We start from the raw sequence: 54,369 nt of genomic DNA, 5'->3' as shown, positions 1-54,369 counted from the left end.
GAAAAAGAGCCTTGAACGCGGCGAACCGGTGACGCTGAACAAGGTCGATAATTTTGTTGATGGCGCTGCCGTCGCCCGCATCGGCGATTTGAATTTCAATGCGTTGAAGGATTTTCCGGCCGAGCAGGTCATGCTCGTCCCGGAAAATGCCATCTGCGTGACGATCATTGAAATGCTGAACCTTGAGGGCGTGGTGCTGGAGCCCGCCGGCGCGCTGGCGATTTCCGCGCTCGAAAAGCTTGGCCGCGAGAGGCTGGAAGGCAAGACGGTTATCGCCGTCGTTTCCGGTGGCAATTTCGATTTCGAGCGCCTGCCGGATGTGAAGGAACGCGCCATGCGTTACACCGGCGTGAAGAAATATTTCATCCTGCGCCTGCCGCAGCGCCCCGGCGCGCTGCGTGATTTCCTCAACCTGCTCGGCCCGGACGACGATATCGCCCGTTTCGAATATCTGAAAAAATCGGCCCGCAATTTCGGCTCGATCCTGATCGGTATCGAAACCAACGCGCAGGAAAACTTCGCAGGGCTTCTGGAGCGCTTTGAGGCCGCAGGCCTTGGTTATGAGGATATTACTGAAAACGACATCCTGTCGAACCTGATCATCTGATCGGGCAAGAACGGCAGGGAAGGGCGGGGCATATCCGCCCTTCAAACACGATATAGATCAGGGAGTGAAAACCATGGCATCGTTTTTTTCCAAAATCCTTTCGGCCTTCGGTTCTGGCCAGCCGTCCGACGCACCGCAGAAGACGGTGCAGGCGGAGCCGCATGCGCATGGCGACTATCTGATCTATGCGACGCCGTTGAAGGAAGGCGGCCAGTTCCGCTTGGCCGGCCGCATCGAGAAAAAGGCTGGCGAGGAAGTGCTGGTGCATGAATTCGTGCGCGCCGATGTCTTCAGCAGCATGGATGATGCGGTGGAGTTCACGATCCGCAAGGCGAAGCTGATCATCGACCAGAACGGTTCATCGCTTTTCCCAGGAAAATGATGACGTTTTCTTACTCTCTAAATTAAGATTCCGTTGGTTGCTTAGGCCTATCGTCCTTGAAGGGCATGGAGTTGCGCCGATAGACCGGCGTGATGTGGATCGATAGGGCGTGTGCCGATGCAATGGGCAAATCTGGCCCTCTTCCTTACGGAGGCCATCGTCTATTTTTCGGTAATGACGGCATTCCTTCATTACCGGCATATTCTCGGCATCGGTGTTTTTCTCACCGCGCTGGGTGTCATGCATTTCATGGAAACCTATCTGGCCGCCGTCTTTTATGTCGGCCTGCCTTTCGGCGTGGCCTCGCCGGGTTCTTCCATCCTCTTTGCCGGCAAATTGATGATGATCCTCATGCTTTATATGCGCGAGGATGCGGCGGTCGTGCGCCAGCCGATCTACGGTCTGCTTCTCGGCAATATATTGACCGTCATCATGGCGCAGATCATCCGGTTTCATCAGACGGTGGCGATCGTCCCCGGACAGTCGGTCAATACCGGTTTTCTTGATGAGGTGGGCGTGCTGATGGTCTGGGGCACCAGCATTCTCTATGTCGATGCCATCGCCATCATCCTGCTTTACGAAAAGCTGGGGCGGTATTTGCAGCGCCACATCGTGCTGCGCTTTGCGATCTGTGGCGTCGTCATTTTAAGCTTTGATCAGGCTGCTTTTTACGGGGCATTGCGATATCTGTTCGATGCGCCGGTCAATGTCTTCTACGATGGCTGGAAGGCGAAGATGGTCGCGGTTGGCATCTATTCGGCCTTGTTCGCCCTCTATCTCGGTCTGACATCGACCAAGGGGCGTTTCCTGACACGCCGCAGCGTTGCTGATGTTTTCAACGATCTCACTTTCAGAGAGCGTTATGAAGAGCTTCTGTCCCGCTCGGGCCGCGACATGCTGACAGGTGTGTCCGACCGCGCCCGCATGGAACTCGATGCGCCCTCGGTCGTCGTGGAATGTCTGGAGAAACAGCGGCCGGTCAGCGTGCTGATCGTCGATATCGACCATTTCAAGACCGTCAACGATACCTTCGGCCACCTGCAGGGTGATGAGATATTGCGGGAATTTGCCGCCGTGCTGAAACGCAGCGTACAGCCGCATGGACATCTATACCGCTTCGGTGGCGAGGAATTCGTGGCTCTCCTGCCGGCAATGGCGCATGAGGCGGCGCTTGCGTTTTCCGCGGGGCTGCGGGTGGCGATCCTGGCGGATCTGCGCCGCCCAGACGGTTCGCCTTTGACGGTCAGCATTGGCGTCGCCACGGCCTTTGAGGACGGCCAGCTTTTTCGCGCGCTTTTATCGGAGGCCGATGCGCGGCTGTATGCAGCAAAAAATAACGGCCGGGATCAGGTCCACGGCCGTTTCGGAATGTGGGTCGGCTGAGACCGGCAATCCAGCCGGCATCAGCCTGCCATTCTCTATGCTTCAGGCGGCCTGTGCCAGCTCGGCAACCTTGGCGCCGGCGGCGGCAATGGCCTTCTCGACGGCTTCCGGGCCGAATGCCAGGCCTTCGACATAGATCACTTCCACATCGGTCATGCCCATGAAACCGAGAACGGTCTTCAGGTAAGGAACGGCATGGTTCATCGATACGGCCGGGCCTTCGGAATAAACGCCGGCAGCGGCGAGTACGATATAGACCTTCTTGCCCTTGGCGAGGCCTTCCGGGCCGGTTTCGGTGTAGCGGAAGGTCTGGCCGGCGCGGGCGACATTGTCGATCCACGACTTCAGGCCGGAATAGATGTTGAAGTTGATGAGGCCGGTGCCGATGACGACGGTGTCGGCAGCCATAAGTTCGGCAACCAGCTTGTCGGAATATTCAGCGGCAACCGCTTCTTCAGCCGTACGCTGGTCGGCCGGCTTGCGGATTGCAGCCGTCTTGACGGTGTCGAGGTGCGGAATGGGATCAGCGGCGAGATCGCGGTGGACAAGGGTATTCGCCGCCGACTTGGCCTTCAGCTTGCTCGCGAGTTCACCGGAAAACTTGTTCGAAACCGATTCGTCGCCGCGTGGGCTGGAGGTGATGAGCAGAATGTTGGACATGGTCTTTCCTTGCATATGCGATGAATTGACGGGCGCCTTGGGAGGGCGGGAGAGCACGATGCCCTTCCTTTGCCCCTATATGGAAAATTGCTGCCATCAAGAAAACTGTGATAATGTGGAAGCAATCTATCGATGAAATGGATGGGACATGGACGCGAACCCCACACTCGACCAGTTGCAGGTATTTTTGACCGTTGCCGAGACCGGCAGTTTCTCCGCTGCGTCGCGGGCGCTCAACCGCGCGCAGTCGGTGGTCAGCTATACCATCGCCAATCTCGAGGCGCAGCTTGAAGTCACCCTGTTCGAGCGCGGCGGCGTGCGCCAGCCGAAGCTGACGGATGAAGGCCGCGCCATGCTGGAGGATGCAAGGCGCATCGTCGCCGGCCTGCAGGAAATGCGCGCCCGCGCCAAGGGGCTGAAGCAGGGCCTTGAAGCGGAGCTTTCCGTCGCCATCAGCACCATGGTTCCGGCAGAAGCCGTTGTTGCCGTGCTGCGGGATTTTCGCGAGCAATTCCCCACCGTCACCCTCAGCCTCAATGTCGGCGAGCTGGGTATGGTGATGGAGATGGTGCTCTCCCGCAAGGCGGGCATCGGCATCGGCGGTGCGCTGATGCGCCAGGATGATGAGCTGGTCGTGGAAAAAGTCGGCCATTCCTTCATGCTGCCGGTCGTCGCTGCCGATCATCCGCTGGCGCAGATCGAGCGGCCGCTGACCCTGGCGGATGTGCGTGAAGAGGTCCAGCTCGTCGTCACCGATGCCTCGGGCCTCACCAAAGGACGCGATTTTAATGTGCTCTCCTACAAGACATGGCGGGTGAGCGATATCGCCACGAAATACCAGCTGATCAAGGGTGGTCTGGGCTGGGGCGGCCTGCCCGCATCGATCGTCCGTAATGACCTGACCAATGGCAGCCTGAAGGCACTTGAACTCGAGGCCTATGAACAGGGTGAATATCCGCTCTTTGCATTGCGGCGGGTGGATTCACCCGCAGGTCCTGCAGGTCAATGGCTTGCCGAGGCATTTCAGGAACGCCTCGCGGCCTGTCCGAAGCATAAGGATTTCAATGGGATGCTTGCCGCGAACAAGCAAAGGGATATTGCTGTCGCCGCTGAGTGACATTGGCTATTGCATGTGGAGCGAGCGGGTGCCGCGAGCTTCTTCTCCCCGCCGGGGAGAAGGTCGCGGCAGCGGGATGAGGGGGAAAGGGTGCGGTCTATCGCTGGCGTTGCCCCCTCATCCGACCCTTCGGGCCACCTTCTCCCCCCCATGGGGAGAAGAAACGGGCGGTAACCTCGCGTTACACCACCACAGGGCCAATTGACGGCAACGAACGGTCTGCCTATACCTAACCACGGTCAGCAGTTCACCGAGGCATCGCCGTCCCGCAAGGGAAGCTAAACCTGCATCTCGAATAATTGACAGCACTTATCCCGTGCCTTGTCGGAAGCCGGCGATCAGCGACACCTCTTCGGAACGGCACGCGAGGATAAGTCATGCCACGTTCGATCCTTTCCATTGATATCGCCGATCTCTCGACCTTTGCCAAATCCGTTCGCGAACAGATCGGCAGGCTGGAGCGCCAGCCAAGCCATGTGGAGATGCTCAATCTTCTCAGCCGGGCCGCCGGGTTCCGCAATTTCCAGCATCTGCGCGCCGCGCGCACATCATCCGCCGAAAGCAGCCATCCGTCGCCGCAGACAATGCCAGCTGCCAATGAGGGCAGGGTGCTGAAGACCGCGCGGATTTTCGATGCCGCCGGCAGGCTGATGCAATGGCCTGCGCGTCGCTCCCAGCAGGAACTGTGCCTCTGGTACCTATGGGCGAAAATTCCCGCCGGGCGCAGTTTTTCCGAACGGGAATTCAGCAGCTTCCTGAATGATCTACATCTGTTTGGCGATGCCGCGATGTTGCGTCGCGACATGGTCGGCCTGAAGCTCATCCGCCGCAACCGCGATGGTAGCGATTACCAACGCATCGAGCAGAAGCCGCCGATGGAGCTGCCGCTGCTGTTGCGTATCGTGAAAGGCCGCGACTGAAGAAACACCCTCCCGGCGATGTTTCGCCGGGAGGGCTGCGGTCTTTAAAGAACCAGACGGAACTTTGCGAAACCTTCCGCACCGTCGCCGGCATCTTCGATCTTTGCGCCCTTGATGTCAGCCGCATAATGGCGGCCTTTCGGACCCGTCTCGAAGATTGCCGAGGTATTGGCCACCGGCGCAAACGACCAGTTGGCATCCGCGGACGGATTGATGGTGCCCTGATCGATGATATAGCGCACGATCACATCGCGGTTGGTGTCGGGCGCCACGAAGATCACCTTGTCGGCGGCGATATCCGGGAACTTGCCGCCGCCGCCGGCGCGGTAATTATTGGTGGCCACCACGAATTTCTGTTCGGGATCGATCGGCTTGCCGTTGAATTCAAGGTTCACGATGCGGTTGCTGTCGGGATTGACCGCCTTGCCATCCTTGTCGAACTTCGCCGGCTTGGAAATGTCGATCTGATAGGTGACACCGTCGATGACGTCGAAATTATAGGACGGGAAATCGGCGTTCAGCAGCGGTGCATCCTTCGCGCCGGCCTCGACCGTGTTGAACATGCCAGCCGACATCTCCAGCCAGTTCTTGACCTGCGCACCGTTGATCAGCACCGCCTGCACCGTGTTGGGGTAAAGATAGAGGTCGGCGACGTTCTTGATGGCAATGTCACCGGCGGGGACATCGGTATAATAATCCGCGCCGCCACGACCACCGGACTTGAAGGGGGCTGCTGCCGAAAGCACAGGCAGGTCCTTATATTGACCTTCCTTCAGCATGTCCTTGATGTACCAGGTCTGGGCGTTGGAGACGATCTGCACGGAAGGATCATCGGCCACCAGCGCGAAATAAGAATAGAGCGGGGCAGATGTCTTGCCGACCGGGCGGCGCACATAGGCGAGGGCTGCCTCGTGATCGGCCTTGGCCGCGGCGATGACTTCCGGCTTGTCCGTGAAGTCGGCAACGATCTTGCGGTTGTCATCGCGGTGATAGATTGGCCGTGCTTCAGAGGTGAAATCGACGATCTTCCAGCTCTTGCCGTCCTTTTCGAGCAGCAGGTCGATGAGGCCCATATGCGAACCCCAGAAACCGGCCATCACCGCCGGTTTGCCCAGGAGCGTGCCCTTGACCGCATCAACATCCTCTATGCCGTCCCAGGTCTTCGGACCGGGGAAGACGAGATGCTGGTGGCCGGTAAAGATCGCGTCGATGCCTTCGACGCCCGCCAGATAAAGTGAGGCGTTCTCCATGCGATCGCTCTGGCCCTTGCCGTCGATACCGGAATGGGAAAGGGCGATGACGATATCGGCGCCTTCTTCCTTCATGGCGGGAACCCAGGCCTTGGCCGCCTCGACGATGTCGCGTGTCTGGGCCTTGCCCTCGAGGTTCTTGGAATCCCACATCATGATCTGCGGCGGCACGAAGCCGATGATGCCGACTTTGACCGGGCTGGTGACGCCCCCGCCGTCGCGGATCTGCTTTTCAAGAATGATATAAGGCTTGAAGAACAGCTCGTCCTGCTTGGGGTCCGACGCCAGCTGACCCTTGGTTAGGTTGGCGCAGACGAAGGGGAAACCGGCGCCGGCCAGCGTGTTCGACATATAGTCGAGGCCGTAATTGAATTCGTGGTTGCCGAGCGTGCCGCAATCATAACCCAGCACGTTCATGGCATTGATCACGGGGTGCTTGTCGCCGGCCTTCATGCCGCGCTCATAGGCGATGTAATCGCCGAGCGGATTGCCCTGCAGGAAGTCACCATTATCCACCAGCATCGAGTTTCCGGCCTCGGCGCGGATGGCACCGATGATCGAGGCAGTGCGCGCCAGACCCATCGTGTCGTTCGGCTTGTCGGCGTAATAATCATAGGGAAAGACGTGGACGTGGATATCAGTCGTTTCCATGATGCGCAGATGCGCCTGATTGGCAGAGGCGCGGGCGGCGAAGGGGTGCAGCAGCACCAGCGCCGAAGAGGCCGCAATGCCGCCGAGCAGCGAACGGCGGGTGATGGGGTGGAGAGCGAGAAGCGGCGACATGGGAACTCCTTCGGATGAAGCTTGCTCTGTCTTGAGAAGCGGACAGGGTAGAAGCAATCGCCGAGGAGTCCATCACCAAAATGACAAGCCGGTGACAGATAGGTCCGTTTTCAACCGTTTGATAAATTTTTTGTCATTGGAGTGCGATGCACACGCTTCCACATCGGGGAATGCGCTCCTTCCGGGCAGCGCATTCCGGCTTTCAGGCAGAGAAGATCAGCGGGCAAGGGTCGGTTTCACTTCTTCATGGAAGAAGCGGAAATAGGAGGAGAGCTGCGCCAGCGTGTTGGTGGAAAGCTTCAGCTGCAGGCCGAGGCGGTTCTGGTGCTGCCATTGCACGACGCCTTCGATGAAGCCCAGATCCTCGCTCTGCACCTTGACCCGGCTGCCCTTGGCGGCAGCGAAAGGCCCATCAAGCTCGAGCGCCATGCCGGTCGCCGAGAGATCAAGGACGCGGGCTCTGGTCGACTGGCTGAAATAATGCACGGTCGCAAAAATCCTGGTCTTGCTGCGCGGCGCGGTGCGGGTCGCCATATTGAGGTTGTTTGCCATTTTGCTGCTCAAATCAATTGTTTCCGATACGGGCACAATAAGCTGTAAAAGTTTGAGACCCGTTTAGTTGTTCGGTTAAAATTCTAGACAATGCTGTGATTATGCTTTGGCGATACGGCACTGATAGCAATTGTTGCGGGCGGAACGGACATGCACATAAGCAACGTCAGCGCGCTCCAGAAGATGTCGTGCGCGAGACACGATCTCGCCCGTCGCCGTCACTGCGCCGGTGCCATAGACGATGCGGTTGTCGGCGCCATATCCGCGCACGATATAATCCGGGCTGTTCAGCATCGGCGGAAGGGTCTCCGTTTGCGGGTAGCGCTCGCAGGCTTCGGCATGCAAAAACACAGGTCCCGTTTCCGCATAGGGCTGCAGCGACGGAAACGGCCGGTAGGCGAGGATCAGCATTCCTTCGCCTTCACCAATCTGGGAAAGACAATGGCGGCAGGGCATGCCTCCAGGAGAAACGCTCCGTTCCGGCGGGTTGCCATAGGCGTCCGCAGCTTCTGCCCGGAAGGCTTCGGCTTCATTAGCCGGCATTGCAATAAAGACGAGATCGGTCATGGCGGGCTCTTTCTGGTTTGGATCGGCGTTGCTTCTTTGCAGCTATGATCTCCAAACCGAGTGCTATCCACCCGATTCTTGACAGGTGATGCAACCAGCCCATTGCATGACTCGTTTGCATCGGGAATCAGTGACGCTCCTCGTTCCCGGAAGGTCTGATTTTATGTTGCGTCGTTTTCTGGCCGCCGTTCCGCTGGCTTTTGTTTCGTTGACGGCCCCGGCTCAGGCACAGACTGCCGCCGGTCTTGATGGCCTGTCCGACGACCAGTTGCAGCAGGCGGTCAATTTCGTCATCGGCAACGCGATCTTCTCGCTTTATCACGAGGGCGCGCGCATGCTGATTTCGGATTTCGGAACCGTGGAGACCGGCAGCGTGCAGGCCCCGGCCGACCAGCTGGCGGGCACGCTCATTCTTCAGGCCAACGAGGAATGGCTCGATACCGCGCTCGTCAACGCCACCGATAGCTGGTATCTGGGACGCGAGGCGGAAACCTTGCCCGAGCACGAAGCACCGGTCTTTTCCGCGCTCGTTCCCGAGAAAAGCCGTGACCGCAACATGGCCTGCCTGATGGTCGGCCGCGACAAGGATGGTTATGGCGATCTCGCCGCCATGATGGGTCTGGACAACGCGGAGTTCGACAAATGCGCCGCCGCCTATCCGCGCGTCGCTTCGACCTGGGAGAATTTTCTGAGCCCGCATCGCAGCCAGACGCCGTCCAAATTCATTGTCAGTTATATGCCGCCGCGCGATCCCGAGCTTGAAGCCTACGCCATCATGATCAGGGAATCGAAGGTTCTCGATCTCATCAGCCGCAGTTTCGGCGCTTACGGTCTGAAGGGTGACGTTAAGCTCACGGCCAGGACCTGCGGGCGTCCTGATGTCTACTGGTCCGCTGAAAAGCGTGAGATCACCTATTGTTATGAGCTTGGTAAATTCCAGGCGGAGCTGATTGCCGATCATCTGCTGAGCACCGTCACGGAAGACAAGGGCGCTGCCGGTGGGCAAATTCCGACGGCGGTCAATCTGGAACGGGAAATCTGAGGTCGATTGCCGGACGCTGGCGATCTGGCCCTGCCGAATGGGAGGAGCGTGCCATGCCGAAGGTTGTCGTTCGCAATTTCGCCATTTCGATTGACGGATATGGCGCGGGACCGCACCAGAGTCTCCAGAACCCGCTGGGGGTGAACGGCGAAACGCTGCATCAATGGGCGGTCAAAACCCGGACCTTTCACCGCATGTTCGGAAAGGAGGGCGGCTCGACCGGTACGGATGAGGATTTTACCGAAAAGAGCTTCGCAAATATCGGCGCATGGATATTGGGACGCAACATGTTCGGGCCGGTGCGCGGCGCATGGCCGGATGAAAGCTGGAAGGGCTGGTGGGGCGACGAGCCGCCCTATCATGTTCCGGTTTTCGTTTTGACGCACCATGCGCGTCCGTCCTTCACGATGAAGGGCGGCACGGTGTTTCATTTCGTGACCGACGGCATCGAGGCGGCGCTCGACATGGCGCTGACAGCGGCGGATGGTAAGGACGTGCGCATCGGCGGCGGTGTTTCCACCATCCGGCAATATATGGCTGCGGGCATGATCGATGAATTACATCTGGCGATCGCCCCGGTTTTTCTCGGCAAGGGTGAACATTTGTTCGAGGGAATGGACCTGCCCGCGCTCGGCTACCGCTCTACCGGAACCGTGGCGGGCGAGGGCGCTACGCATCTGATTATCGACAAGGCATGAATGCTGCGCCGTTTAAGTATTTTCAGAGACATCGCGGAGCAGTTTGCCGCGCCCACGGATGCCTCCACCCTCATTCCTGTGCTTGTCACAGGAATCCAGCCGACGCGCGTCTGCGCGGCGAGAGAGTCCTTTCAGCCCAAGGACTTGGGCTGACTGGATTCCTGTGACGAGCACAGGAATGAGGGAGTGGGGACCAGACACTCCTTATCGGAGAATGGCACGCGTCGCTCTCAATGCGGTACTCAATTACGCAGCGAGATTTCCAGAAGCTCGGTGTCGGACAGCGGCTCAACCCAGGCCTCATAGGTGCCGACGGGCGAAAAGCCCATCATCTGGTAAAGTTGCAGCGCGCGCGGATGATCGAGCGTATTGGTCGTCACCGTCACCCGTTTCGGATTATCCTGCCAGGCGGCGTAAAGCGCCTGCAACAGAAACCATTTGCCGACGCCAGCACCAATCGCCTCTTCGAGCAGGCCGAAATAGGAAAGCTCGGTCACCTCGTCGCTCGCCTTGTTCAGTTCGAAGAAACCGGCGGGCGCACCGTTCATGTAAAGAACCGTAACGCTATTCTTGGGGTCCTTGAGGACGGCTGACAGTTCCGCATCGCTCATGCGCATGCGTTTCTGCCAGTGCCAGCGTTTCCCCACCCGCCAGTAAAGATAGCGATAGAAGTGCAGGGGAATATCGGTGACGCGCATCAGTGCCGTCTGGATGTTGACGGGGATCGGCAGGCTGACCTTCGGCGGCGACGTCATTTCCAGCTGCGTCACATGCGCCTTCAAAGGCCCATGCGATACAACGGGAACAGGTTCGGCGGGGCCGGTGGCGACAGGCGTGTCTTCCAGACCGCCCCATTCCGACCAGGAACCGTCATAAAGCGAATTATCCTGATGGCCGAGGGATTCCAGCGCCAGCGTGATGACGGCAGCGGTAACGCCCGAGCCACAGCTCGTCACGACCGGCTTGCCGAGATCGATGCCGGCGTCAGTCACCATCTTGCGGATCGCGGTCAGGTCCTTGAAGTGGCCATTCTCCGAAAAGGCCGTGGCAGGCAGGCTGCGCGCGCCGGGCATATGGCCAGAGCGCATGCCGGCACGCGGTTCGGCCTCATCACCGGTGAAACGCCCCGCGCCACGGGCATCGGCAATCTGCTTATTGCCGCTATCGACGATGCCGCGCATGGTCGATAGGGATGTCACGCGTTTCTCGCTGAAGTCAGGTGTAAAGGTCGCGGGTTCGATCTCCGGCGTTCCGGTTTCAAGCGGCCGGCTTTCGCGCTTCCAGCCATCAAGGCCGCCATCCAGCACATAGGCCTTGCGCACGCCCATCACCCGCAGCATCCACCAGACGCGCGGGGCGGAAAAGAAACCGGGGCCGTCATAGACCACGATCGTATCATTCTCGCTCAGACCAAGCTCGCCGGCCTCCTGCGCAAAGAACTCCGGTGAGGGCAGGGAGTGCGGCAGTCCGGTGGTATGATCAGCGATCTTGTCCTGATCGAAGAAGACAGCGCCGGGCAGATGGCCGGCCGCGAATTCCTCCGCGCCATTGCGCTTGTGCGCCGGCAGATACCACGAGGCATCAACGAGACGAAACCGGGCTGTGCCAAGCTGTTTTTCCACCCAGTCCGCCGAAACGACGAAACGGCTCTTATCCGTGCTCACGATGTTTCTCCCGATCTCAGGCAACAGCTTCAGGCGCGCCGAAACGAATGCGGAACCGCCTGTTCTCCTTGCCCTTCTTTTCTATCTTGGCAATGTGAATATCGCCCACTTCCTGCGTTTCGGAAACATGGGTGCCGCCGCATGGCTGGCTGTCGATGCTGGAATTTTCGCCGATGCAGACGAGGCTGACCCGGCCAAGGCCCATCGGCGGGCGCACATTCTTGGATTTGACGACGCCCGGATTGGCCTGAAGTTCCTCATCGGTGATCCATTGCAGGAAGACCGGATGGTTGGCTTTCACCAGCGCCATCAGCTTTGCCGTCACCTCATCCTTGTCGATGGTTTCCGACATGTCGAAATCGACACGCGATTCGTCTTCACCGACCGCCGCGCCGGTGATCGGCCACTGGCAGACAACGGAGAGCAGGTGGCAGGCCGTGTGCATGCGCATCAGCTTGTAGCGGCGCGGCCAGTCCACATGCAGGGTCAGCTTCTCGCCGACTTCAGGAGAAGGCTGGCCTTCAAGCGGCACATGGATGATGACGCTCTTGTCGGCGCCGTTTTTGGTGACGCCTAGTTCGATACGCGACCCATCAGGCCGCTCGAGAAAGCCGCTATCGCCCGGCTGGCCGCCGGACGTCGCATAAAAGCAGGTCTGGTCGAATTCTATGCCGCCATCCTCATGCACCGCCGTGACGATCGCTTCTACGGTGGAAAGATAAAAATCGTCACGGAACAGGGCATTCACAGGCATTTCGGCATGTCCTCAAACGGTTTCGTACGGAACCGCAATCTCGCTTTTCGTCGCCAGCCACTGCGGAATCGGCAACCCCTTGGAGCGCAGGAAATCCGGATTGAACAGCTTCGACTGATAACGATTACCGTAGTCGCATAGTATCGTCACGATTGTATGCCCCGGACCAAGCTCGCGGGCAAGGCGGATTGCGCCGGCAATGTTGATGCCGGAGGAGCCGCCAAGGCAAAGTCCCTCTTTCGTCACCAGATCGAACAGCACCGGAAGCGCTTCCGCATCCGAAATACGATAGGAAAAGTCGGGCGTAAAACCTTCCAGATTGGCGGTGATACGGCCCTGCCCAATGCCTTCGGTGATGGAGGAACCTTCGGATTTCAGGACACCGTGCTTGTAAAACTCGTAAAGCGCGGCACCTTCAGGGTCGGCAAGGCCGATCTTGATGTCAGGATTGAAATCGCGCAGACCGTCGGCCACGCCCGCCAGCGTTCCGCCTGATCCGACCGAGCAAATGAAACCATCCACCTTGCCATCCGTCTGGTCCCAGATTTCGGGTGCAGTCGTCTCGATATGGGCCTGGCGGTTGGCGATATTGTCGAACTGGTTGGCCCAGATCGCGCCGTTCTCATCCGTCGCGGCAAGCTGTTTCGCCAGCCGGCCGGAGACCTTCACGTAATTGTTCGGGTTGGAATAGGGCGCTGCCGGAACTTCGACCAGCTTGGCGCCGAGAAGCTTCAGCGCGTCCTTCTTTTCCTGGCTCTGCGTCTCGGGAATGACGATCACCGTCTTGTAACCGAGTGCATTGGCGACCAGCGACAGGCCGATGCCGGTATTGCCGGCCGTGCCTTCCACGATGGTGCCGCCGGGGCGCAGCTGCCCGCGCCGTTCGGCGTCGCGGATGATGTAAAGGGCGGCGCGATCCTTCACCGACTGGCCGGGATTGAGGAATTCCGCCTTGCCGAGGATTTCACACCCCGTCGCTTCAGAGGCGGCTTTCAGACGGATGAGCGGCGTATTGCCGATAGCACTGAGCGCAGAGGGATGAATGGTCATGATTGAGCCTTCTTGTCTGAGCGGAAATTAGGTGCCGTTATGTCCCGTTACAACCGCCTCAAGGCAAGAAATTATCTTCCCGGCTTTGGCTTAGCCACGCAAAATTTTGCCGATACCCAATTTTATGCGCTGTTCTTCACCGCAGCATAGGCGGCAAGCGCTCTTTCGCGTGCCTTTGCATGATCGACGATCGGCAGCGGATAGGTTTCGCCAAGCTCGATGCCCGCCTTTTTCAACACCTCCTTCGGCGCTTCGAATGGCTTGTGGATGTATTTCCGCTCGAGCTTTTCAAGCTCCGGCACAAAACGGCGCACATAATCGCCATCACCGTCAAATTTCTCACCCTGTAGTATGGGATTGAAGATGCGGAAAAACGGCGAGGCATCCGCCCCCGAACCCGCCACCCATTGCCAGTTGGCGGCGTTGGAGGCCGGATCGGCATCGACAAGCGTATCGCGAAACCATTTCTCACCCTTCCGCCAGTCGATCAGCAGGTGTTTGATGAGGAAGGACGCTACGATCATACGCACCCGGTTGTGCATGGTGCCGTGTTGCCACAATTGTCGCATCCCGGCATCGACAATCGGATATCCCGTCATGCCGCGCGTCCAGGCCTTGAAGGACCTCTCGTCGTCCCGCCAGGGGAAGGCGTCGAAACTGTCGTTCCAGTTCTTCTCGTCCAGTTCGGGGAAATGAAATAGCAGGTGATAGCAGAACTCCCGCCAGACGATTTCCTTGCGAAAACGGCTGATATCGTTTGAGGCGATGTGGCGGGAAAGCCCCTTCGTCGCGTGCCAGACGGTGGCGGGCGATATTTCACCCAAGGCCAGATGCGGTGCAAGCATCGAGGTCGCGTCCCTTGCCGGAAAATCGCGGCCTTCTTCATAGCCTTTCAGGGCGCCATCGATGAAGTCGCCAAGTTTCTCCTGCGCGCCGTCTTCGCCGGGCGCCCAGATATCGCTGAAGTGCTTCGCCCAGTCCGGCTTGAGCGGCAACAGCTTCCAGTCATCGAGTTTTTCAGATGTCGGCCATGTCTTCGGCGCCTTCAGGCTCTTTGGCGCCTCCGCCGGGGCATGCGGCTCCTCGCCACTCTCCAGCGCCCGCCAGAAGGGCGTATAGACCCGGTAGGGGCCGCCGGATTTCGTTTGCACCCGCGATGGCTCATGCAGCAGGTGGCCGGAAAAGCTGCGGACTGTCAGGCCATCGTTGCGCAGCGTCTGTTTCAACACCTTGTCCGTGGCCATGCCGGCCGGATCATACCGACGGTTCCAGAATACCGCGTCTGCGCCGGTTTCCGATATCAGCTGCCGCAGCATCTTTTCGGCATCACCACTTAAAAGCAGAAGGCGGTTGCCGGTTTTTTCCAGCGCGGCGGAAAGCGAGGCCAGCGAATGGTGAAGCCACCACTCCTGCGCACCGCCCAGCGGCCCTGAGGATTTTTCCCTGACATAGAGGGCGATGACGGGACCGCCGTGATCCACAGCTGCGAGAAGGGCAAGATTGTCCGAAAGGCGCAAATCCTTGCGGAACCAGACGATGACGGGGGAGGCTGTTATCGGCATGAAAGAACCCGGTTCACTTCCGCTTGAACGAGTGTTGAAACGCTTTGTTCCGCAAATCGGCTAGAATGGAAAGATGGGGCACATGGTTTATCGAGGGTTATTTTTTCGCCCTTGAAACGGCAGGTGAAGGGAACCAAGTGGAGGAGCCGGCGTTTGTCGCGGGTTAATAGAGCATGGAAGTGCAATCAATGTTGCTGAAAGACGTTAAGTGGGAAAAGCCCGTTACCATCTCCCTTGAAAACGGTGCTCCCCGGATTTTCAACGGCGTTTACGAAGCCTTCGATTTTCTCCAGCACGAATGGCCCGAACGGGGCGACAAGGTGCACGAGCAGGCGCTGCGCCTGTGCCGCGCCTCGCTGATGGGGGACGTGGCGGGAGAAATCGCCCGCACGGCCTTCGTTGCGGCCAGCCGGCAGGCGCAATGCCTGATGGAGGACAGGGCGGAGACGCAGAATAAAATCGCATCCTGAGCTGTTTTTCAGGACTGGAATGGAAAAGGCCACCCGCCGAACCGGGTGGCCTTATTTTTTTCACGATCAGGAAACGGGTTGTTTCGGACGCAGGATATGGCATCGTGTGCGCCCGAAGCGGATGAATGAATGCGATGACCAACCACTACGGCTATATTGTTTTTCCAACCGCGCTCGGCCATTGCGGCCTTGCATGGGCAGGGCGCGGCATTGCCCGTCTGCAATTACCCGGTGCTGACGCAGGGGAAACCGAAAAGCTTCTCCTTAAACGTTTTCCGTCGTCAACGATTGCGGTTCCCGACACACGCACGCGTGAGGTCATCGCGATGATCACCCGTTATTTCAGTGGCGAGGCGATCGATTTTACCCCTGTCGAACTGGATCTCGCCGGGCAGGAACGGTTTTTTCTCGATGTTTACGAGGTTGCGCGGCAGATCGGCTGGGGCGACACGACGACCTATGGCGGCATCGTAAAGACCCTCGGTCTCGGCATGGAAAAGGCCCGGGATGTCGGGCAGGCGATGGCGAAAAACCCGGTGCCGCTGATCATTCCCTGCCACCGCGTTCTGGCGGCCGGCGGTCGGCTGGGCGGCTTCTCCGCGCCGGGCGGAACCACCACCAAATTGCGCATGCTGGACCTCGAAAATGCCGGTCGCAACCGTGCCGATGAGGCGCAGGGCAGCCTGTTTTGAAGCAATGACAGATCAGGCCGCATGAATAGGCGTCTGATTTCTGCCCATTTCTCGTCAAATTGTCGCTAAATTGTCACAATACACGGACGCCCTCCAACATAAGGGCGAGACGTTTGAGAGTATCCGCGTTAATTCTATCCGCTGCCTTGGCTTTTACAGTCGTGGCGCCGGCTTCTGCCGGCATGCTGAACCAGGCAGAAAAATACACCGGGCTGCATGAGTCCAAAAACAACAAGAGCCTGAAGAATATTCTTGGGGCAAACCCCCGCAGCACCCCCTGGTGTGGCCTTTTCCTGCATGCCGTCGCCAGCAAGGCCGGCCGACAATCTCCGAAATCCTACGGATTTGCGAAATCCTGGACGTCTTTCGGTTACGCCGTTCCCGTCGGCCAAGCCAAGCCCGGCGATATCGTCGTCATCCGCAACGGCCGCGGTTATCATGCCGGGATTTTGAAGAGCATGAGCGGCAAGACCGCCCAGATCCTCGGCGGCAACCAGTCTGGCCGGGTGCAGGTATCCAATTTCAACCGCAAGGCCATCGTCTCCGTTCGCCGTTGAAGACCAGACATCATTTATTCTTATAAAGGCGGGCCATGACCCGCCTTATCCGTTTTTAAGGGGCCTATGGCTGCTCCCTGGTGCCGGGAGCGGCGTCGCGCTGGTCATCGTCCTCCAGGTCGGTGGCAACGATGAAGGCATCCTCATGCTGGCGCGCAGCCTGCCGTCGGGCGCGCAGGTTCATCGTCTCATCCGGATAAATCTCACTGTCCTTGGATTTGAGTTCGCTGTCGGTTTCGAAACGCGCCACATCCTCGTCGCGAATATCGAGCGGTTCGTTCTGCGGTTTTTTCGGGGTGCTCATGAATAATTCTCCTGCGGGGTTTCCGCGGAGCAAACGATCCCGCATCCATGACGGTTCCCTTTTTCGAAGAAATGCTCGATCGCGATCGGTCTGTGAGGAACAAAGTCTGGCTTTTTCTGTTTTTTCAGTGGCACAATCAAAACCGGTGCAACGCAAAGAGGGAGGCCCGTTATGAGCCATGATCGCGAAGCCGCAATCCGTGAAAAAGCGCGCGCAATATGGGAGAAGGAAGGCAAGCCTGACGGGCATCATGAGCGCCACTGGATCGAGGCTGAACGGGAAGTTTCCGCCGGTGCCGCAAAGACCGCGGGTAAGACCGGCGTGAAAAAATCCGCTGCCGCCAAGTCATCTACGAACAAGACATCGACGAACAAGACATCGACCGACAAGGCGCCTGCGAAGAAAACGCCCGCGAAGAAGGCTCCGGCAGCAAAGGCCAAATCCCCGGCGGTAAAATCGCTTAAGAAGGAGCAGAAGTCGACGGACAAGGACAAAGTCGACGATCTCACGGAAAGCCTTGAAGAAAGTTTCCCGGCCAGCGATCCGCCGGCGCTCACCAACGCTGCAAAGGCAACGAAGCGCGCAGTCAAGAAGACCTGATTGCCGGAAGGCCCACTCGTCAGGTGGGCGAAAAATGCCACGAACCGGATCGGGCGAATGCAGCTGCACTTCGCTCTTCAAAACATGTTTTTGAGAGAAATGGCTCCCCGGGCCGGATTCGAACCGGCGACCTGTCGATTAACAGTCGAATGCTCTACCGCTGAGCTACCAGGGAACGTGCGCTGCTTGGCGCGGTGTGAGCGGGGTAATACAAATGCTTTTCCGATTTGCCAAGCGGTTTTTTCAAAAAAAACGCATTCCTCTTGTTTTATCCCTCTGAAGTCCCGATTTTCCGGGCTTATTGACGGTCAAAAAATTATCCACAGGCCAGACGCTGAAGGGCAGGATGGAATGAAATTCGGAATGAACCACAAAACGGGTCGCCTCCATGTCGGAAAATGGAGCCTTGCCATGCCGCGTTCGCGGGTTGGCAGGATCGCCACCGGCTCCGCTCTGGTGGTTGGCGGAACGTTGGGGTTTTTGCCTGTTCTCGGTTTCTGGATGATTCCGCTCGGTCTTGTCGTACTCTCGCACGATCTGCCGGCGGTGCGCCGCAGGCGGCGAAGGCTCGCGGTCTGGTGGGCGTCGCGACAGAACCGCCGCGAAGCCCGTGACAGGGATCGGTAGGCGCTTATCCGCCGATCGAGCTGCTGATGCCCTGTCCGGCCCAGAAGGCGGCATAGGCAAGCGCTGCGAAATAAATCGCCGTCAGGCCGAGAAACAGATAGCCACCCAGCACGGTCACGCCGTCTCTCTGAATCATGCCTGCGGATAAAAGCAGGATGGCGACGCCGGGCAGGGTGTTGGAAAAGGGAATGAAGCCAAGCGGCATCATCAGCAATACGCCCGCAGTCATCAGCGCCAGACCGTTTATTCTGTTGGCGACGATGCCGGTGGTGAGCGCCGGTACACGCGGACGAATAAAACCATCAAGCTTGGAAACGATGGCGACACCTTTTTGAAGCGCCGGCACCAGTTTTGCCGTCTCCATCTGCCGGTCGAGAATCTTGGCCGGCAGCCATGGCAGGCGGTTCAGCGTGATTGCGAGGCTGACGAGGATGATTGCCGCGCCGAATACCGTGCTGACGCCGGGAATGGAGACAGGAATGAGAAAGGGCAGGGACGCAATTGCGCAGATGAGCAACAGGCCCTGTTCGCCGATCGCTTCCATCAGCTCGCGCAACGTGATCGTCTGGCCCTGCAATTTGCCTATAAGCTTCTCCAGCGTGGTGCTGAGCTTTTCAGACGTATCAGTGAATGCGAATTCGTTCGTCATGCCGCTTCCCGGAAGTTGTTTTAACTCCGGGTTTGATAACATTCATCAGGCCACATGCCTATCGCCGATAGAAACCGGCATGGTCATGGTTCGTCGTATCTTTCGCTTTATTAGTGCGAAACCCAGTGGCTATAGGCACCGGCGAGAAGAACCACCAGCAGGATGGCGAGTATCACCGGGTTGATCGACGTAATGAAGTTTACATAGTCCATGATAACTTCCTCCACTTCTTACATCTTGTATTCTACAGCAAAAAGGCGAGTTTATCTACCGCAGGGTAAAATTTCGCATCGCAGCAACCGACTATCGGTGTGGGCTGGAATCGCTGGTATTTCCCATTTTTTGCGATGCAAAAATAATTCTTCCAACATTTGCCATTCTCTTGCGTTGTGTCTAATCCTGCTGCGGCGCTGGCTCTTCTCGGTCCGCTGCGCGCCGTCGTAAATCGCGTAAATCACTGCTGAGATGCCTCGGCGCTCCCGCCTTGACTTTTCTCCACACTCTTCCCCGGGGACATGACATGCTGAAAAACATCTATGCCTGGACAATGGCGCTTGCGGCGCGCAAAACCGCCGTATGGTGGCTGGCGATCGTCGCTTTTGTGGAAAGCTCCGTCTTCGTCGTGCCCGCAGATGTGCTTTTCCTGCCCATGGTGCTGGCCAAGCCGAAAAAGGCGATGTTTTATGCGTTTGTGGCGACTGTCGCCTCGGTCCTCGGCGGCATCGCCGGCTGGTTTCTCGGCCATTATGCTTTCGAGAGCATCGCGCGGCCCATTCTTGAATTTTACGGCAAGCTCGACAGTTTCGAGCACCTGAAGAACTCGGTGGACTACGAAACCATCGTGCTCCTGCTGGTGACATCGGGGCTTGCGCACCTGCCGCCGATCAAGGTGGTGACGATCCTATCAGGCGCGGCCAATATCAGCCTCGGCCTGTTCATTCTTTCAGCCGTCGTCACACGTGGCGCCCGCTTTTTCATCCTTGCCGGATTGCTGCAGAGATACGGTGATTCAGTGCGTCATTTCATCGAAAAACGCCTCGGCGTGATCACGGCGGCGGCAGCCGCGGCGCTCATCGCGGTCTATGCGGTTTACGTTTTCGTGCGTTGATCGAACGCAATTTTTCTACTCTTACAATACTGTCGCATAACTTTCAGCTTGCTGTCAGAATCCGTCTGTATCGGTTCTCTTGTCGAGTAAGGGAACCGTTTTATTATGCGAAGATTTTGGAAGTGCTCCTTTGGGGGCATGGGCTTTGTTGTGCTTGCGGCAGGCGGATATCTCTACGCCATCCAGCTTCTCGGCAATTTTCACGAGGTCGTGGCCGGTCAGCTTTATCGCTCCAACCAGCCGAGCAATGAAGAGCTTGTGCGCTACACCAAGGATCACGGCATCAAGACGGTTATCAACCTGCGCGGACCGAATGAATCCCAGGCCTGGTACCGGGGTGAGGTCGAAACAGCACGCGAGCTTGGGCTGAAGCACATCGATTTCGGCATGTCGGCCAGCCAGGAACTCAACATGGACCAGGTCAACCAGCTCGTTGCGATCATGCGCGATGCGCCGAAACCTATCCTCATCCATTGCAAGGCCGGCGCTGACCGTACGGGCCTCGCCACCGCTCTTTATCTCAGCCGCGTTGCGCGTCTCGGCGAAAAGGAGGCGGAAAGCCAGCTTTCGGTGCGTTACGGCCACATCGGCATCCCCTATCTCTCGGCAACCTATGCCATGGACAGAACCTGGGAGAATGTGGAGCACATGCCAGTCACCGACGACTTCGCCATCGCGTCGAACGAGTTCTGAGGGCGCTTCAGGCCAATCCTGCGTAAATCATGGATCGTTCCCGGCAAGGGGATTTGCGTTCCGTCTTGATTGCCGATGCGGTCAGGCTGGGCGCGATTCTCGGTGCAGGGCGCGCTGAAGTGGCGAGGCCATAACAGCGGCGGAGTGGTGGGAAAGCGGACCAGGATCCGGTCTGTAGTCGACTTGACCGGCAACGCACGATCTGTCGGAGATATCTTGCTGGAGAGCGATGCTGGCAGGTACGCGCTGCACTCAGATCAACGGCATGGGTCCGTCAAAGGTAAGGTCTCCTCGCCCGGTAGGCCGCATCCAACGGCAAACAGCCGACTCAATCGCCTGCCATATCCGGCGTCCAGCCACGCGTATATCCTTTGCCCATGATGGCAACCGCAAGGGAAAGCTGTTCCTGTAAATGTTCGATTTCACCAAGCAGCGTTTCAACCGCCGCTCTCGCATCGCCATCGTGACACTGGATGACGTATCCGGCTATGTCGTCGGGCCGTACAGGGGTGGATTTTGCAGCATCGGACATATTAGCGACCTCTCTTTTGTTCACTAAATGTTCTAATTTTAGCGGAGAGTCAACAAAGCAATACGGCCGTCGTTCTCTTTAGTGAAAGGCGAGTGGCATGACAGAGAGCAAATCGCGAACCTGATCATTACAACCGCATTCCTCGATACCGGAACGAACCCAGGCGGCTGATGATCGCCAAACGGCGGGGGACCGCTGAAACATGATGCAAGGACCCCGGATGAGAGGAGGGGCTGCGTCAAAAAGACCGTGCTCGAATGCATGAATGAAGTTGCTGAGGCAGCAGTTTTGACGTAGCTCTACCTGCGGGAGATTATGTCAAGTAATAGACTGGAAATATTCAAAATGACGGATTGGAATTGGGTGGATTTATTCCCTATAGTCTTCTTCCCGTTCAAGATTATCGTATTGGGTACAGGCATGTACTTCGCCATCAAGTGGCATCACGATCAGGCGAAGAAGGAAAAAGAAACCAGCGGATCGTAAACGCCCGCCGGACACACTCCTGACGCCTCAGTTTAGCCGGGCCGATATCCAGTGATGCGGCCACAATTCGCGCCACAGGGCAAGGCCACGAGCCCCTTTATCTAAAATCACCTGCTTGATGGTCCGAATCTCATGCTTTCCGAAGGAAACTCGGATGCGCTTTCGGAAGTGTGTTGAGCGATCCGCATCCAGGCAGGTTGCGGCAGTATCGTCAAAAATTACGCCAAGGCGCTTGCCGAAAATGGAATTTTCCAGCAACTGCCGCTCGAGAATTATTCTGATCGGTTCAGCCGCGTTGCGGTCATCGCTGTGCGTTGGCTTATAACGCCAGTGCCACGAATGGATCCCCGTAGCCACAACGATGGGCAATCTTTGCTTTTGATAGGCTTGAGGGCAAGTCACCATTCCATGACGAAGCAACAATTGCCACCGACGCTAACGCCGAAAGCTTTTTGTTCTCCTCAGTGTGGTGAATACGGTTGGTGACCCCTCGAATATCCTGCGACGCGGCTCGCGGGGGCAAGCTCTAATGGACTGCGGGATCCTCGTCTTCAAGAAAGCTGCGAATGCCGTCCTTTTCGCAGGTGGCAAGAAATTCTTCCCATGCGTCTTTGTCGGTGGCGAAAGGCTCTTCCCAGGTGGTGACAAGGTCATTTTCGCTTATGACCTCAAGCTTCCAATCCTGCTGTGTGCCGGCGGATCGGTAAATATCGACGAGGACCGTGACGCCGTCATCTTCGAATTCGCCTGAGAATTCGGAGTGTTCGATTTTTGATTTCTTCGCCATGTCAATGTCCTTCAGGCTCAGGCTTCGTCAGGGTGCTGGGGGTGTCCTTGAACGCGGTAACCGTTAGAAAGACGGCGATGGCGGTAAGAACAAATTTGGTCAGCGTTCAATCCATCAGCCTTCTGCAAGTCAAGTGCGCGCCGTCAGGGCGGGGGAGAACCAAACACCGCGCAAAGCTAACGCGCAGTTGCTCGGGGGACCCGCTGGCTACAATGTGGCTAAAACAAATATAGCCAGCTCTGGGGGAACTGGCTATCTATCTGATTTTTATGGTCGGAGCGGCGGGATTCGAACCCACGACCCCTTGACCCCCAGTCAAGTGCGCTACCGGGCTGCGCTACGCTCCGAACCTGAAAGCCGTTTATATATAAGCCTGTTAGGGCGCAAGCGGAAAATCGCCTTTTCTCAAAAAAAGGAACAATGGGTGTGGATGGCGGGCAGGGGGACGGACTGTCGTTCCACGTTCTACGGGTTGCTTCCGTCAAACGCATGACACATCCTCTTTCCATCATGGCTGGAACCTGCCGTGAACTTCAGCGTTCAATTGCAGCGGAACTGAAACTCAGGGAGATAAATATATGTCTGAACTCGTCGTTGTTGGTTTTGATGGAACGGAAGAGGCTGACCGGGTTCTTCTGAAGCTTGCGGGGCTGAAAAAGGAATATCTGGTCGATCTGGAAGACGCCGTGGTCGTCGTTCGTGATGAAAACGGCAAGGTGCATCTGAAGCAGAGCGTCAATCTGACGGCGCTTGGCGCAAGCTCCGGTTTTCTGTCCGGTGGCCTCTGGGGCGGCCTTGTTGGCCTGCTGTTCCTCAATCCGTTGGCGGGCTTTGCAATTGGCGGCGCAATTGGTGCCGGCACGGGCGCGCTGGCGGGTTCGCTCACCGATTTCGGCATCGATGACGATTTCATCAAATCCCTTGGCGAAACCATCCCCAATGGCTCTTCGGCGCTGTTCGTGCTGATCCGCAAGGTACAGCCGGAAAAGGTCATGGCGGAACTGGAAGGGCTGCGCGGCCGGGTCATCAAGACCTCGCTGTCTCCCGATCAGGAAGCGCAATTGCAAAAAGCTCTGTCGGGTGAAACCGCGCAGGCTGCTGCACCCGCCGCTTAGATGAAAACAGGAAGAACGCTGCGGCATGATCCATGCTGCAGCGTTTTGTCCATATGGTTCCGGAAGCGGCCGCTTAGACGGTCAGCGTGCCCGGTTTCGCCTGCGGCCAGCTGAGATAATAATAGCGGCTCCCGACGCTGCCGAAAAACGCGTTGTTCCCGGAGATGCTGTCGACATAAGCGCCGCTGGCGCTCTTGACATAGGCTGAGCCGTCTCGTTTGAGATGATCCTTCAGAAAATCGCTCCAGCCCGTCGTGGCGATCTCGGTTGCCGGTTTCGAGGTGGTTTTCGAATCGGCCTTCACGTCCCACGCCTTGATCTGAGTGCCTTCGGACGGATCGGATACGGTGAGCGTGCCGGCGGCCAGTGCTTCCAGCATCGCCTTTGCCTGCGAGGCCTTGTCCGGGTCCTTGGACAAATCCTCCAGCATCGCCTTTAGATCCTTCATGAAAGCGGCCTGCGTGATGTCGCCGGAAGACGCCTGCGGTGTAGTCTCGGTTTGCGTCTCTTCGCCGGTGGTCTGCGCATATTGCGCTAGAAGCTGTGTCAGCCTCGTATTGGTGGAAGAAGAAGACGTATCGATGCCATAGGCGCCAAGAAGCGCTGCCCGTGACGAGGACGATGAGGCCGCGGTGGAATTGTCATCCTGCTCCTTGATTGCCTTGAGGGCTAATCTGGTGGCGGTGAGGCGGGTGGACAGGTCGACGGAGGAGACCATTTCGGTAACTTTTCCATGATCAGCCCGATACGCATCATTCGTACCGAACCGGCTTGGCGCGGATTCTTGATCCCGCCTTTCGTCTCCTCTCATAAGAAGACCGGGTGCGTCCCGCGCCGCTTGGGCTTGGGGTGCACCCGGTCTACTGAAAGAAGTTTGCGCGACGCTTGCGTCTTAATTTTCCTGAACGGAAACCCCGTTCGGGCCGATATTCATCTCGATGCCCTTCGGCTTGCTTTCCTCGTGCCAGACATAGGCCCCAAGGCCGACAAGGACCACCAGGAGTGCGCCGATGATGAGATAGAGATTATTGGTCTGCGTCATAAGATGTCTCCCCGTTTGACGATCATAATCGCGGGCTAAACGCATGAAATCGCGCAGGGTTCCGTAAGGGGAAGTATTTTAGGCATTGCTTGTGCGGCGGCGCAGGCTTTCGCGTTTTTCCAGTGCCATGCAGCCCCACAATATGCCGAGCAGCAGGAAGAAATGCCGCCAGTGATCGGTATCGATGACGGCGCCGATCATGACGTGGCCGACAAAGGTCACCCAGGAAATGATCAGGAACGGCTGCCATGGCCGCGGCCGCAGCAGATGCCTGAAACCGGCAGCGATCGTCCAGCAGATCAATGTAAGATAGATCACGAAGCCGAACCAGCCATGCGTTGTCAGGCTTTTCAACCAGATATTATGTTCGGCAGCGGGAAAGATATTGTCGAACACCATCGGCCCGATGCCGAGCGGATGCTCCATCGCCAGCAGGAAACCAAGATAGTGACGGGCAAAGCGCCCCAGATGCCCGCCATCATAGGATTGCACCGCAGAGGCGCGGCTGAGGAACAGGTCGGAGACCTGTTTGAATTGCAGCGCGATGATGACGGCTGCGACCATGAGCGCGACCGCAACGAGAAACAGCACGAGAATTTTCAGGCGAAATGCGGCTGTGCGCTCCTTCAGCAGCATGACGAAGACGAGCAGGAGGGCGGCGAATAAAAACAGGCCCCATGCCGCACGCGAAAATGACAGGAACACGCCAAGCGACAGGATTAGCAGGCCGAGGATACGCCAGGGCGCGTGCATCGCCTTGCCGGTGAGCAGGCCATAGATCAGGTAAAGCGACGGTGTCACCAGGAAGGGACCGAAGACGTTCGGGTCCTGAAACGCACCCTTGGCGCGATCGTAAAGCGTGAAGACTTCGAAGCCGGGAAGGGCGTGAAAATATCCGATGATGCCGAGTAGCGAGGTGATCAGCGCCGCGGCGAGCCAGGCCCGAAAAATCAGCAGCAGCCGCTGGTATTTGTCCTCGATGATCGCCGCGTAAAAAACCGAGGTCAGCGCCAGAAAGGTCGAGACGGCGAGGTAGAGCGGTCCCTCGTCCAGATCGGCCATGGTGGTGAGCGAAAGATAGCCGCCGACATTAAAGGCGAGCAGCAGGCACAGGAGCAGCACGACGGTGCGGGAAAGGCGAAGGCCCAGTAGGAACCAGATGGCCACTTGCCCGACCATCATCAGCTCGTAGGGCGCCGGTTCGGAGATGACGAAGCCGGAGAGGAACACGCCGAAGGCGATGAAGAACGAACCGACGAGCCGCATGGCAGCCAGAGGCGCGTCAAAACCCGGTGCGTGCTGGTAACCGACGTTGGTCAATAGGCGTTTTCCGATTTGAGCAGCCGTATCGGCGTCAGGAACAGGATCTTGAGATCGAGGAAAAGCGACCAGTTCTCGATGTAATAAAGATCATATTCGGTGCGGAACTTGATCTTGTCGCCATGGTCGATTTCGCCGCGCCAGCCATTGATCTGCGCCCAGCCGGTCACGCCGGGCTTGACCTTGTGGCGCGCGAAATAATGCTCCACCACTTCGGTATATTTCAGATCGCCGGTCTGGGCATGGACTGCGTGCGGGCGCGGGCCGACCAGCGAGAGATCGCCATAGAGAACGTTGAAGAGCTGCGGCAGCTCGTCCATCGACGATTTGCGCAGGAAGCGGCCGACGGGTGTGACGCGCGGATCGTTCTTGGTGACGGCCTTCTTGGCGGTCGGATCGCTGAGTTCCGTATACATGGAGCGGAACTTCCAGACATTGATCGTCTCATTGTTGAAGCCGTGACGCTTCTGTTTGAAGAGGACCGGGCCTTTGGAGGTGGCCTTGACGGCAATGCCGGCACCCAGCATCACCGGCCAGAAAAGGGCGATGCCGAGGAGGCTGAAGGTGATGTCGAATATCCGTTTCGCCACCGAATCCCAGTCGCGGATCGGCTTGTCGAACACATCGAGCATCGGCACATTGCCCACATGCGAATAGGCGCGCGGACGGAACCGCAATTTATTGGCATGTGCGGCGATGCGAATATCGACGGGCAGCACCCAGAGTTTGCGCAAGAGCTGGAGAATGCGGGCCTCTGCGCTGAGCGGCAGGGCGATGATCAGCATGTCGAGCTTTGTCAGGCGGGCAAATTCCACCAGTTCGGCAAAGGTGCCGAGCTTGGGATAACCGGCGACGACATCGGGAGAGCGCTCGCTTTTCCGGTCGTCGAAAATCCCGCAGATGCGGATATCGTTGTCCGACTGCTGCTCTAGCGAACGGATGAGGTCTCTGGCAGCATCACCGCCGCCGACGATAACGGCGCGGCGTTCCATGACGCCATTGCGGCCCCAGTGGCGAATGGCAAAGCCAAGGATCAGCCGTCCGGTGAAAATGGCTATCGCGCCAATCGCATACCATATGCCGAAAGCCGGCCAGGAATGCAGCGCATCGGGAAAAAACACGAGAAGGAAACAGGCGGCACCCACGAAAGACAGGCAGACGGCGCCTTGAATGCGGGCAAACATCTTCAGCGGCGTGCGCAGCGTTGGCAACTGATAACAATCGCCCGCCTGCAGCAGGAACACACAGAGTGCCGCACCCAGTACGCCGGCGCTGAAAACCGCCAGAAAGGTCTCGAGACCCCGATCGGCGGCGATGCCGTTGACGATGGCGGCAATGACCACAAGCATCGTGAATTCCAGCAGCCGTAACTGGCCGATCACCATATTCGGTGAATGGTTGCCGGCACGCAGCTGGTTGGCGATCTGCCGCGCAAGCGGATTGAGAACAACGGTCTCGGACGCCGAAGGCTCACCGGCTTCGCGCTCGGAGATTTGCTTGCGCAACGACGCCAGATCGAATTGCAGTCTGTCCTTGTCAGCCTTGGTCATTACTTGGTCCGCACCCTCTAGCGGATCGGCCCGAAAATCGAGACCGATTTCCGATGGGAACGATGCGCAACTTCAAAGTGGTAAAGCGTCCTTGCGTAGCGTCCGAACGGACACACGCGCTCTACGAGCAGGAAACTAGCCGAAACATGCTAAGAAACGTTTATGATGCTTTTCTACAGGATAGCGGAATATACAATTAAAAATCGTGTTTTTAAAATGTCTTTAGACATGAGGCGCGCTTTAGCTGGAAAGCAGGTCGCGATAGAGCTTCATCATGTCATCGGCCATGACAGGCGTTGAAAATTTCGCCTTAAAGCTGTTGGGTGGGGGCATCACCCGCTTTGCCCAATCGTCGTTTTCTGCGTCCCTGACCATGATCTTCGCCAGCGCCTCGGCGTCTCCTGCCGGAACCAGCGCCTCGCTGTCTTCTCCCAGAACCTCGGGAATGCCACCGACATGTGAGGCGATAACCGTCTTGCCCGCTGCCAGCGCCTCAAGCACGATATAGGGCATGGCTTCGGCGCGTGAGGGAACCACCACTGTCTCCGCCAGCTCGAAGGCCTGTCTGGCGGGCATGGCGGCATGCATGGCAATCCGCCGGGAAAGCCCGGCTTTGTCGATCATCGCCGCATATTTGTCCCTGTCCGGCCCGTCACCGACGATAACGCCGGACATGGGGTGGCCGATGCTGCGTTCCATCCTGGCGAAGGCCTTGATGAAGACATCCGGGCCCTTGAGATCGCGCAACATGCCGATATAGAGGAAACGGGCGGCATCCTCGCGGGCAGGCACGGTTTCGAACTCGCTTTCCTGCACGCCGTTATAGATCATCGCCGTCCGGGTGCGCGGCTTGCCGACCTTGGCTTCATAGGTTCGCTGCTCGAAATTACAGACAAAACAGAGCGCGTCGGTGAAGTGTTCCTGAAACCGCTCAAGCCGCAGGAACAGCTGCCCCTTCAGGCTCTTGCGGTCATAATGCAGGCTGCCGCCATGCGGCGAATAGAGGCGGGCTACGCGATACCTGTTCGCCCGCAACAATGAGCCGATCAGCCGGGCAAGAGCGCCACCCTTGGCGCTATGCCCGTGCAAGATGTCCGGCCGCAAACTTTTTATCTGGTTATAGGACCTCCAGAGCGCCAACAGGTCGCCGGGGCCGATGGAGCGCCTGATGGGCAGGCGGGTAAGCCCGAGCTCCAGCATCGGGGTGATCTGGGCGAAAAGCCGCTCCTCATGCACGCCGCCGGTCGAACTGTCGCAGACGATGCCGACCTTGTGGCCCTGTTTCACATGTTCTTCGATCAGGTCACGCACATGGCGGAAGACACCGCCGACGGGGGAGCGGAAACAGTGAATGATGCGCAGGGGAGGGCCGTCATCCGACATGTGTGCCACTCCGTTTTCAGAAGAAGCGTTCACGCACATAGACCGTATCGCCCGCCAGAATGGGAGCGGTGATGCCGATCCGGCCGGTCATTACCTCGGCATTGATCTTGCGGGTAAGATCGACATCGGCCTGATTGGCGCGCGGGGTGAACCCGCCGGCAATGGCAATGGCGTTCTGCACCGTCATGCCCGGCACATAGGAATATTGGCCGGGACGACCAACTTCACCCATGATGAAGACGGGGCGATAACGGTCGATCTCGATCGTCACGTCGGGATCGCGCAGATAACCCTGACGCAATTTCGAGGCAATGGCAGCTTCTAACTGCGGCAGCGTCTTGCCGCGCGCAGGAACCTGGCCGACAAGCGGGAAGGCGACATAACCAGCTTGATCGACCGTATAGGTATTCGTCAGCCCCACCTGTTCAAAGACGTTGATGCGCAGCCTGTCGCCGCTATCGACATGATAGGGTTGCAGGGCCGCCTCATTGAATGAGCGCGGCGCGGGTTGATATGCCGCGCAACCGGAAAGGGCCGTCAGAACGGCAAGCGTCAGTGCGGTGACATGTCGTGATCCGGCGAGCGGCATCTCATCTGGCTCCGAGTCGATCTATGAGCATTCTTATCGTTCTGTTAGGGTTAATGCGCGGTAAACAGTCAGCCCGGAGTATTGCAATATCCGATTTATTTTGTCGGATTCGTCGAGATTAACTGTTGTGTTACCGCCAAGACTTACAATCCGCGAAAATTGGCCATCTATATTTGAGCGCCCGAGGTTTGTCTCGGTTACGGAGCCCACATGAACGGCGATCGCATTGACGACAGGGATGTGGATATCGATCTGGCACAGCTTGTTGCAGCCATATGGCGGCGCAAGGGCCGGATCGCGGCCGTCACGCTTCTGGCCGGCGGCGCCGCCTTCGTGATCGCCAGCATGATGTCGCCTGCCTATAAGGGCGAGGCGCGTGTCCTCATCGAATCCCGCGCGGCCTCCTTCGGCGCTTCGCAGCAGTCGAATGCGCCAGCCGAGCCGGTGCTCGATGAATTGACCGTTTCCAGCCAGGTGCAAATCCTGCAATCGGTCGACCTCATCAAGCAGGTCGCGAAAAACATGAAGCTCTATGAGCTGGAGGAGTTCGACCCGGAGGCGCGTCCGTCGCTGGTGTCGGGCCTGCTGGTTGCCATCGGCCTCAAGAAAGATCCGCTGCAGGTGCAACCCGAAGAGCGGGTGCTGAAGGCTTTCCGCGAGAAATTGCAGGTCTATCAGGTCGAAAGCTCACGCGTTATCACCGTTGAGTTTTCTTCGGAAGACCCGAAGCTCGCCGCCGCCATCCCCAATGAGATGATGAAGGCTTATATTGCCCTGCAAAGTGGCGCGAAACTCGATACGAGCACGGAGGCAGCGCGCTGGCTGGAGCCGGAAATCGCCAGTCTGCGCGAAAAGGTGCGTGAGGCGGACAGGAAGGTCGCGGATTATCGCGCGTCATCCGACCTCCTGTCGGCCGGGCAGGGCGAAACGCTCGCCACCCGCCAGCTCAGTGATATCTCGACCGAACTCGGCCGTATCCGTGGGGAGCGCGCGAATGCGGAAGCACGGGCGGAAGGCGTGCGCAATGCGCTTTCCAGCGGCCGGCCGCTCGATACGTTTCCGGACGTCGTCGGTTCCCCAACGATCCAGCGGTTGAAGGAAAACGAAACGGGTATCCGCAGCCAGATTTCCGATCTGACCTCCTCGCTGCTGGAAGGCCATCCACGCATCAGGGCGCTACGCAACCAGCTGGAGGGCATACAACGGCAGATTCAGGAAGAAACCCGCAAGGTGCTGGCAAGCCTCGAAAACGAGGCCAATGTTTCCCGCCTGCGCGAACGGCAACTGGTGCAGCAATTGAACGTGCTGAAATCGGAAAGCGTGCGCGCCGGGGAGCAGCAGGTCGGCTTGAACGATCTGGAACGCGAGGCTTCGGCCCAACGCCAGCTTCTGGAAACCTATCTTGCCCGTTACCGTGAGGCGACCTCGCGCGCCGGTTCGGTAGATTCCACGCCCGCCGACGCGCGCGTGATCTCAGGCGCGGTGGAGCCGCGTGAGCCCTATTTCCCGAAAACCGGGGCCATCACCATCGTCGTCACGCTGGCGGCTTTCCTGCTTTCCTGCATTGTGGTCATGCTGGTGGAACTCTTCACCGGGCGCGCCTTGAAGCCGGTGGGCAGAAATCAGGTTCCGCCGCTCTCCGATCCGCCTGCGCCGACGCGTAAACCCGCCGACAGGGACGAGACTACGGATTTGCCGCAACAACCGGTTGCCACACATCGTGAGCCGTCGCCGCCGGTCGCCCAGGCCATGCCCGCTGCCGCCTACCAGCAGCAACCCATTGTCGAAGAGGTGCGGCCGGCACCAGTCGCCGCTGCCACTGCTGCTGCTTCGGTTTTGCCGGTGGAAGAGGTAGCGCCTTTGAAAGAAGAGGCAGAGAAAGACGAGATCGAAACCTCCGACGATTTCTCGATCGATGCCGTTGCGGGCTTTCTGGCCACCCGCCTTGCCAAGCCCGTCGCCGCCGTTGTGTCTCCAGCCGGAGACAGTGGTTCGACCACTACCGTCATGCTGGCGCGCGCCCTGTCTGAAATGGGCCGCTCGGTCGTTCTCGTCGATATGACGGCCTCTGCCTGTCCCACGCGTCTGATGGTGCCCGAGGCCGGGCTGCCTGGTGTCATGGACCTTCTGGCGGGTGCCGCCGCCTTTGGCGAAACCATTCACGGCGACCGGCTGTCCGATGCGCATATCGTGCCGCGCGGCAATGCGCAGCCGCGTGAGGCCATGCGGGCCATCGATCGCCTGACGATGATTCTAAGCGCTCTATCTGACGCCTATGATACGGTGTTGGTTGAATGCGGCGCGGTGCAGATTTCGAGCCTTGAAAAAATGCTGCGCAATCTGCCGGCGGAAATCATCGTTTCCGTGCCCGGCAAGGATGGCGAGATGCTGGAGAAGACGCTCGGTGAGCTGGTGGCCCAGGGCTACGAACAGGCATTGCCGATGACAGGCATGCGCAAGCCGGGTCATCTGAGCGCCGCCTGACGGACGGCAAACCCTCTCAGTCAGCAACAGACATGGCGTCCGTCCTTGGCCGCCCGGCGCGAAAACGCTGGATCAGCGCATAAAGCGCCGGGTTGGACTTGATCAGGCTTTTCGTCCTTGCGATGGCAACATAGGCCGAGGCAGCTGCGCGCCCCTTCAACGTCACCGGTAGGAATATATCGTGCTGGGCGGTGGAAAGCGGGCACCAGCTGCGTTTGTAAAGCTGATCGCCGACACCGAAATCGAAGAGTGCGGCTTTCTCTCTGCAGGCGCGTTCAATCATCAGCCAGAACAGCAACTCGCCTGGGCTGAGTTCCGAAACCACCTCATCGATCGATCCGAACTGGCAGATGATGTGGTCCTGCTTGCGCGAAAGCCCGGATATGGCGGCAATGACGCCCTCGTGTTCCCCATGCAGGCGAATGGCGTGCAGCTCCAGAAGACTGTCCATACCCGTTTCCGGGAAGTTGGCCAGATCGTAGAAAAACTCCTTCACCGATTGGCTTCGGAAAACATCCGGGATGCCTTGGGAGGCGAACCGGGTGGCCTTTTGCCGGAAGAAGGCCTGCAATAATTCGCATTTTTCCTGTGGCGAACGGGCAATCACGTGGCTGTAACCGCCCATTTCCTCGGCCCTTCGGCTCTGGATACGGAATTTCTTCCGTCGTCTCTTGGCATTGACCTGTCGCAAGGTGCTTTCAAAACTTTCCAGCAGCGGCAGTTGAAAGGCCGGGTTCTGGTTTTCGACGGAAGCCAGATAGGAAAGCGGATTGGTCCTGCCGCGCCAGGTGAGCGGTATGTTCTGCAAGGCCAGAATATCCGCCCGGCCATGCAGCAGTTTTCGCGCCTCGCGGGCAATCGCTGCCGCCGTCTTATGTTCTGCCTGCTCGGCAAAGGACGGCTCGAAAAGCCCGGTATTGATATTGTTAAAACGGCCGCCCGGAAAACGCGCCTTGCGGATACCGCCTTCCTGCACGATTTCGAGCGGCAGCAGGAAGACCGTCTTTGCGCCCTGTCTGCCGCGAATGATGAGCAGCGGGCTTTTCTGGGTCTGCGCCCAGATGGAGCACCAGCCGAAACCCTGATGCAGGGAATTGAGCGGGTCGCTCTCCATCCGCTCCCAATCGGTGCGGATGGTGGAAGCGTCATCGACGAGATCGATCACCAGACGGTCGGCACCCCGCCGCTCGCCTTGCATGGCGCTCGACGCTTTGCTCTCGCTGACTGTGACCGGCCCCTCAGCCGCCATCCACTCTCTCCGGTTGTTTCGGTGGGACTATATCGCTGAGCGGCAAACAATCAGTTTATAAAATTGCGACCTCAGGGTGTTGCGCAACGGTTGGCGCTTATCCCTGTTTTTTGGGCCCCGCCATCCATTTGATGATGAGCATGGCCGGCAATATCCACAAAAGCCCGCTCAGCACGAAATAGGCCAGATGCACCCACCAGGGCGATTGCGCCAGCGTCGCCGATGCAATGGCCGTCGCGGCCACGGCGTAAATGACGACGAGGCAGATGATGACGATGGTGCCGATAAGCGATCTGAGGCGAGGGGGCATGAAATCTTCCATCATGAGAGCATGTCTCCCAAAAGTGTCATCGGTTTTGGGAAAAAGACATGCGTAAAACAAAAAATTAGATCGTCTTGGCGATTCGAAGAAGAGACAGGACGACCTGATATGTAAGCGCGACTATACCGCCGCGACCGCATGCCGCAAACCCTGAGGCCTTGTTTTGTGGTGCCGGTTGGGGCTAATCAACATGACTGTATGAGGGAGACCTGAAAAGATGCGTTCGAGCAGCATGACGATGGCAAACGGTTCTGCGGAAATGGTGGTGGAGGCTGCCCTGCAGAAGCAGGAAAAGAACCGCCGCCTGCTGCGCATCTGGCTGCGCGTCGTTCTCTTCACGCTCTTCTGTCTCGTGCTGGTCGGCGGCGCCACGCGGCTTACCGAATCCGGCCTGTCGATCACCGAATGGAAGCCTATCCACGGCGCCATCCCGCCGCTTTCGGTTGCCGAATGGGAAGAAGAATTCCAGCTTTACAAGCGCATTCCCCAATATCAGGAAATCAACAGGGGCATGTCGCTTGACGAGTTCAAGACGATTTTCTGGTGGGAATGGGCGCATCGCCTGCTTGCCCGCGCCATCGGTCTCATCTTCGCCCTGCCGCTCGCCTTTTTCTGGCTGACGGGCCGCGTCGAAAAGCGCCTGCGCCTGCCCCTCGTCGGCCTTCTGGCGCTTGGCGGTTTTCAGGGCTTTATCGGCTGGTGGATGGTCTCTTCCGGTCTCGTCAATCGCACGGATGTCTCGCAATATCGCCTCGCCACGCATCTGACCATCGCCTGCCTCATCTTCGCGGGCTGCATGTGGATATTGCGTGGCCTGTCGCATCATTCGCCTGAAACGGCTGACGAAAAGACGGGCAGGGGCTTTGCCGGCCTGTTGACGGTGCTCTGTCTGTTCCAGATCTATCTCGGCGCGCTGGTGGCGGGGCTGAATGCCGGCCTTTCCTACAACACCTGGCCGCTGATGGACGGTTCACTGGTGCCGGGCGATCTCTTCCTGCAGCAGCCCTGGTGGATCAACCTCTTCGAAAACCCCAAGACGGTGCAGTTCATCCATCGTCTTGGCGCCTACACGCTTTTCGCCGCCACGCTGTGGCACATGGTGTCCATTGCCCGTGCCCTGCCGAATACGCCACACGCACGCCGCGCCGTGCTGTTCTTCGTGCTCGTTTCCATTCAGGCAGCGCTCGGCATCACCACGCTTCTCATGCATGTGGATATCCACGTGGCGCTCGCCCATCAGGGCATGGCCTTGATCGTGCTTGGATTTGCGGTTGCCCACTGGCGCGGTTTCATTGGCGAATATCCGGCACCTGTCGCCGTCGAAGTCAGGGACTAAGCGCGCTCAGAACTGCTTCAGCACCGTTTTGACGGTAGCCGCGACAGCGAGTTCGTTGTCGCGCTCTTCCGCATTGCTGTCCTCTTCGTGCCAGGTGGCCGAGAGGCAGCCATAAGCGAAGGCATATTGCAGCAACACCCGTTCATCCCGCTGCAGCGCCCTGGAAAAAATCGCCGCCATGGAGGCGATACGCGCCTCGCTGCGTGTCAGATCGAAGCGGTCGAGTGGATTGGAGAACATGTTCGCGACATCAAGCGCCGCATCGCCGATCAGGCCGGCCGGGTCGATGATGATCCAGCCGCGCCCGCTGCGCATGATGTTTTCGTGATGCAGATCGCCATGCAGCGGCTTCACATCCCGTTGCCGGTCAATCAGCTCCTGCGCCAGCGCGGCGGCTTCGACATAGATGCTCTCTACGCCGTCGGTGCGATCCTGTTCGGCCTTGCGGAACAGGCTTTCGAAATAGAGAGGCAACGTCAGCAGGCTTGAGGGCGGGGGCTGCTGTGATGGCTGATGGTATTGGAGCAGAACATCGGCGGCAATTTGCGTGGTCGCGTCGTCGTCGCCGTCGCGGAACAATACATCGCGCAACGTCTCCGCGCCGGCATGTTCCATCAGCAGAATATCATCGGAACGCTCAAGCAGCTCCACGCATCCGACACCCGAGCGCCACGCGATGAAATCCGCACCGCGAAGGCTGTCCTCAAGCACTTTCTTTTTCAGGACTTTGGCGACGGCTGGAGAGCCGTCACCGCGCGTTACCGCGTAGACCACCCCGGCCGGCGTGTCGGCAATCTGTTTTGCGGCCTCGATATTCCACGAGGCCGGAAAAGAGGGGATGGTTCCGCTCATGCAGAAAGCCTCATGCCGACAGCATCAGTTCCATGTTCTGCACGGCCGCGCCGGATGCGCCCTTGCCGAGGTTGTCGAGCAGCGCCACGAGGTTGATGTGCTCGCCGCCCGGCGTGCCGAAGACGAAGAGCTTCATCGTGTCCTTGCCCGCCAGTTCCTCGGCGTCGATGCGGGATAGCCCCTTGCTTTCGGCAAGTGGCACCACACTAACGATATCCTGGCCCGCATAATGGGCCGTGAGCGCGGCATGGACCGTCTCGATGCTCGTGCCTTCCTTGAGGTCGGCGGCAAACAGCGGCACCTGCACAATCATGCCCTGTGGGAAACGTCCGACGGAAGGCGCAAACAGCGGTGCGCGGTCAAGCTGGCCGTGAATGGTCATTTCCGGCACATGCTTATGGGAGAGCGTCAGGCCATAGAGGAAATTATTGGCGCTGATCGCGTCGTCGCGGTTCTGGTCTTCCATCTGCGCAATCATCTGCTTGCCGCCGCCGGTATAACCGGAGACCGCATTGACGCTGACCGGATAACCGTCCGGCAGGATGGCGGCAGCGCGCAGGGGACGGATGAGACCGATAGCGCCCGTCGGATAGCAGCCCGGATTGGCGACGAAACGGGCGGAACGAACCTTGTCGCCCTGCTCGCTGTCCATTTCGGCAAAACCGTAAGCCCAGTCCTTGTGCACGCGATAGGCGGTCGAGGTATCGATGATGCGGACATTGTTGTTGCCGGCCACCATCGAGACCGCTTCCCGGGAAGCGTCATCCGGCAGGCAGAGGATGGAAATGTCGGCGTTGTTGAGCATATCCTCGCGCATGGCGGCGTTGCGGCGCTCGGCTTCGGGAATGGACAGCAGGTCAATATCGCGGCGACCAGCAAGGCGCGTGCGGATCTGCAGACCCGTGGTGCCGTGTTCGCCATCGATGAAGATCTTCGCTGTCATGTCCTTGTCCTGACTTTTCAAAGGGTTGTAAGGGTATTCGGAATCAGTTTGGCAGGTGCCGTTTTTGTCTCAGCCAGCCTTAGCCAGCCGTTCGGCACGCAGGCCAAGCATATACATCGCAACGGTGGCTCCGGCAATGGCAGTTATATCCGCGTGGTCGTAAGCGGGCGCCACCTCCACCACGTCGGAGCCGCGAATATCAAGATGGCCAAGCCCGCGCAGAACGGAGAGGATCTTGGCGCTGGTCGGCCCCCCGGCCACCGGCGTGCCTGTTCCGGGCGCGAAGGCCGGGTCGAGGCAATCGATGTCAAAGGTGAGATAGGCAGGCATGCCGGCCGTATGCTTGACGATCAGCGAGGCGATGTCGCTCGCCCGCATCTCCTCCACCTCGTAACCGTGGAGAATGCGAATGCCGAAATCGTCAGGGGCATGGGTGCGAATGCCGATCTGGATCGAGCGGTCGGCATCGATCAAGCCGTCGCGAACGGCGCGGGCCACGAAGGAGCCGTGATCGATCCGCTTGCCGTCATCGAACCAGGTATCCTGATGTGCATCGAACTGCACCAGAGCTAACGGCCCATGCTTGGCCACATGCGCCTTCAAAAGCGGCCAGGTAATGAAGTGGTCGCCTCCGAGCGTCAGCAGATAATCCGTCTTGGAGATAATCCTACGTGCTTCTTTTTCGATCGTATCAGGCGTCTTCCAGTGGTTGCCGTAGTCGAGCAGGCAGTCGCCATAATCGACGGTCGGCATATGGGCGAAGAGATCGCGCGCGAAGGGATATTGCGGATCGTTATCGAAAATCGCCGAGGCCCGGCGGACGGCCTGCGGCCCGAAGCGTGCACCCGGCCGGTTGGATGTCGCCGCATCGAAGGGAATGCCCCAGATGGCTGTCGATACGCCCTTGAGGGTCTTGGTATATTTGCGCCGCATGAAGGAGAGGACGCCCGCATGGGTCGGATCGGTCGCAGCCGATGTCAGCGTGGTTGCGGTAAGGGCATGGTCGATGGTTTTGGATGGCATTATTTTTCCGCCTTTTCAGCAAGATCGGCGAAATTGCGAATTTTGATCGCGCGGCCGTCGAAGCGGGCCACGATTTCGAGTTCGCCGCCCATCGCCTCGATAAACCGGCGCAGCGTCCCGACATACATATCGGCCCTTTTTTCCAGCTTGGCGACCGAGCTTTGGCCAATATCCAGCGCCTGTGCTATTTCGTCCTGCGAGAGCTTCAGCGCCCTGCGAACATCTGCAAGGTCCATTTCCTCTTCCAGACGAATTGCTTCGGCTTTTGATTTAACGCGCGCATCATCCGACATCCGGTCGCGCAATTGCGCGAAACTGTGTCTACCGCTCATGGTGCTGCTCCTTTTCAAGCTCCGTCAGATGCTCGTCATAAAGTGTATCGGCAATCGGTATCATGCGGTCATAGAACCGTTTGTCACCCGTCTTGTCGCCGCCGATCAGCAGGATCGCCATTCGGCGCGGATCGAAGGCGTAAAATATCCGCAGCGGTTTTCCTCCGCTTTGGATACGTAATTCCCGCATATGCGCGTGCCGTGATCCATGAATGCCACTCGAATAGGGAAACGGTAGGCGAGGGCCGCACTCCTCCAGTTTCTGAACATAGGCGTCGATACTGATGTGCTCGCTTTCCTCAAGCGTTTCCCACCATGCTCCGAATTCATTCGTATACTCGACAACATAGCTCATGCGGCAATATTATTCCCTTGAGGGAATATTTCAAGATGCAGCTGATCGCCAAAATAAAAAAAGGCGGAGCCGAAGCCCCGCCTTTCGAAGGTATTGTACCAGTAAGCGATTAGCGCTTCGAGAACTGGAACGAACGGCGGGCCTTGGCCTTACCGTACTTCTTACGCTCGACGACGCGGCTGTCGCGGGTCAGGAAGCCACCCTTCTTCAGAACGGAGCGCAGGCCCGGTTCGAAGTAGGTGAGGGCCTTGGACAGACCGTGACGAACGGCGCCGGCCTGACCGGACAGACCACCACCGGCAACGGTGGCGATGATGTCGAACTGACCTGCGCGGGCAGCGGCGACGATCGGCTGCTGAAGGATCATCTGCAGAACCGGACGTGCGAAATACGCGGTGAAATCGCGGCCGTTGATGATGATCTTGCCAGAACCGGCCTTCACCCATACGCGGGCTACGGCGTTCTTGCGCTTGCCGGTCGCGTAAGAGCGGCCGAGGGTATCAACCTTGCGGACGTGCACGGGAGCCGAAGCTTCCGATGCCGGGGCGAGGTCTTTCAGAGAGGAAAGATCGGCCATTATCAGGCGCTCCTTACGTTCTTCTTGTTAAGCGCGGCCACATCGAGAACGGTGGGCTGCTGTGCTTCGTGCGGATGGTTCGAGCCGGCGTAAACGCGCAGGTTCTTCATCTGGCGACGGCCGAGCGGGCCGCGCGGGATCATGCGCTCGATAGCCTTTTCAACGACGCGCTCCGGGAAGCGGCCTTCGATGATCTGGCGAGCGGTGCGCTCCTTGATGCCACCCGGGTGACCGGTGTGCCAGTAGTACTTCTTGTCAGAGTACTTGTTGCCGGTGAAGGCAATCTTTTCCGCGTTGATGACGATGACATTGTCGCCATCATCGACGTGGGGGGTGTAGGTGGCCTTGTGCTTGCCGCGCAGGCGGGTTGCAACGATGGTGGCGAGGCGACCAACAACGAGGCCTTCGGCGTCGATGATGACCCACTTCTTCTCCACCTCAGCAGGCTTCTGAACGAAAGTAGACATGGATTTCACTTTCTAACGTGGACCCGTCATCCTCTTCATGAAAGAGATACGGGCGTTTCTTGTTGCTTGGTTTGGTTGCCCTGTGGGTAACCGCAAATGACCCTATTCCGGCTGGAATCCGATCTGGCGCGCTTATACGGTGCGCCGGGGAAAGCGTCAATATGACGTTTTTTGAAGACCTTAAAAATAATCAAGTAAAAACAATGCCTTATTTATGTGGTAATATTTTACCCCATAAAATTGGCCCGTTTTAGCCCAGTCTCATGACCAGAACGCCTGCTGCTATGATGCCGCCGGCGAGATAACGCCAGATGCTGGCGCGTTCTTTCAGGATCACGACGGAGATGACAAGCGCAAACAGGATGGAGGTTTCCCGAAGTGCTGCGACGACCGCAACGGGGGCCTTGGTCATGGCATAAAGCGCCAATCCGTAGGAGAGGATGGAGCCGCCACCGCCGATCAGGCCGCGCCACCAGTTGCGCCGCACATGCGCCGCGACGGCGCTTGCCCCGCGTTGGTAAAAGGCGAAACCGAAAAGCAGCACGGGCGGTAGCAGCGACATCCACAGCGTATAGGAAATCGCATTGCCCGAAAGCCTTGCGCCGACACCGTCGACGAAGGTGTAGGAGGCGATGACGAAGGCATTGATGAGCGCAAGGATGATCGCTTTTCCGCCGCCACGCCGCGCCTCGAAGGCGAGCGTCAGGATGCCGCCGGAAATGATGGCTATCCCGGCAAGCGCCAGCGGGCTCAGGACCTCGCTCAGGAAAAGGCTGCTCGTCGCCGCGACGATCAAGGGCGCCACACCGCGCATGACGGGATAAACGAGGCCGATATCGCCGATCGTATAGGCGGCAGCGACAAGGCGGAAATAGGCAAATTGCAGAATGGCCGAAGCGAAGAGGAATGGAATGGCGACAGGAGCCGGAAACGGCAGGAAGGGCAGAAAGGGCAGGGAGCAAGCGGCAGCACCCGCCGCAATCAGTGAGGCGTCAAGTGACTTGTCTGAGCCGGATTTGACCAGCGCATTCCATCCGGCATGCAGGATCGCACCCAGGAGAACCAGAAGAAGAATGTCGATTGTCACAATAGAGACTCGCTCGCGGGCTACTTTGCGAAACCTATAGCATGGGGTTTGACGACCGAAATCCATTTTCGATGGAGGCCGCGAGGCGTTGTGGGCGCTTTGTGATCATTTGAAAACGATTGCGGGTTTCGTCTGATCATCCGTGCAAATATGTGGCCCTTCCGCCGATAATGACGCGCGTCAAATTTCGGGTTTGTGCATGTCGCGGTACCTCCTGCTTCGGGGGCAACGTCGCTTTGCTCATGATTTCATCCGCGGGACGGGCATGCCGGCTCCGGATGCAAGGCTTTGGTCACGCCGGAGCTTGCGTGGTTTCTAAAAAATCAGGGCTATTTAAGCGGATATTTGGGTTTCATTCGCATTTCTGGCGGCGTGGATGAGGCTATCAATTTCAGCACCGGTTTCTTTCATTATTTTGAAAATAAATTTCATATCCGTGTAAAATAGCAAGCTGTAACGTTGTAGATTTGCAGATAGATTGATTTACAGAATAACTTTCTGAAAATTAGTCAACTCTAATTCATCGGTGAACGGAATGAAAACAAACAGGAGACGAATGGCGCATAAAATGCACGTTAATGGTGTTTTGACCGGCATTCCTTCGCGTAAGAGCCCTTTTGAAAACTGGATGAAAATACTCAATACCAGCTTATGCAGGGTGCTTTCGTGAAATCATTTTGCGTGAATGAATTGGCCGATATCGAGCGAAGAAAGGGCCACTTTCACGGGTTTTAGAGCCGGCAGGGGTTCAAGAAAGCGATGATGCGTCCTAAATGACTATAAAAGCAAGGGACAAAAGCAAGCACCGGTGGCGTGCAAATGTAACTGCGGATTTATGCAGGAAACGCGATACTCGCGCTGATCTCTCAGAAGGGGTGCCTGCCAGCATCTCTCAAACTGCGAGATGCGCCAAAGGGACAAGTTGACATGCAGCATGATACTTACGAACCGGACTATCTCAGAAAAATCCTGACCGATGTCAGGACCATCGCCCTGCTTGGCGCCTCACCCAATCCGGAGCGGCCGAGCCATGGCGTCATGCGCTTTTTGCTGTCGAAGGGCTACCGTGTGTTTCCGGTCAATCCCGGTCAGGCGGGCAAGGAGATACTGGGGCAGAAGGTCTATGCCCGGCTTGCCGATATTCCCGAACCCGTGGACATGGTCGATGTCTTCAGGGCACCCGAATATCTCTCAGTGATCGTCGAGGAGGCGATATTGCTGCCGCAGCGCCCGAAAGTGATCTGGGGCCAGTTATCCGTGCGCGATGACAATGCCGCCGCCAAGGCGGAGGCCTATGGCATGTCCGTAGTGATGGACCGTTGCCCTGCAATTGAGTATCCGCGTCTCAATATTGTGCGATAGTTGGCACAGATCGGACTTATCATTTTGCCGCAAGGCATTATGATCCCTCCAAAATTGTAATTGGAGGAAACACCATGTCGAGCAGCAATCCCGGTTTTTCAACGCTGGCCGTCCATGCGGGTGCACAGCCAGATCCGACCACCGGCGCACGCGCGACGCCCATCTACCAGACGACCGCTTATGCTTTCCGTGATGCAGATCATGCTGCCGCGCTGTTCGGGCTGAAGGAATTCGGCAATATCTATACCCGCATCATGAACCCCACCCAGGCGGTTCTGGAGGAGCGTGTCGCAGCGCTCGAAGGCGGCACGGCGGCGCTCGCGGTCGCATCCGGCCACGCCGCGCAATTGCTGGTCTTCCACACGCTGCTGCAGCACGGCGACAATTTCGTCGCCGCCCGCCAGCTTTATGGCGGCTCCATCAACCAGTTCGGCCACGCCTTCAAGGGGTTCGACTGGCAGGTACGCTGGGCCGATGCGACTGATCCGGCCAGTTTCGAGCGGCAGATCGACGAGCGCACCCGCGCCGTCTTCATCGAAAGCCTCGCCAACCCCGGCGGCACCTTCGTGGATATCGCTGCAATTGCCGAGATTGCCCACCGCCACGGCCTGCCGCTCATCGTCGACAACACCATGGCAAGCCCCTATCTGCTGCGACCGCTGGAACATGGCGCGGATATCGTGCTGCATTCACTGACGAAATTCCTCGGCGGCCACGGCAATTCCATGGGCGGCATCATCGTCGATGGCGGCACGTTCGACTGGTCGGCGACGGACAGATATCCGGCGCTGTCGCAGCCCCGGCCGGAATATTCGGGCGTCGTGCTGCACCAGACCTTCGGCAATTTCGCTTTTGCCATTGCCTGCCGTGTGCTTGGTCTGCGTGACCTTGGCCCGGCCATCTCGCCCTTCAACGCCTTCCTCATTCTCACCGGCATAGAAACCCTGCCGCTGCGCGTTCAGCGCCATTCCGACAATGCGCTCGCCGTCGCGAAATGGCTGAAGGCGCATCCGAAAGTTGGCTGGGTGCATTATGCCGGGCTGGAGGATAGTGACAACTACGCCATCCAGCAGCATTATTCGCCAAAGGGGGCAGGTTCGGTCTTCACCTTCGGCGTCAAGGGCGGTTATGCCGCCGGCAAGGCGCTGGTGGAGGGGCTGCAGCTTTTCTCGCATCTCGCCAATATCGGCGATACGCGCTCGCTCGTCATCCATCCGGCCTCCACCACCCATGCGCAGCTGACGCCGGAACAGCAGACGGCGGCCGGCGCCGGGCCGGATGTGGTGCGCCTGTCCATCGGTATCGAGGATGTCAAAGACATCATCGCCGATCTCGAACAATCGCTTGCGAAAATCTGAGAGGGCGGCCCGCCATGACGAACTTGCTGACATTTGATGTTTCAGTCGAAGCGGAGCATGGCGCGCCTGCGCCGGAACGGCTGATTTTCGGTGACCCCAGATTTACCACCTGGAATCTGGAGGAAGCGCCGGGCGGCATCTATGCGGGCATCTGGCAATCCACGCCCGGCAAATGGCGGGTGGTCTATGATGAATGGGAATATTTCAACATTCTTGAAGGCCATTCCATCCTGACGGAAGATGGTGGCGCGCCGCGCCACCTGAAGCCGGGCGACCGGCTCGTCCTGCAGCCCGGCTTTACAGGCACCTGGGAGGTCGTGGAAACGACAAGGAAGGATTACGTCATCCGGCTTTGATAGCGGGCTACCGCCGCGCTTTACAGCCGGTCGAAGGATATAATCGACCGCATAAGCCCCGGAAAACGTGCTTCCAGATCATCGTGGCGCATGACGTTGATATTCTCGACGCCCTGTTTGTGTGTGCGTATTATTCCTGCTTCGCGCAGGATACGCAGGTGGTTGGAAAGCGTGGACCGTGGCATATCCGGGCAGGGTGCTGCACAAGCGCAATTCTGCCCGGCTTCCACTTCCCACAATTTCCGAACGATACCCATGCGGGCGGGGTCGCCGAGTGCGGCCAGCATGGCGGTGAGCGATATGTCGTCGCGGGCGGGATGAAAAAACTGAACCATATAACGGCTCTAGCATAAGGCTTGACAGGCTTCAATATTTCAATAAAACCGAAATACCGAATTATGATAATTCGGAAATTTTGATATTTTCAGGAGATTGCAATGTCTGGAATATTCAACGGGCAGGTCGTCGTCGTCACAGGCGGATCGACGGGGATTGGTTTTTCAGTTGCGAAGCTGTTTTTGGAAGGTGGCGCCGCTGCTGTTTATGTAACTGGCCGTAGTTCGGCCAATCTCGATGCCGCAGTCGCCAGACTTGGAGCGCGCGCAATCGGCGTCGTTTCCGATGTTGCGAAGCTGTCGGAACTCGAACAGCTCAAAAGCCGTATCGAAGCTGACGGGCGGGCAGTGGATGTTCTGGTCGCCAATGCCGGCATTGCGGAAAACAACGATCTTGGCGCAACTCACGAAGCGCTCTATGACCGGATTTTCGACATTAACGTAAAGGGCGTGTTCTATACGGTGCAGACGTTGTTGCCGGTGCTACGGGACGGCGGTTCGATTGTGCTGACGGGTTCGATCGTCGGTAACAAGGGTATGGAAAAACTGAGCGCTTACAATGCTTCAAAGGCGGCGGTCCGCTCGTTCGCCCGCAGCTTTGCCAATGACCTGAAGGCGCGGGGAATTCGTGTCAATACGGTCAGCCCGGGTGTCACCCGCACGCCGATCATGGAAAATGGTCTTAAGATGGACGATGAAAAGATCGCCGGTTTCGAAGCCTATCTGAAGGACGCAGCGCCGATCGGCCGTATGGCCGACCCTGACGAAATTGCCGAAGCAGTACTGTTTTTGGCGTCAGCCAAGGCCAGCTATATCACCGGCGTGGAACTTTCCGTTGATGGTGGTTTGGCTCAAATCTAAGGGCGACCTCGCCCCCCTATTCACCACGCCAGATCAAGCCGTTCCAGACCATGGAAATGGTAGACGTCCTTGACCTTCGGCGGCTCGGCGATCCTGAGACCCGGCAGGCGTCTGAACAGCAGCGGCAGGGCAAGATTAAGCTCAAGCCTTGCCAGCGGTGCGCCGATGCAGAAATGGATGCCGGCGCCGAAGGAGACATTGACTCCCTCGTTCCGGTCCGGCTTGAAGGCCAGCGGGTCGGAGAATTTTGCGGGGTCGAGATTGGCCGCGGCCAGAATAAGGCTGACCTTGTCGCCGCGTTTGAACGTCACGCCGTCTATCTCGACGGGTTCCAGAACCCAGCGCTGGAAAATATGGACCGGCGCGCAGATACGCAGCGTCTCTTCAATCGTGCGCTCCGTGGTCGTCTCGTCGCTGAACAGGGTGTCAGGCGAGATACCGCTTTCCAGAATGATGCGGACGGAATTGCCGATCTGGTGCACGGTCGCCTCGTGCCCGGCATTCAGAAGCACGATGGTGGTGGAAATCAGCTCGTCATCGGTCAGATACTGGCCCTTGTGCTCCGTGTGGATCATGTGGCTCAAGAGATCGTCTTGCGGCTCCGCTCGCCGTTCCGCGATCACGCTGCGCACATAGTCCGAAAATTCCTTCGCTGCCTTGTCGGCAAGAAGCTCGTCCTCGGCAGTGCGTTTGAACATGTACATGCCGACATAGGCATGCGACCATTTCAGAAGCTGCGGCCCCATTTCCTCAGGAATGCCGATCATGCGGGCAATCATCGTCACCGGAATGATATCGGCATAGGTGGAGAGCAGTTCCGTCTTGCCATCGGCTTCGAAGGCGTCGATCAGGCGGTTGGCAAGCTCTTCGATTTCCGGCTTCATCTTATCGACATGCCGGGACACAAAAGCGCGGTTGATGAGCGTGCGCAGCCGCGTATGTTCCGGCGGCTCCAGTTCCAGCAGCGAATGTTGCTCGGCAGCATCGAAGTGCTTCACATGCTCCAGCGGCTGCGCAAGGCCGATTTCCTCACGGCTGGCCACATGCAGGATCTGTCTCCCGAAACGGCGATCGCGCAGCAGCGCGCTGACATGGTCGTATTCGGTGAAGAACCATTGCCGCTGCTCTTCCCAGTAAAAGGTGGGACATTGCGCGTGAAGCGCCGCATAGACCGGGTTCGGATCGTTGTAGAAAGCCGGGTCGCGGGCATCAAGTGAAACGCGGCGCGTGGCGGGGTCGATGGTGAGGAAGGGAAATGTCGCTGTCATGCTCAAGGTTTATTCCGCGTCTTGTGCTTTGGAAAGGGTGGGGAAAAACCGCCCCCTGTTTTTCCGCCTGTCGTCGCATGGTCGTCATGTCACCGGCTGGCGATGGCCGATATGCGGTTCAGCGCCGCAACCTGTCGGTCGGCATTATTGTCCATCGGATTTTCGTCCCGGTCCGGGGAAGGGACGACGACATTGGCTGAATTCACGTGGATGACGGTCCTGTTGCGGCCGGCCTTTTTCGCCGCATAGAGCGCACGATCGGCTTCCGTCATCATCACGCTGAGGTCGGCATCCTTGATCATGGCCTCGGATATGCCGACGCTGGTGGTGACTTCGATACCTTCGCCGCGTGAACTGATCTTGGAAAGACGCAGATTGCTGCGGATGGCTTCCGCCAGCGTTACCGTGCTGGATGGGCTTTCGACTTCGGCGACAAGCGCGAATTCCTCGCCGCCCATTCTGACGAACAGGCCGCGATCGCCAATGACACGCTGCGCCATGTCGCAAAAATGCACGAGCACCGCATCGCCGGACTGATGACCGTATTTGTCGTTTATCTTCTTGAAATGGTCGATGTCGAACAGCACCAGCGCCACATAGCGGTCGGAAGCCGGCGACCGCTTCTTGATGCGCTCGAACTCCTCCAGAAGACCGCGCCGGTTGAGAACGCCGGTAAGGTGGTCGGTCATCGCAAGCCGGTGCAGGCGGGCTTCCGAATCTTCCATGATGATCTTGGCGCTAATCATGATGATGACGGTGAAGCCGAGAATGCCTGAAAAGGCGAGCGGCGACGTCAGCGCGACGGCACCGGGAGACGTGACGTCGCCGGGAATGACGACGGATGCGATGATGGCGCCGAAAAAGGCCTGCAAAATGAAAATAGCGGCAAGAACCTTGCGGCTCAGCGATGCCCGGCTCCTGTTCGCCAGAACGACGCCGGCCAGCATGAAGTAAGCGACCGCGGCACAGGCATGGTAAAGCAGGATACGCGAAACCATGCTTTCCCGCACCGGCGGGATGAGCATGCCAGCCACCCACAAGAGCGCGGGAATAGCGATCCAGCCTGCTAGCTTGCGCTGTTCGAAGGAGAGAAGGCCGGCCAGCCAGAAACCGAAAGCTGAAAGCGCCAGCGTGTTGCCGGCTTCGATCGACAGGTAATTGGGAATGTCGCCGCGCAGGGCGACAAGAATGGCGCCGATCCCGGTCGAAAGGAAACCGGCGGCGAAATAGAGATTGTGCTGGCGGGCAGGGCGGTGCAGCCACAGGGTTCCCAAAAGGACGGCAAGGGTGAACGTCTCCGACGCCCAAAGCAGCATGCCCGTTTTTGCATCCAGCATTGCAAGATCCTATCTGCGCTATCATGCCGTGAAAGCGGACCCTGCGGCACCATGTGCGCAATACCCGCCGGAATTGTTGAGATGCCATTTCACCCGAATGGGCCGCCCGCTTCCTGACGGAAACCGGAAATTCGCCGCGCAGTATCAGCAGTAAATCCCTAACGAGTTCTTGCCGGTGAGAAGTTATATCTGTGCATGGTCACGGGTTTTTGCATTTGCGGGTCACTTCGATGGAAAATAACGCCGGCAAGGGCATGCGGTTCGAGATGCGGCCAACGGTTTGAAGCCATTGCCGGCAGAGGCTTCAAACGCCTGCAATCGCTGTTGAGCCGTTAAGGATATGCGGCTTCGTGTCTTGAAGTACGGGGCAGGGACACTCTATGTAGGGAGTATGAAGGTTAGAAGTGATTCCGGAGCGGTTTTCCGCGAAGGGCAGAGTTGACAAAGGACGGACATGAAAAATCCAGTTGATACCGCCATGGCTCTGGTGCCGATGGTCGTAGAGCAGACCAATCGCGGCGAACGCTCCTATGACATATTTTCCCGTCTTCTCAAGGAACGCATCATTTTCCTCACCGGTCCGGTGGAAGACCAGATGGCTTCGCTCGTCTGCGCACAGCTGCTTTTCCTCGAGGCTGAGAACCCGAAGAAGGAAATCGCGCTTTACATCAATTCGCCAGGTGGCGTCGTGACCGCCGGCATGGCGATCTACGATACGATGCAGTTCATTCGCCCGGCTGTCTCAACGCTCTGCGTTGGTCAGGCCGCATCGATGGGTTCGCTGCTTCTGGCTGCCGGTGAAAAGGGAATGCGCTTTGCAACCCCGAACGCCCGCATCATGGTGCACCAGCCTTCCGGCGGTTTCCAGGGACAGGCATCGGATATCGAGCGTCACGCCCGTGACATCATCAAGATGAAGCGTCGCCTGAACGAAGTCTACGTGAAGCATACCGGCCGCACGCTCGAAGAGGTTGAAAAAACCCTTGATCGCGACCATTTCATGGATGCGGACGAAGCGCAGAATTGGGGTGTGATCGACAAGATCCTCACCTCGCGCCAGGAAATGGAAGGCGCCGCCGCGAATTGAGGCGCGCCGCTTTTTGACGTTTGTTTGATCCCGCAAAAGTAATTTCGGGGCTTTCAACCGCAACAGAAAGCGATATTAGTATATATTAAGGCTGTGTTGAATTTTTATGACGTGGCCTTTGGTTTGATGGGGAATTCGTTGCAGCCGGTTGTCAGCTCCTGTATCTGACACGGCTAGTACCCCGGGAAACGAGGCGGATACGGCAATGCACCCCAAGGCGAGCCGTATCTGCGGGCGGTAAGTTGACCGCGATCCGTTTGGCGGACCTGCGGCGTGCTGGAAGGAAAGAGATATGAGCAAAGTCAGCGGCAGCAACGGCGGCGACTCTAAGAATACACTCTATTGTTCATTCTGCGGCAAGAGCCAGCACGAAGTCCGGAAACTCATTGCCGGGCCGACGGTATTCATCTGCGATGAATGCGTCGAATTGTGCATGGACATCATCCGCGAGGAGAACAAGACATCTATGGTGAAGTCGCGCGAGGGTGTTCCCACCCCGCAGGATATCATCAAGATTCTCGACGAATATGTCATCGGTCAGAAGCAGGCGAAGAAAATCCTGTCGGTGGCCGTTCACAACCATTACAAGCGCCTCGCGCACGCCTCCAAGAACGGCGATGTCGAGCTGGCGAAGTCGAACATCATGCTCGTCGGTCCGACGGGTTGCGGCAAGACCTATCTTGCCCAGACGCTCGCCCGCATCATCGACGTTCCCTTCACCATGGCGGACGCAACGACGCTGACCGAAGCCGGTTATGTCGGCGAGGACGTGGAAAACATCATCCTGAAGCTGTTGCAGGCTGCGGATTACAATGTCGAGCGCGCCCAGCGCGGTATCGTCTATATCGACGAGGTCGACAAGATTTCCCGCAAGTCGGACAACCCGTCCATCACGCGTGACGTGTCGGGCGAGGGCGTTCAGCAGGCGCTTCTGAAGATCATGGAAGGCACGGTCGCTTCCGTTCCGCCGCAGGGTGGCCGCAAGCATCCGCAGCAGGAATTCCTGCAGGTGGATACGACCAACATCCTGTTCATCTGCGGCGGCGCCTTTGCCGGCCTCGACAAGATCATCTCGGCCCGTGGCGAAAAGACCTCGATCGGCTTTGGTGCGACCGTCAAGGCGGAAGACGATCGCCGTGTGGGCGAGGTGCTGCGCGAGCTGGAGCCGGAAGATCTGGTGAAGTTCGGCCTCATTCCGGAATTCATCGGCCGTCTGCCGGTTCTGGCGACGCTGGAAGACCTGGATGAAGATGCGCTGATCCAGATCCTGTCCGAGCCGAAGAACGCGCTGGTCAAGCAGTATCAGCGCCTGTTCGAGATGGAAGATGTGGAACTGACCTTCCACGAGGACGCACTTCGCGAAATCGCCCGCAAGGCGATTACCCGCAAGACCGGCGCCCGTGGTCTGCGCTCGATCATGGAAAAGATCCTGCTGGATACCATGTTCGAACTGCCGACGCTGGAAGGCGTGCGCGAAGTGGTGATCTCCAATGACGTTGTCAGCGGCGTCGCCCGTCCGCTCTACATCTATGCGGATCGCCAGGAAGAAAAGACCAACGTTTCGGCCTGATCGGTTCCAGAAGAATAAAGCCCCTCGCAGCAACGGCTGCGGGGGGCTTTTCTTTGTGCGATGCCTGCCCGGCATTCGAGGAATTTCCGGGGACGACGTAAGCGCCTTGTGCCCGAATAATACGTAGAAACTAGGAGGCGGCGCGTTTTCGCTTTTCGTGGAGAAGCGGACATGCCCCTGAAATATCGGGTATCCTGATGAATCCAGTAACCGCAATCCTCATTCACGTGTCCGATCCCGCCGAAGGGTTGCTTTGGTACGGTAGAGCATTTCCGGAGGCGGTTGCATCGGTCAGCCTTCCTTCCGGCTTCGAGTTCCTGAGGATCGGCGATATCCAGCTGGAAATCGTTCCCGCTGATGAGAAGGTTTCAAGCGGGGCGGCAGGGTCTGTCGTCTATTGGTGGACGGAGGATTTCGGCCGGTCACTCGCACATCTGCGGGACGCGGGCGCTGTTCTTTATCGCGGCCCGATGAAAATCGATCAGGAACTCTGGATGTGCCAGTTCCGTGACCCCTGGGGCAACTGTATCGGCGTTCGCGGACCCATGGCCGCGGATACGCCATAACGCTCCTCACCGCTTGAGGCATCCCTGCGTTGCATCCCGACAATCAGGTGGAGGAAAGCTTCGTCTGCCATTTTGCGTTTGGAGCGGATTGCGCTTTGCTGATAAAGTCTTACAACTGATTTGCAGCGCGATGTGACGGAAATGTGAATTGCCGTCGGCGACCCGGTTCCTGATCCCTTGGGATAACCGGAAATGTCGGGAGTAATAGCCGGCGCTGGGTTTTGTTGAATTTCACGGTTCTGCCGGTGCGCGGGGCCGTCTCTTCCGGCGACTTGAAATCGGTGTTTCGAAACTCCACTTTCAGTCTCGAGAAATGAATATGCCGGACGCCCCAAGACGTTCGGCAAAGTGTCCCGAAAGGGACCATGGAAAGGAAATGATATGACGAACATCACGTCTGCGGCATCTGGCGGTACCTATCCGGTACTTCCCCTGCGCGACATTGTCGTTTTCCCGCATATGATCGTTCCCCTGTTCGTCGGGCGGGAAAAATCCATTCGTGCGCTCGAAGAGGTCATGGGTTCGGACAAGCAGATCATGCTCGTCACCCAGATCAATGCCAGCGATGACGATCCGACCCCGGATGCCATCCACAAGGTGGGCACCGTCGCCAACGTTCTCCAGCTTCTGAAGCTGCCGGACGGTACCGTGAAGGTGCTGGTGGAAGGCAAGGGCCGCGCCCAAATCGACGAATACACCGGTCGCGAGGATTTCTACGAAGCCTCCGCGACGCCGTTGCAGGAACCTGCGGAAGACCCGGTCGAGATCGAGGCGCTGTCGCGCTCCGTCGTTTCGGAATTCGAGAGCTATGTGAAGCTCAACAAGAAGATTTCGCCTGAGGTTGTCGGCGCTGCCGGTCAGATCGACGATTATTCGAAGCTTGCCGATACGGTTGCTTCGCACCTGTCGATCAAGATCACCGAAAAGCAGGAAATGCTGGAAACCGTCAGCGTGAAGCAGCGGCTTGAAAAGGCCCTCGGCTTCATGGAAGGCGAGATTTCCGTGCTTCAGGTCGAAAAGCGCATCCGCTCGCGCGTCAAGCGCCAGATGGAAAAGACCCAGCGCGAATATTACCTGAACGAGCAGATGAAGGCGATCCAGAAGGAACTCGGTGACGGCGAGGATGGCCGTGACGAGATGGCCGAGCTGGAAGAGCGCATCGCCAAGACCAAGCTTTCCAAGGAAGCCAAGGAAAAGGCCGAGGCGGAAATGAAGAAGCTTCGCCAGATGAGCCCGATGTCCGCGGAAGCGACCGTCGTGCGCAACTATCTGGACTGGCTGCTCAGCCTGCCCTGGGGCAAGAAGTCGAAGGTGAAGACCGACCTCAACAGCGCGGAGACGATCCTCGATCAGGATCATTTCGGTCTGGACAAGGTCAAGGAACGCATCGTCGAATATCTGGCCGTACAGGCGCGTGCCACCAAGATTCGCGGCCCCATCCTGTGCCTCGTCGGCCCTCCCGGCGTTGGCAAGACCTCGCTCGCCAAGTCGATCGCCAAGGCGACCGGCCGCGAATATGTGCGCATGGCGCTTGGCGGCGTGCGTGACGAGGCGGAAATCCGCGGTCATCGCCGCACCTATATCGGCTCCATGCCGGGCAAGATCGTCCAGTCGATGAAGAAGGCCAAGAAGGCGAACCCGCTCTTCCTGCTCGATGAAATCGACAAGATGGGCATGGATTTCCGTGGCGATCCGTCATCCGCACTGCTGGAGGTTCTCGATCCGGAACAGAACTCCACCTTCATGGACCATTACCTTGAAGTGGAATACGACCTGTCCGACGTGATGTTCGTAACCACGGCCAACACGCTGAACATTCCAGGCCCTCTGATGGACCGTATGGAAGTGATCCGCATCGCCGGTTACACGGAAGACGAAAAGCGCGAAATCGCCAAGCGTCACCTGCTGCCGAAGGCGATCAAGGAACATGCCCTGCGTCCGGAAGAGTTCTCGGTTACCGATGACGCTCTGATGATCGTCATCCAGCAGTACACCCGCGAAGCGGGCGTGCGCAGCTTCGAGCGCGAGCTGATGAAGCTGGCGCGCAAGGCTGTCACCGAGATCATCAAGGGCAAGGTCAAGTCCGTCGAGGTTACCGCTGCCAACGTTCCTGACTATCTGGGCGTTCCGCGGTTCCGCCACGGCGAGGCCGAGCGTGAGGATCAGGTCGGTGTTGTCACCGGTCTTGCCTGGACGGAAGTCGGCGGTGAGCTGCTCACCATCGAAGGCGTGATGATGCCGGGCAAGGGCCGCATGACGGTCACCGGCAACCTCAAGGAAGTGATGAAGGAATCCATTTCGGCAGCGGCATCTTATGTCCGCTCGCGCGCCGTGGACTTCGGCATCGAACCGCCGCGCTTCGACAAGAGCGACATCCACGTCCACGTTCCGGAAGGTGCGACCCCGAAGGACGGACCGTCCGCCGGTGTCGCCATGGCCACCGCCATCGTCTCCATCATGACCGGTATTCCGGTTTCGAAGGACGTGGCGATGACGGGCGAGATCACGCTTCGTGGTCGCGTATTGCCGATCGGCGGCCTTAAGGAAAAGCTGCTTGCAGCACTTCGCGGTGGCATCAAGAAGGTGCTGATCCCGGAAGAAAACGCCAAGGATCTGGCGGAGATTCCGGACAATGTGAAGAACGAGATGGAAATCATCCCGGTTTCGCGCATGGGCGAGGTGATCCAACACGCGCTGCTTCGCAAGCCGGAGCCCATCGAGTGGGACGGCAGCATCGAGACGCCGGTGATCGCCACGGTCGAAGGCGTCGACGACGCTGGTCAGACGATCGCGCATTGATACATGCATCGGTGCGGAAGCCGGAATCGGTTTTCGTAAAGAGCGGCGCATAGAATCAATGTGTTAGGTATCGGAAGACACCTGCGGTGCTTCGGCCCGCGCAAGTGATGCCAAATTGGCACGAATATGTGGAAGGCCGGCAGAAATGTCGGCCTTTTTTGTGAAAAAACCCGTAGACCCCTTGTTTTTCAGGCGATTCCAGCGCTTTTGAGTTGCTGCGCGCGGATGCGAATGTATTCTGCGCCGGCTTAATTTAGTCGTTTCAAACCATTGAAAGGGGTGGAAACATGAACAAGAACGAGCTCGTCTCTGCTGTTGCCGAAAAGGCTGGTCTCACGAAGGCAGATGCTGCTTCCGCTGTTGATGCCGTATTCGAAACCGTACAGAACGAACTGAAGAGCGGTGGCGACATCCGCCTCGCTGGCTTCGGCAGCTTCTCCGTTAGCCGCCGTGAAGCCTCCAAGGGTCGTAACCCTTCCACGGGTGCTGAAGTCGATATCCCGGCTCGCAACGTACCGAAGTTTTCCGCAGGCAAGGGCCTGAAGGACGCTGTTAACTCGTAAGGTTTCCGGAAGGCCGTGATGCCCGGCGGCGGGCATACGGTTTTTCAGGTTCACGAGGAAGCATGTTTTGACGCGCTCACACCATCAGCAGGCATGAAAAGGCCAGTCTTTCGAAAGTCTCTTTCGGGCAGGCCAGTTTCTCAGCCAGTATGGTGCGGATTGAAAGTCTCGATACGTGGCTGTGTAGCTTCCATCCGGACACACGGCGTTTCGATACGCGGAATGCGCATAAACACGAAAGCCCGGCCTTCATGGCCGGGCTTTTTGATTCACCCGACAGGAAATGTCATGCCACTGTCATGTCTTTGACGCAGAAGCCATGGGGTATTTCTGGACCCAAGGGGGATTATAATGGCGTTCCGATTTTCTCATGTGGCTTTAACTG

At 58.2% G+C, this 54,369-nt stretch carries 60 protein-coding genes and 2 tRNA genes (2 of these 62 cut by a window edge); 28 read left to right on the top strand and 34 right to left on the bottom strand.

The features are described 5' to 3' along the window. The 3 genes from ilvA to ACQZ5F_RS07260 all read left to right on the top strand — a co-directional run. On the top strand, positions 1–607 hold the final stretch of the coding sequence (gene ilvA, locus ACQZ5F_RS07270) for a threonine ammonia-lyase (RefSeq protein ID WP_448730572.1). It extends 668 nt beyond the left edge of the window; the window shows 607 of its 1,275 coding nt (coding positions 669–1,275); its start codon lies beyond the left edge, outside the window; the stop codon is at positions 605–607. A 73-nt stretch (positions 608–680) separates the two neighbouring features. Beyond that, the gene (locus ACQZ5F_RS07265; protein ID WP_046798888.1) at positions 681–989 is read left to right on the top strand and encodes an HlyU family transcriptional regulator; all 309 of its coding nucleotides are present in this window, start codon (positions 681–683) and stop codon (positions 987–989) included. A 117-nt stretch (positions 990–1,106) separates the two neighbouring features. Beyond that, positions 1,107–2,372 carry a GGDEF domain-containing protein gene (locus ACQZ5F_RS07260; RefSeq protein WP_046798889.1) on the top strand — a complete coding sequence of 422 codons (1,266 nt, stop codon included), beginning with the start codon at positions 1,107–1,109 and terminating at the stop codon, positions 2,370–2,372. A gap of 42 nt (positions 2,373–2,414) precedes the next feature. Here the strand turns inward: ACQZ5F_RS07260 and ACQZ5F_RS07255 are convergent, their stop codons facing one another. Continuing rightward, entirely contained in the window at positions 2,415–3,032 is a 618-nt protein-coding gene (locus ACQZ5F_RS07255; RefSeq protein WP_046798890.1) for an FMN-dependent NADH-azoreductase, read from the bottom strand. A 148-nt stretch (positions 3,033–3,180) separates the two neighbouring features. On the opposite strand from ACQZ5F_RS07255, the gene ACQZ5F_RS07250 reads away from it, so the two are divergent. Together ACQZ5F_RS07250 and ACQZ5F_RS07245 are read left to right on the top strand one after the other, a co-directional pair. Further along, positions 3,181–4,149, top strand: coding sequence for a LysR family transcriptional regulator (locus ACQZ5F_RS07250; protein WP_062653701.1), 969 nt, complete (start codon positions 3,181–3,183; stop codon positions 4,147–4,149). A gap of 377 nt (positions 4,150–4,526) precedes the next feature. After that, positions 4,527–5,069 carry a DUF2087 domain-containing protein gene (locus ACQZ5F_RS07245; protein ID WP_052818566.1) on the top strand — a complete coding sequence of 181 codons (543 nt, stop codon included), beginning with the start codon at positions 4,527–4,529 and terminating at the stop codon, positions 5,067–5,069. Between the two features lie 44 nt (positions 5,070–5,113). Here ACQZ5F_RS07245 and ACQZ5F_RS07240 read toward each other — a convergent pair whose 3' ends face one another. The 3 genes from ACQZ5F_RS07240 to ACQZ5F_RS07230 form a co-directional block, all read right to left on the bottom strand. Beyond that, positions 5,114–7,102 (bottom strand): bifunctional 2',3'-cyclic-nucleotide 2'-phosphodiesterase/3'-nucleotidase, encoded by a 1,989-nt coding sequence (locus tag ACQZ5F_RS07240; protein WP_448730573.1) that lies wholly within the window; start codon positions 7,100–7,102, stop codon positions 5,114–5,116. Between the two features lie 216 nt (positions 7,103–7,318). Continuing rightward, a complete protein-coding gene (locus tag ACQZ5F_RS07235; protein WP_046798894.1) occupies positions 7,319–7,654 on the bottom strand; it encodes a PilZ domain-containing protein in 336 nt (111 codons plus the stop codon). 99 nt (positions 7,655–7,753) lie between these two features. Further along, positions 7,754–8,221 carry a DUF1203 domain-containing protein gene (locus ACQZ5F_RS07230; RefSeq protein ID WP_225339936.1) on the bottom strand — a complete coding sequence of 156 codons (468 nt, stop codon included), beginning with the start codon at positions 8,219–8,221 and terminating at the stop codon, positions 7,754–7,756. A gap of 163 nt (positions 8,222–8,384) precedes the next feature. On the opposite strand from ACQZ5F_RS07230, the gene ACQZ5F_RS07225 reads away from it, so the two are divergent. After that, positions 8,385–9,263, top strand: coding sequence for a DUF4344 domain-containing metallopeptidase (locus ACQZ5F_RS07225; RefSeq protein ID WP_052818563.1), 879 nt, complete (start codon positions 8,385–8,387; stop codon positions 9,261–9,263). A 53-nt stretch (positions 9,264–9,316) separates the two neighbouring features. Further along, positions 9,317–9,961 carry a dihydrofolate reductase family protein gene (locus ACQZ5F_RS07220; RefSeq protein ID WP_137084048.1) on the top strand — a complete coding sequence of 215 codons (645 nt, stop codon included), beginning with the start codon at positions 9,317–9,319 and terminating at the stop codon, positions 9,959–9,961. A gap of 242 nt (positions 9,962–10,203) precedes the next feature. Here ACQZ5F_RS07220 and sseA read toward each other — a convergent pair whose 3' ends face one another. The 4 genes from sseA to ACQZ5F_RS07200 all read right to left on the bottom strand — a co-directional run bounded on the left by sseA (position 10,204) and on the right by ACQZ5F_RS07200 (position 14,991). Continuing rightward, on the bottom strand, positions 10,204–11,625 hold the full coding sequence (gene sseA, locus ACQZ5F_RS07215; RefSeq protein ID WP_225339935.1) for a 3-mercaptopyruvate sulfurtransferase: 1,422 nt from the start codon (positions 11,623–11,625) through the stop codon (positions 10,204–10,206). Positions 11,626–11,641: 16 nt separating this feature from the next. Continuing rightward, entirely contained in the window at positions 11,642–12,379 is a 738-nt protein-coding gene (locus ACQZ5F_RS07210) for an alanyl-tRNA editing protein (protein ID WP_225339934.1), read from the bottom strand. Between the two features lie 12 nt (positions 12,380–12,391). Further along, on the bottom strand, positions 12,392–13,429 hold the full coding sequence (locus ACQZ5F_RS07205) for a cysteine synthase A (RefSeq protein ID WP_035217756.1): 1,038 nt from the start codon (positions 13,427–13,429) through the stop codon (positions 12,392–12,394). A 122-nt stretch (positions 13,430–13,551) separates the two neighbouring features. After that, positions 13,552–14,991, bottom strand: coding sequence for a cryptochrome/photolyase family protein (locus ACQZ5F_RS07200; RefSeq protein WP_225339933.1), 1,440 nt, complete (start codon positions 14,989–14,991; stop codon positions 13,552–13,554). 188 nt (positions 14,992–15,179) lie between these two features. On the opposite strand from ACQZ5F_RS07200, the gene ACQZ5F_RS07195 reads away from it, so the two are divergent. The 3 genes from ACQZ5F_RS07195 to ACQZ5F_RS07185 all read left to right on the top strand — a co-directional run bounded on the left by ACQZ5F_RS07195 (position 15,180) and on the right by ACQZ5F_RS07185 (position 16,710). Then, a complete protein-coding gene (locus ACQZ5F_RS07195; protein WP_225245295.1) occupies positions 15,180–15,461 on the top strand; it encodes a DUF982 domain-containing protein in 282 nt (93 codons plus the stop codon). 134 nt (positions 15,462–15,595) lie between these two features. Further along, positions 15,596–16,153: a methylated-DNA--[protein]-cysteine S-methyltransferase gene (locus ACQZ5F_RS07190; protein WP_052818610.1), complete on the top strand. Its 558-nt coding sequence runs from the start codon at positions 15,596–15,598 to the stop codon at positions 16,151–16,153. A 113-nt stretch (positions 16,154–16,266) separates the two neighbouring features. Further along, a complete protein-coding gene (locus tag ACQZ5F_RS07185; protein ID WP_080842170.1) occupies positions 16,267–16,710 on the top strand; it encodes a TIGR02594 family protein in 444 nt (147 codons plus the stop codon). A gap of 64 nt (positions 16,711–16,774) precedes the next feature. Here ACQZ5F_RS07185 and ACQZ5F_RS07180 read toward each other — a convergent pair whose 3' ends face one another. After that, positions 16,775–17,014: a hypothetical protein gene (locus tag ACQZ5F_RS07180; RefSeq protein WP_052818558.1), complete on the bottom strand. Its 240-nt coding sequence runs from the start codon at positions 17,012–17,014 to the stop codon at positions 16,775–16,777. A 171-nt stretch (positions 17,015–17,185) separates the two neighbouring features. Here ACQZ5F_RS07180 and ACQZ5F_RS07175 point away from each other — a divergent pair, with 171 nt between their 5' ends. Continuing rightward, positions 17,186–17,614 carry a DUF2934 domain-containing protein gene (locus ACQZ5F_RS07175; RefSeq protein WP_225339932.1) on the top strand — a complete coding sequence of 143 codons (429 nt, stop codon included), beginning with the start codon at positions 17,186–17,188 and terminating at the stop codon, positions 17,612–17,614. Positions 17,615–17,714: 100 nt separating this feature from the next. Here the strand turns inward: ACQZ5F_RS07175 and ACQZ5F_RS07170 are convergent. Next, positions 17,715–17,789, bottom strand: a tRNA-Asn gene (locus ACQZ5F_RS07170). A gap of 176 nt (positions 17,790–17,965) precedes the next feature. Here ACQZ5F_RS07170 and ACQZ5F_RS07165 point away from each other — a divergent pair. Continuing rightward, the gene (locus ACQZ5F_RS07165; protein ID WP_046800350.1) at positions 17,966–18,241 is read left to right on the top strand and encodes a hypothetical protein; all 276 of its coding nucleotides are present in this window, start codon (positions 17,966–17,968) and stop codon (positions 18,239–18,241) included. A gap of 4 nt (positions 18,242–18,245) precedes the next feature. Here the strand turns inward: ACQZ5F_RS07165 and ACQZ5F_RS07160 are convergent, their stop codons facing one another. After that, positions 18,246–18,890, bottom strand: coding sequence for an exopolysaccharide biosynthesis protein (locus ACQZ5F_RS07160; protein ID WP_046800349.1), 645 nt, complete (start codon positions 18,888–18,890; stop codon positions 18,246–18,248). Positions 18,891–19,410: 520 nt separating this feature from the next. On the opposite strand from ACQZ5F_RS07160, the gene ACQZ5F_RS07155 reads away from it, so the two are divergent. Together ACQZ5F_RS07155 and ACQZ5F_RS07150 are read left to right on the top strand one after the other, a co-directional pair. Beyond that, the gene (locus tag ACQZ5F_RS07155) at positions 19,411–19,998 is read left to right on the top strand and encodes a YqaA family protein (protein WP_046800348.1); all 588 of its coding nucleotides are present in this window, start codon (positions 19,411–19,413) and stop codon (positions 19,996–19,998) included. A gap of 138 nt (positions 19,999–20,136) precedes the next feature. Then, positions 20,137–20,691, top strand: coding sequence for a dual specificity protein phosphatase family protein (locus ACQZ5F_RS07150; protein WP_046800347.1), 555 nt, complete (start codon positions 20,137–20,139; stop codon positions 20,689–20,691). Positions 20,692–21,019: 328 nt separating this feature from the next. On the opposite strand, the gene ACQZ5F_RS07145 is transcribed toward ACQZ5F_RS07150, so the two are convergent. Next, positions 21,020–21,223, bottom strand: coding sequence for a hypothetical protein (locus ACQZ5F_RS07145; protein WP_046800346.1), 204 nt, complete (start codon positions 21,221–21,223; stop codon positions 21,020–21,022). 345 nt (positions 21,224–21,568) lie between these two features. Between ACQZ5F_RS07145 and ACQZ5F_RS07140 the strand changes: the two genes are divergently transcribed. Then, positions 21,569–21,709: a hypothetical protein gene (locus ACQZ5F_RS07140; RefSeq protein WP_137002497.1), complete on the top strand. Its 141-nt coding sequence runs from the start codon at positions 21,569–21,571 to the stop codon at positions 21,707–21,709. A 27-nt stretch (positions 21,710–21,736) separates the two neighbouring features. On the opposite strand, the gene ACQZ5F_RS07135 is transcribed toward ACQZ5F_RS07140, so the two are convergent. The 3 genes from ACQZ5F_RS07135 to ACQZ5F_RS07125 form a co-directional block, all read right to left on the bottom strand. Beyond that, positions 21,737–22,078 (bottom strand): hypothetical protein, encoded by a 342-nt coding sequence (locus ACQZ5F_RS07135; protein ID WP_225339931.1) that lies wholly within the window; start codon positions 22,076–22,078, stop codon positions 21,737–21,739. 157 nt (positions 22,079–22,235) lie between these two features. Then, the gene (locus ACQZ5F_RS07130; protein WP_137084060.1) at positions 22,236–22,496 is read right to left on the bottom strand and encodes a hypothetical protein; all 261 of its coding nucleotides are present in this window, start codon (positions 22,494–22,496) and stop codon (positions 22,236–22,238) included. Between the two features lie 270 nt (positions 22,497–22,766). Then, positions 22,767–22,843 (bottom strand) — tRNA-Pro (locus tag ACQZ5F_RS07125). Between the two features lie 231 nt (positions 22,844–23,074). Between ACQZ5F_RS07125 and ACQZ5F_RS07120 the strand changes: the two genes are divergently transcribed. After that, entirely contained in the window at positions 23,075–23,611 is a 537-nt protein-coding gene (locus ACQZ5F_RS07120; RefSeq protein ID WP_046800343.1) for a DUF1269 domain-containing protein, read from the top strand. Positions 23,612–23,684: 73 nt separating this feature from the next. Here the strand turns inward: ACQZ5F_RS07120 and ACQZ5F_RS07115 are convergent, their stop codons facing one another. The 6 genes from ACQZ5F_RS07115 to uppC form a co-directional block, all read right to left on the bottom strand. Continuing rightward, positions 23,685–24,329 carry a hypothetical protein gene (locus tag ACQZ5F_RS07115; RefSeq protein ID WP_225339930.1) on the bottom strand — a complete coding sequence of 215 codons (645 nt, stop codon included), beginning with the start codon at positions 24,327–24,329 and terminating at the stop codon, positions 23,685–23,687. 174 nt (positions 24,330–24,503) lie between these two features. Next, positions 24,504–24,653: a hypothetical protein gene (locus tag ACQZ5F_RS07110; protein WP_003496532.1), complete on the bottom strand. Its 150-nt coding sequence runs from the start codon at positions 24,651–24,653 to the stop codon at positions 24,504–24,506. A 78-nt stretch (positions 24,654–24,731) separates the two neighbouring features. Further along, positions 24,732–25,973 (bottom strand): polysaccharide biosynthesis O-antigen ligase family protein UppF, encoded by a 1,242-nt coding sequence (uppF, locus tag ACQZ5F_RS07105; protein ID WP_046800341.1) that lies wholly within the window; start codon positions 25,971–25,973, stop codon positions 24,732–24,734. After that, complete coding sequence (gene uppE / locus ACQZ5F_RS07100; RefSeq protein ID WP_052818553.1) at positions 25,970–27,523, bottom strand: polysaccharide biosynthesis glycosyltransferase UppE; 1,554 nt, start codon at positions 27,521–27,523, stop codon at positions 25,970–25,972. The genes uppF and uppE overlap by 4 nt, the downstream gene beginning before the upstream one ends. A gap of 240 nt (positions 27,524–27,763) precedes the next feature. Then, positions 27,764–28,906 carry a polysaccharide biosynthesis type 4 glycosyltransferase UppD gene (gene uppD, locus ACQZ5F_RS07095; protein WP_225339929.1) on the bottom strand — a complete coding sequence of 381 codons (1,143 nt, stop codon included), beginning with the start codon at positions 28,904–28,906 and terminating at the stop codon, positions 27,764–27,766. A 16-nt stretch (positions 28,907–28,922) separates the two neighbouring features. Continuing rightward, positions 28,923–29,495: a polysaccharide export protein UppC gene (gene uppC, locus ACQZ5F_RS07090; protein WP_225339928.1), complete on the bottom strand. Its 573-nt coding sequence runs from the start codon at positions 29,493–29,495 to the stop codon at positions 28,923–28,925. A 210-nt stretch (positions 29,496–29,705) separates the two neighbouring features. On the opposite strand from uppC, the gene uppB reads away from it, so the two are divergent. Beyond that, positions 29,706–31,979, top strand: a complete 2,274-nt coding sequence (uppB, locus tag ACQZ5F_RS07085; RefSeq protein ID WP_225339927.1) for a polysaccharide biosynthesis protein UppB — start codon at positions 29,706–29,708, stop codon at positions 31,977–31,979. Between the two features lie 16 nt (positions 31,980–31,995). On the opposite strand, the gene uppA is transcribed toward uppB, so the two are convergent. Both uppA and ACQZ5F_RS07075 read right to left on the bottom strand, forming a co-directional pair. Further along, complete coding sequence (gene uppA / locus ACQZ5F_RS07080) at positions 31,996–33,228, bottom strand: polysaccharide biosynthesis GNAT family N-acetyltransferase UppA (RefSeq protein ID WP_225339926.1); 1,233 nt, start codon at positions 33,226–33,228, stop codon at positions 31,996–31,998. A gap of 97 nt (positions 33,229–33,325) precedes the next feature. Beyond that, entirely contained in the window at positions 33,326–33,538 is a 213-nt protein-coding gene (locus ACQZ5F_RS07075) for a DUF2842 domain-containing protein (protein ID WP_046800379.1), read from the bottom strand. A gap of 244 nt (positions 33,539–33,782) precedes the next feature. On the opposite strand from ACQZ5F_RS07075, the gene ACQZ5F_RS07070 reads away from it, so the two are divergent. After that, positions 33,783–34,886 (top strand): COX15/CtaA family protein, encoded by a 1,104-nt coding sequence (locus tag ACQZ5F_RS07070; RefSeq protein ID WP_225340004.1) that lies wholly within the window; start codon positions 33,783–33,785, stop codon positions 34,884–34,886. A gap of 6 nt (positions 34,887–34,892) precedes the next feature. Here ACQZ5F_RS07070 and ACQZ5F_RS07065 read toward each other — a convergent pair whose 3' ends face one another. The 8 genes from ACQZ5F_RS07065 to ACQZ5F_RS07030 form a co-directional block, all read right to left on the bottom strand. Beyond that, positions 34,893–35,738, bottom strand: coding sequence for an aminoglycoside phosphotransferase family protein (locus ACQZ5F_RS07065; protein WP_225339925.1), 846 nt, complete (start codon positions 35,736–35,738; stop codon positions 34,893–34,895). Between the two features lie 10 nt (positions 35,739–35,748). Beyond that, positions 35,749–36,681 carry an N-acetyl-gamma-glutamyl-phosphate reductase gene (gene argC, locus ACQZ5F_RS07060; RefSeq protein ID WP_225339924.1) on the bottom strand — a complete coding sequence of 311 codons (933 nt, stop codon included), beginning with the start codon at positions 36,679–36,681 and terminating at the stop codon, positions 35,749–35,751. Between the two features lie 69 nt (positions 36,682–36,750). Beyond that, positions 36,751–37,704 (bottom strand): agmatinase, encoded by a 954-nt coding sequence (speB, locus tag ACQZ5F_RS07055; protein WP_225339923.1) that lies wholly within the window; start codon positions 37,702–37,704, stop codon positions 36,751–36,753. Next, positions 37,704–38,036: an XRE family transcriptional regulator gene (locus ACQZ5F_RS07050; RefSeq protein ID WP_225339922.1), complete on the bottom strand. Its 333-nt coding sequence runs from the start codon at positions 38,034–38,036 to the stop codon at positions 37,704–37,706. The genes speB and ACQZ5F_RS07050 overlap by 1 nt, the downstream gene beginning before the upstream one ends. Beyond that, complete coding sequence (locus ACQZ5F_RS07045; RefSeq protein WP_137084075.1) at positions 38,026–38,391, bottom strand: type II toxin-antitoxin system RelE/ParE family toxin; 366 nt, start codon at positions 38,389–38,391, stop codon at positions 38,026–38,028. Before ACQZ5F_RS07045 ends, ACQZ5F_RS07050 begins: the two co-directional genes overlap by 11 nt. Before the next feature lie 109 nt (positions 38,392–38,500). Further along, entirely contained in the window at positions 38,501–38,968 is a 468-nt protein-coding gene (rpsI, locus tag ACQZ5F_RS07040) for a 30S ribosomal protein S9 (RefSeq protein WP_046800329.1), read from the bottom strand. A 2-nt stretch (positions 38,969–38,970) separates the two neighbouring features. Then, a complete protein-coding gene (gene rplM, locus ACQZ5F_RS07035) occupies positions 38,971–39,435 on the bottom strand; it encodes a 50S ribosomal protein L13 (protein WP_035242586.1) in 465 nt (154 codons plus the stop codon). Between the two features lie 250 nt (positions 39,436–39,685). Further along, a complete protein-coding gene (locus ACQZ5F_RS07030; protein WP_137084077.1) occupies positions 39,686–40,522 on the bottom strand; it encodes an EamA family transporter in 837 nt (278 codons plus the stop codon). Positions 40,523–41,449: 927 nt separating this feature from the next. On the opposite strand from ACQZ5F_RS07030, the gene ACQZ5F_RS07025 reads away from it, so the two are divergent. The 3 genes from ACQZ5F_RS07025 (at position 41,450) to ACQZ5F_RS07015 (ending at position 43,598) form a co-directional block, all read left to right on the top strand. Next, a complete protein-coding gene (locus ACQZ5F_RS07025; RefSeq protein ID WP_046800327.1) occupies positions 41,450–41,884 on the top strand; it encodes a CoA-binding protein in 435 nt (144 codons plus the stop codon). A gap of 74 nt (positions 41,885–41,958) precedes the next feature. Further along, positions 41,959–43,242, top strand: a complete 1,284-nt coding sequence (locus ACQZ5F_RS07020; RefSeq protein WP_225339921.1) for an O-acetylhomoserine aminocarboxypropyltransferase — start codon at positions 41,959–41,961, stop codon at positions 43,240–43,242. A gap of 14 nt (positions 43,243–43,256) precedes the next feature. Beyond that, a complete protein-coding gene (locus ACQZ5F_RS07015) occupies positions 43,257–43,598 on the top strand; it encodes a cupin domain-containing protein (RefSeq protein WP_046800325.1) in 342 nt (113 codons plus the stop codon). 20 nt (positions 43,599–43,618) lie between these two features. On the opposite strand, the gene ACQZ5F_RS07010 is transcribed toward ACQZ5F_RS07015, so the two are convergent. Beyond that, a complete protein-coding gene (locus ACQZ5F_RS07010; protein WP_225339920.1) occupies positions 43,619–43,933 on the bottom strand; it encodes an ArsR/SmtB family transcription factor in 315 nt (104 codons plus the stop codon). A gap of 102 nt (positions 43,934–44,035) precedes the next feature. On the opposite strand from ACQZ5F_RS07010, the gene ACQZ5F_RS07005 reads away from it, so the two are divergent. Next, positions 44,036–44,794, top strand: a complete 759-nt coding sequence (locus ACQZ5F_RS07005) for an SDR family NAD(P)-dependent oxidoreductase (RefSeq protein WP_225339919.1) — start codon at positions 44,036–44,038, stop codon at positions 44,792–44,794. Between the two features lie 20 nt (positions 44,795–44,814). Here the strand turns inward: ACQZ5F_RS07005 and ACQZ5F_RS07000 are convergent, their stop codons facing one another. Both ACQZ5F_RS07000 and ACQZ5F_RS06995 read right to left on the bottom strand, forming a co-directional pair. Continuing rightward, positions 44,815–46,062 carry a cytochrome P450 gene (locus ACQZ5F_RS07000; protein WP_225244325.1) on the bottom strand — a complete coding sequence of 416 codons (1,248 nt, stop codon included), beginning with the start codon at positions 46,060–46,062 and terminating at the stop codon, positions 44,815–44,817. 89 nt (positions 46,063–46,151) lie between these two features. Further along, a complete protein-coding gene (locus ACQZ5F_RS06995; protein WP_225339918.1) occupies positions 46,152–47,399 on the bottom strand; it encodes a GGDEF domain-containing protein in 1,248 nt (415 codons plus the stop codon). 454 nt (positions 47,400–47,853) lie between these two features. Here ACQZ5F_RS06995 and clpP point away from each other — a divergent pair, with 454 nt between their 5' ends. The 6 genes from clpP to ACQZ5F_RS06965 form a co-directional block, all read left to right on the top strand. Continuing rightward, a complete protein-coding gene (gene clpP, locus ACQZ5F_RS06990) occupies positions 47,854–48,486 on the top strand; it encodes an ATP-dependent Clp endopeptidase proteolytic subunit ClpP (protein WP_046800320.1) in 633 nt (210 codons plus the stop codon). A 292-nt stretch (positions 48,487–48,778) separates the two neighbouring features. Then, positions 48,779–50,056 carry an ATP-dependent Clp protease ATP-binding subunit ClpX gene (gene clpX / locus ACQZ5F_RS06985; protein ID WP_003521528.1) on the top strand — a complete coding sequence of 426 codons (1,278 nt, stop codon included), beginning with the start codon at positions 48,779–48,781 and terminating at the stop codon, positions 50,054–50,056. A 197-nt stretch (positions 50,057–50,253) separates the two neighbouring features. Beyond that, entirely contained in the window at positions 50,254–50,622 is a 369-nt protein-coding gene (locus ACQZ5F_RS06980) for a VOC family protein (RefSeq protein ID WP_046800319.1), read from the top strand. 381 nt (positions 50,623–51,003) lie between these two features. Beyond that, on the top strand, positions 51,004–53,421 hold the full coding sequence (lon, locus tag ACQZ5F_RS06975) for an endopeptidase La (protein ID WP_046800318.1): 2,418 nt from the start codon (positions 51,004–51,006) through the stop codon (positions 53,419–53,421). Between the two features lie 287 nt (positions 53,422–53,708). Beyond that, a complete protein-coding gene (gene hupB / locus ACQZ5F_RS06970; RefSeq protein WP_003496481.1) occupies positions 53,709–53,984 on the top strand; it encodes a DNA-binding protein HupB in 276 nt (91 codons plus the stop codon). A 351-nt stretch (positions 53,985–54,335) separates the two neighbouring features. After that, positions 54,336–54,369, top strand: partial view of an esterase-like activity of phytase family protein gene (locus ACQZ5F_RS06965; protein WP_448739315.1) — the beginning only. The gene runs 2,165 nt beyond the window's last position; only the first 34 of its 2,199 coding nucleotides appear in the window; the start codon lies at positions 54,336–54,338; its stop codon lies beyond the right edge, outside the window.

Source organism: Agrobacterium sp. 22-210-1, assembly GCF_053522525.1.
Note: the sequence above shows the minus strand (reverse complement) of the source record. Positions and strands in the feature narration are given on the sequence as shown.

Coding starts and splice junctions, on each gene's coding strand:
- ACQZ5F_RS07000 (WP_225244325.1), bottom strand. CDS start 46,062: ATGACAGCGACATTTCCCTTCCTCACCATCGACCCCGCCACGCGCCGC.
- ACQZ5F_RS07205 (WP_035217756.1), bottom strand. CDS start 13,429: ATGACCATTCATCCCTCTGCGCTCAGTGCTATCGGCAATACGCCGCTC.
- rpsI (WP_046800329.1), bottom strand. CDS start 38,968: ATGGCCGATCTTTCCTCTCTGAAAGACCTCGCCCCGGCATCGGAAGCT.
- argC (WP_225339924.1), bottom strand. CDS start 36,681: ATGACAGCGAAGATCTTCATCGATGGCGAACACGGCACCACGGGTCTG.
- ACQZ5F_RS07025 (WP_046800327.1), top strand. CDS start 41,450: ATGCAGCATGATACTTACGAACCGGACTATCTCAGAAAAATCCTGACC.
- ACQZ5F_RS07120 (WP_046800343.1), top strand. CDS start 23,075: ATGTCTGAACTCGTCGTTGTTGGTTTTGATGGAACGGAAGAGGCTGAC.
- clpX (WP_003521528.1), top strand. CDS start 48,779: ATGAGCAAAGTCAGCGGCAGCAACGGCGGCGACTCTAAGAATACACTC.
- ACQZ5F_RS07210 (WP_225339934.1), bottom strand. CDS start 12,379: ATGCCTGTGAATGCCCTGTTCCGTGACGATTTTTATCTTTCCACCGTA.
- ACQZ5F_RS07265 (WP_046798888.1), top strand. CDS start 681: ATGGCATCGTTTTTTTCCAAAATCCTTTCGGCCTTCGGTTCTGGCCAG.
- ACQZ5F_RS07020 (WP_225339921.1), top strand. CDS start 41,959: ATGTCGAGCAGCAATCCCGGTTTTTCAACGCTGGCCGTCCATGCGGGT.
- uppD (WP_225339929.1), bottom strand. CDS start 28,906: ATGTCGGATGACGGCCCTCCCCTGCGCATCATTCACTGTTTCCGCTCC.
- speB (WP_225339923.1), bottom strand. CDS start 37,704: ATGCCATCCAAAACCATCGACCATGCCCTTACCGCAACCACGCTGACA.
- ACQZ5F_RS07075 (WP_046800379.1), bottom strand. CDS start 33,538: ATGCCCCCTCGCCTCAGATCGCTTATCGGCACCATCGTCATCATCTGC.
- uppC (WP_225339928.1), bottom strand. CDS start 29,495: ATGCCGCTCGCCGGATCACGACATGTCACCGCACTGACGCTTGCCGTT.
- ACQZ5F_RS07160 (WP_046800349.1), bottom strand. CDS start 18,890: ATGACGAACGAATTCGCATTCACTGATACGTCTGAAAAGCTCAGCACC.
- ACQZ5F_RS06995 (WP_225339918.1), bottom strand. CDS start 47,399: ATGCTGGATGCAAAAACGGGCATGCTGCTTTGGGCGTCGGAGACGTTC.
- ACQZ5F_RS07225 (WP_052818563.1), top strand. CDS start 8,385: ATGTTGCGTCGTTTTCTGGCCGCCGTTCCGCTGGCTTTTGTTTCGTTG.
- ACQZ5F_RS07255 (WP_046798890.1), bottom strand. CDS start 3,032: ATGTCCAACATTCTGCTCATCACCTCCAGCCCACGCGGCGACGAATCG.
- ACQZ5F_RS07130 (WP_137084060.1), bottom strand. CDS start 22,496: ATGGCGAAGAAATCAAAAATCGAACACTCCGAATTCTCAGGCGAATTC.
- ACQZ5F_RS07260 (WP_046798889.1), top strand. CDS start 1,107: ATGCAATGGGCAAATCTGGCCCTCTTCCTTACGGAGGCCATCGTCTAT.
- clpP (WP_046800320.1), top strand. CDS start 47,854: ATGAAAAATCCAGTTGATACCGCCATGGCTCTGGTGCCGATGGTCGTA.
- uppB (WP_225339927.1), top strand. CDS start 29,706: ATGAACGGCGATCGCATTGACGACAGGGATGTGGATATCGATCTGGCA.
- ACQZ5F_RS07165 (WP_046800350.1), top strand. CDS start 17,966: ATGAAATTCGGAATGAACCACAAAACGGGTCGCCTCCATGTCGGAAAA.
- ACQZ5F_RS07230 (WP_225339936.1), bottom strand. CDS start 8,221: ATGACCGATCTCGTCTTTATTGCAATGCCGGCTAATGAAGCCGAAGCC.
- ACQZ5F_RS07235 (WP_046798894.1), bottom strand. CDS start 7,654: ATGGCAAACAACCTCAATATGGCGACCCGCACCGCGCCGCGCAGCAAG.
- ACQZ5F_RS07155 (WP_046800348.1), top strand. CDS start 19,411: ATGCTGAAAAACATCTATGCCTGGACAATGGCGCTTGCGGCGCGCAAA.
- ACQZ5F_RS07245 (WP_052818566.1), top strand. CDS start 4,527: ATGCCACGTTCGATCCTTTCCATTGATATCGCCGATCTCTCGACCTTT.
- ACQZ5F_RS07070 (WP_225340004.1), top strand. CDS start 33,783: ATGACGATGGCAAACGGTTCTGCGGAAATGGTGGTGGAGGCTGCCCTG.
- ACQZ5F_RS06980 (WP_046800319.1), top strand. CDS start 50,254: ATGAATCCAGTAACCGCAATCCTCATTCACGTGTCCGATCCCGCCGAA.
- ACQZ5F_RS07220 (WP_137084048.1), top strand. CDS start 9,317: ATGCCGAAGGTTGTCGTTCGCAATTTCGCCATTTCGATTGACGGATAT.
- ACQZ5F_RS07145 (WP_046800346.1), bottom strand. CDS start 21,223: ATGTCCGATGCTGCAAAATCCACCCCTGTACGGCCCGACGACATAGCC.
- lon (WP_046800318.1), top strand. CDS start 51,004: ATGACGAACATCACGTCTGCGGCATCTGGCGGTACCTATCCGGTACTT.
- ACQZ5F_RS07110 (WP_003496532.1), bottom strand. CDS start 24,653: ATGACGCAGACCAATAATCTCTATCTCATCATCGGCGCACTCCTGGTG.
- ACQZ5F_RS07150 (WP_046800347.1), top strand. CDS start 20,137: ATGGGCTTTGTTGTGCTTGCGGCAGGCGGATATCTCTACGCCATCCAG.
- ACQZ5F_RS07240 (WP_448730573.1), bottom strand. CDS start 7,102: ATGTCGCCGCTTCTCGCTCTCCACCCCATCACCCGCCGTTCGCTGCTC.
- ACQZ5F_RS07045 (WP_137084075.1), bottom strand. CDS start 38,391: ATGAGCTATGTTGTCGAGTATACGAATGAATTCGGAGCATGGTGGGAA.
- ACQZ5F_RS07195 (WP_225245295.1), top strand. CDS start 15,180: ATGTTGCTGAAAGACGTTAAGTGGGAAAAGCCCGTTACCATCTCCCTT.
- ACQZ5F_RS07175 (WP_225339932.1), top strand. CDS start 17,186: ATGAGCCATGATCGCGAAGCCGCAATCCGTGAAAAAGCGCGCGCAATA.
- ACQZ5F_RS07050 (WP_225339922.1), bottom strand. CDS start 38,036: ATGAGCGGTAGACACAGTTTCGCGCAATTGCGCGACCGGATGTCGGAT.
- ACQZ5F_RS07115 (WP_225339930.1), bottom strand. CDS start 24,329: ATGGTCTCCTCCGTCGACCTGTCCACCCGCCTCACCGCCACCAGATTA.
- ACQZ5F_RS07140 (WP_137002497.1), top strand. CDS start 21,569: ATGACGGATTGGAATTGGGTGGATTTATTCCCTATAGTCTTCTTCCCG.
- ACQZ5F_RS07180 (WP_052818558.1), bottom strand. CDS start 17,014: ATGAGCACCCCGAAAAAACCGCAGAACGAACCGCTCGATATTCGCGAC.
- ACQZ5F_RS07200 (WP_225339933.1), bottom strand. CDS start 14,991: ATGCCGATAACAGCCTCCCCCGTCATCGTCTGGTTCCGCAAGGATTTG.
- uppE (WP_052818553.1), bottom strand. CDS start 27,523: ATGACCAAGGCTGACAAGGACAGACTGCAATTCGATCTGGCGTCGTTG.
- ACQZ5F_RS07250 (WP_062653701.1), top strand. CDS start 3,181: ATGGACGCGAACCCCACACTCGACCAGTTGCAGGTATTTTTGACCGTT.
- hupB (WP_003496481.1), top strand. CDS start 53,709: ATGAACAAGAACGAGCTCGTCTCTGCTGTTGCCGAAAAGGCTGGTCTC.
- ACQZ5F_RS07015 (WP_046800325.1), top strand. CDS start 43,257: ATGACGAACTTGCTGACATTTGATGTTTCAGTCGAAGCGGAGCATGGC.
- ACQZ5F_RS07010 (WP_225339920.1), bottom strand. CDS start 43,933: ATGGTTCAGTTTTTTCATCCCGCCCGCGACGACATATCGCTCACCGCC.
- ACQZ5F_RS07065 (WP_225339925.1), bottom strand. CDS start 35,738: ATGAGCGGAACCATCCCCTCTTTTCCGGCCTCGTGGAATATCGAGGCC.
- uppA (WP_225339926.1), bottom strand. CDS start 33,228: ATGGCGGCTGAGGGGCCGGTCACAGTCAGCGAGAGCAAAGCGTCGAGC.
- rplM (WP_035242586.1), bottom strand. CDS start 39,435: ATGTCTACTTTCGTTCAGAAGCCTGCTGAGGTGGAGAAGAAGTGGGTC.
- ACQZ5F_RS07190 (WP_052818610.1), top strand. CDS start 15,596: ATGACCAACCACTACGGCTATATTGTTTTTCCAACCGCGCTCGGCCAT.
- ACQZ5F_RS07005 (WP_225339919.1), top strand. CDS start 44,036: ATGTCTGGAATATTCAACGGGCAGGTCGTCGTCGTCACAGGCGGATCG.